The 56274-nt window shown below is 49.3% G+C and carries 62 protein-coding genes, 1 pseudogene and 1 riboswitch (1 of these 64 only partly in view); of the genes and pseudogenes, 23 read left to right on the top strand and 40 right to left on the bottom strand.

Features of this window, described 5'->3' with window-relative positions:
* From efeB to KNP88_RS00305, 3 genes are all read left to right on the top strand, one after another.
* Positions 1-316: the final stretch of an iron uptake transporter deferrochelatase/peroxidase subunit gene (gene efeB, locus KNP88_RS00315; protein ID WP_088837182.1), read on the top strand. The gene continues 926 nt to the left of window position 1, outside the view; the window shows 316 of its 1242 coding nt (coding positions 927-1242); the start codon falls outside the window, past its left edge; its stop codon occupies positions 314-316.
* Positions 300-1979: an FTR1 family iron permease gene (locus tag KNP88_RS00310; protein ID WP_214892257.1), complete on the top strand. Its 1680-nt coding sequence runs from the start codon at positions 300-302 to the stop codon at positions 1977-1979. Before efeB ends, KNP88_RS00310 begins: the two co-directional genes overlap by 17 nt.
* 96 nt (positions 1980-2075) lie before the next feature.
* Entirely contained in the window at positions 2076-2537 is a 462-nt protein-coding gene (locus KNP88_RS00305) for a YflT domain-containing protein (protein ID WP_088837180.1), read from the top strand.
* Between the two features lie 55 nt (positions 2538-2592).
* Here KNP88_RS00305 and KNP88_RS00300 read toward each other — a convergent pair whose 3' ends face one another.
* Together KNP88_RS00300 and KNP88_RS00295 are read right to left on the bottom strand one after the other, a co-directional pair.
* On the bottom strand, positions 2593-2760 hold the full coding sequence (locus tag KNP88_RS00300; RefSeq protein ID WP_214766142.1) for a hypothetical protein: 168 nt from the start codon (positions 2758-2760) through the stop codon (positions 2593-2595).
* Positions 2761-2829: 69 nt separating this feature from the next.
* On the bottom strand, positions 2830-3366 hold the full coding sequence (locus tag KNP88_RS00295) for a flavodoxin family protein (protein ID WP_214891832.1): 537 nt from the start codon (positions 3364-3366) through the stop codon (positions 2830-2832).
* Between the two features lie 151 nt (positions 3367-3517).
* On the opposite strand from KNP88_RS00295, the gene KNP88_RS00290 reads away from it, so the two are divergent.
* Positions 3518-4186: a hypothetical protein gene (locus tag KNP88_RS00290; RefSeq protein ID WP_214891829.1), complete on the top strand. Its 669-nt coding sequence runs from the start codon at positions 3518-3520 to the stop codon at positions 4184-4186.
* Here the strand turns inward: KNP88_RS00290 and KNP88_RS00285 are convergent.
* The gene (locus KNP88_RS00285; RefSeq protein ID WP_214891827.1) at positions 4172-5020 is read right to left on the bottom strand and encodes an alpha/beta fold hydrolase; all 849 of its coding nucleotides are present in this window, start codon (positions 5018-5020) and stop codon (positions 4172-4174) included. The genes KNP88_RS00290 and KNP88_RS00285 overlap by 15 nt on opposite strands.
* 113 nt (positions 5021-5133) lie before the next feature.
* Between KNP88_RS00285 and KNP88_RS00280 the strand changes: the two genes are divergently transcribed.
* Together KNP88_RS00280 and KNP88_RS00275 are read left to right on the top strand one after the other, a co-directional pair.
* The gene (locus KNP88_RS00280) at positions 5134-6138 is read left to right on the top strand and encodes a helix-turn-helix transcriptional regulator (RefSeq protein ID WP_214891825.1); all 1005 of its coding nucleotides are present in this window, start codon (positions 5134-5136) and stop codon (positions 6136-6138) included.
* 133 nt (positions 6139-6271) lie between these two features.
* Positions 6272-6598: a hypothetical protein gene (locus KNP88_RS00275; protein WP_029330229.1), complete on the top strand. Its 327-nt coding sequence runs from the start codon at positions 6272-6274 to the stop codon at positions 6596-6598.
* 217 nt (positions 6599-6815) lie between these two features.
* Here KNP88_RS00275 and KNP88_RS00270 read toward each other — a convergent pair whose 3' ends face one another.
* The 12 genes from KNP88_RS00270 to KNP88_RS00215 all read right to left on the bottom strand — a co-directional run bounded on the left by KNP88_RS00270 (position 6816) and on the right by KNP88_RS00215 (position 18989).
* On the bottom strand, positions 6816-7793 hold the full coding sequence (locus KNP88_RS00270) for a hypothetical protein (protein WP_251132567.1): 978 nt from the start codon (positions 7791-7793) through the stop codon (positions 6816-6818).
* On the bottom strand, positions 7790-8836 hold the full coding sequence (locus KNP88_RS00265; protein WP_214891823.1) for a DUF58 domain-containing protein: 1047 nt from the start codon (positions 8834-8836) through the stop codon (positions 7790-7792). Before KNP88_RS00265 ends, KNP88_RS00270 begins: the two co-directional genes overlap by 4 nt.
* Before the next feature lie 2 nt (positions 8837-8838).
* The gene (locus KNP88_RS00260) at positions 8839-9747 is read right to left on the bottom strand and encodes an AAA family ATPase (protein ID WP_029330224.1); all 909 of its coding nucleotides are present in this window, start codon (positions 9745-9747) and stop codon (positions 8839-8841) included.
* Between the two features lie 139 nt (positions 9748-9886).
* A complete protein-coding gene (locus KNP88_RS00255; protein ID WP_157898482.1) occupies positions 9887-10102 on the bottom strand; it encodes a DUF3006 domain-containing protein in 216 nt (71 codons plus the stop codon).
* A gap of 12 nt (positions 10103-10114) precedes the next feature.
* Positions 10115-10981, bottom strand: coding sequence for a ComEC/Rec2 family competence protein (locus KNP88_RS00250; RefSeq protein WP_214891821.1), 867 nt, complete (start codon positions 10979-10981; stop codon positions 10115-10117).
* The gene (locus KNP88_RS00245; protein WP_029330219.1) at positions 10978-11529 is read right to left on the bottom strand and encodes a histidine phosphatase family protein; all 552 of its coding nucleotides are present in this window, start codon (positions 11527-11529) and stop codon (positions 10978-10980) included. Before KNP88_RS00245 ends, KNP88_RS00250 begins: the two co-directional genes overlap by 4 nt.
* Positions 11530-11591: 62 nt before the next feature.
* Positions 11592-12386: a DUF3307 domain-containing protein gene (locus KNP88_RS00240; protein ID WP_214891819.1), complete on the bottom strand. Its 795-nt coding sequence runs from the start codon at positions 12384-12386 to the stop codon at positions 11592-11594.
* Positions 12383-13030: a hypothetical protein gene (locus tag KNP88_RS00235; RefSeq protein ID WP_214891817.1), complete on the bottom strand. Its 648-nt coding sequence runs from the start codon at positions 13028-13030 to the stop codon at positions 12383-12385. The genes KNP88_RS00240 and KNP88_RS00235 overlap by 4 nt, the downstream gene beginning before the upstream one ends.
* 263 nt (positions 13031-13293) lie before the next feature.
* Positions 13294-13764 carry an NUDIX domain-containing protein gene (locus KNP88_RS00230; RefSeq protein WP_235195152.1) on the bottom strand — a complete coding sequence of 157 codons (471 nt, stop codon included), beginning with the start codon at positions 13762-13764 and terminating at the stop codon, positions 13294-13296.
* A 295-nt stretch (positions 13765-14059) separates the two neighbouring features.
* Complete coding sequence (gene parC, locus KNP88_RS00225; RefSeq protein WP_214891815.1) at positions 14060-16465, bottom strand: DNA topoisomerase IV subunit A; 2406 nt, start codon at positions 16463-16465, stop codon at positions 14060-14062.
* Positions 16458-18428 (bottom strand): DNA topoisomerase IV subunit B, encoded by a 1971-nt coding sequence (parE, locus tag KNP88_RS00220; protein ID WP_214891813.1) that lies wholly within the window; start codon positions 18426-18428, stop codon positions 16458-16460. Before parE ends, parC begins: the two co-directional genes overlap by 8 nt.
* 159 nt (positions 18429-18587) lie before the next feature.
* On the bottom strand, positions 18588-18989 hold the full coding sequence (locus KNP88_RS00215) for a CoA-binding protein (protein ID WP_214891811.1): 402 nt from the start codon (positions 18987-18989) through the stop codon (positions 18588-18590).
* Between the two features lie 431 nt (positions 18990-19420).
* Here KNP88_RS00215 and KNP88_RS00210 point away from each other — a divergent pair, with 431 nt between their 5' ends.
* From KNP88_RS00210 to KNP88_RS00180, 7 genes are all read left to right on the top strand, one after another.
* Entirely contained in the window at positions 19421-20461 is a 1041-nt protein-coding gene (locus tag KNP88_RS00210; protein ID WP_251137091.1) for a tyrosine-type recombinase/integrase, read from the top strand.
* Positions 20462-20497: 36 nt separating this feature from the next.
* Positions 20498-23098: a DEAD/DEAH box helicase gene (locus tag KNP88_RS00205; RefSeq protein WP_214891809.1), complete on the top strand. Its 2601-nt coding sequence runs from the start codon at positions 20498-20500 to the stop codon at positions 23096-23098.
* 339 nt (positions 23099-23437) lie between these two features.
* Positions 23438-24076, top strand: coding sequence for a 50S ribosomal protein L25/general stress protein Ctc (locus KNP88_RS00200; RefSeq protein ID WP_088837163.1), 639 nt, complete (start codon positions 23438-23440; stop codon positions 24074-24076).
* Between the two features lie 91 nt (positions 24077-24167).
* Positions 24168-24266: riboswitch (TPP riboswitch) on the top strand.
* Positions 24267-24365: 99 nt separating this feature from the next.
* Complete coding sequence (locus KNP88_RS00195; protein WP_088837162.1) at positions 24366-24944, top strand: ECF transporter S component; 579 nt, start codon at positions 24366-24368, stop codon at positions 24942-24944.
* Complete coding sequence (locus tag KNP88_RS00190; protein WP_251137090.1) at positions 24941-26506, top strand: ABC transporter ATP-binding protein; 1566 nt, start codon at positions 24941-24943, stop codon at positions 26504-26506. Before KNP88_RS00195 ends, KNP88_RS00190 begins: the two co-directional genes overlap by 4 nt.
* Complete coding sequence (locus KNP88_RS00185; protein WP_214891807.1) at positions 26472-27197, top strand: energy-coupling factor transporter transmembrane component T family protein; 726 nt, start codon at positions 26472-26474, stop codon at positions 27195-27197. The genes KNP88_RS00190 and KNP88_RS00185 overlap by 35 nt, the downstream gene beginning before the upstream one ends.
* Positions 27198-27274: 77 nt before the next feature.
* Positions 27275-28318: an NAD(P)/FAD-dependent oxidoreductase gene (locus KNP88_RS00180; RefSeq protein ID WP_214891805.1), complete on the top strand. Its 1044-nt coding sequence runs from the start codon at positions 27275-27277 to the stop codon at positions 28316-28318.
* Positions 28319-28851: 533 nt separating this feature from the next.
* On the opposite strand, the gene KNP88_RS00175 is transcribed toward KNP88_RS00180, so the two are convergent.
* Positions 28852-29655: an alpha/beta fold hydrolase gene (locus KNP88_RS00175; protein ID WP_214891803.1), complete on the bottom strand. Its 804-nt coding sequence runs from the start codon at positions 29653-29655 to the stop codon at positions 28852-28854.
* A gap of 203 nt (positions 29656-29858) precedes the next feature.
* Between KNP88_RS00175 and KNP88_RS00170 the strand changes: the two genes are divergently transcribed.
* The gene (locus KNP88_RS00170) at positions 29859-31079 is read left to right on the top strand and encodes a hypothetical protein (protein ID WP_214891800.1); all 1221 of its coding nucleotides are present in this window, start codon (positions 29859-29861) and stop codon (positions 31077-31079) included.
* Positions 31080-31082: 3 nt separating this feature from the next.
* Positions 31083-32306 carry a hypothetical protein gene (locus KNP88_RS00165; RefSeq protein WP_214771030.1) on the top strand — a complete coding sequence of 408 codons (1224 nt, stop codon included), beginning with the start codon at positions 31083-31085 and terminating at the stop codon, positions 32304-32306.
* Here the strand turns inward: KNP88_RS00165 and KNP88_RS00160 are convergent, their stop codons facing one another.
* The 8 genes and pseudogenes from KNP88_RS00160 to KNP88_RS00125 form a co-directional block, all read right to left on the bottom strand.
* Entirely contained in the window at positions 32307-32537 is a 231-nt protein-coding gene (locus tag KNP88_RS00160; RefSeq protein WP_029330173.1) for a hypothetical protein, read from the bottom strand.
* Between the two features lie 29 nt (positions 32538-32566).
* Positions 32567-34069, bottom strand: a pseudogene (locus KNP88_RS00155) (IS1182 family transposase).
* A gap of 271 nt (positions 34070-34340) precedes the next feature.
* A complete protein-coding gene (locus KNP88_RS00150) occupies positions 34341-34664 on the bottom strand; it encodes an antibiotic biosynthesis monooxygenase (RefSeq protein WP_088837154.1) in 324 nt (107 codons plus the stop codon).
* A 68-nt stretch (positions 34665-34732) separates the two neighbouring features.
* Positions 34733-35359 (bottom strand): hypothetical protein, encoded by a 627-nt coding sequence (locus tag KNP88_RS00145; RefSeq protein WP_214891798.1) that lies wholly within the window; start codon positions 35357-35359, stop codon positions 34733-34735.
* Positions 35360-35461: 102 nt separating this feature from the next.
* Positions 35462-36166: a nucleotidyltransferase domain-containing protein gene (locus KNP88_RS00140; RefSeq protein ID WP_214891795.1), complete on the bottom strand. Its 705-nt coding sequence runs from the start codon at positions 36164-36166 to the stop codon at positions 35462-35464.
* Position 36167: 1 nt separating this feature from the next.
* Positions 36168-36650 (bottom strand): hypothetical protein, encoded by a 483-nt coding sequence (locus KNP88_RS00135; protein ID WP_214891793.1) that lies wholly within the window; start codon positions 36648-36650, stop codon positions 36168-36170.
* A 30-nt stretch (positions 36651-36680) separates the two neighbouring features.
* The gene (locus KNP88_RS00130) at positions 36681-36965 is read right to left on the bottom strand and encodes a hypothetical protein (RefSeq protein ID WP_214891791.1); all 285 of its coding nucleotides are present in this window, start codon (positions 36963-36965) and stop codon (positions 36681-36683) included.
* Between the two features lie 121 nt (positions 36966-37086).
* Entirely contained in the window at positions 37087-37476 is a 390-nt protein-coding gene (locus KNP88_RS00125; protein WP_235195149.1) for a hypothetical protein, read from the bottom strand.
* A gap of 158 nt (positions 37477-37634) precedes the next feature.
* Between KNP88_RS00125 and KNP88_RS00120 the strand changes: the two genes are divergently transcribed.
* Entirely contained in the window at positions 37635-38018 is a 384-nt protein-coding gene (locus KNP88_RS00120; RefSeq protein WP_029330159.1) for a hypothetical protein, read from the top strand.
* A 156-nt stretch (positions 38019-38174) separates the two neighbouring features.
* On the opposite strand, the gene KNP88_RS00115 is transcribed toward KNP88_RS00120, so the two are convergent.
* Together KNP88_RS00115 and KNP88_RS00110 are read right to left on the bottom strand one after the other, a co-directional pair.
* Entirely contained in the window at positions 38175-38933 is a 759-nt protein-coding gene (locus KNP88_RS00115; protein ID WP_214891789.1) for an SDR family oxidoreductase, read from the bottom strand.
* 61 nt (positions 38934-38994) lie between these two features.
* Positions 38995-39441 carry a hypothetical protein gene (locus KNP88_RS00110; RefSeq protein ID WP_214766097.1) on the bottom strand — a complete coding sequence of 149 codons (447 nt, stop codon included), beginning with the start codon at positions 39439-39441 and terminating at the stop codon, positions 38995-38997.
* Between the two features lie 117 nt (positions 39442-39558).
* On the opposite strand from KNP88_RS00110, the gene KNP88_RS00105 reads away from it, so the two are divergent.
* Complete coding sequence (locus tag KNP88_RS00105) at positions 39559-40287, top strand: SDR family oxidoreductase (protein ID WP_214891787.1); 729 nt, start codon at positions 39559-39561, stop codon at positions 40285-40287.
* A gap of 41 nt (positions 40288-40328) precedes the next feature.
* Here the strand turns inward: KNP88_RS00105 and KNP88_RS00100 are convergent, their stop codons facing one another.
* From KNP88_RS00100 to KNP88_RS00085, 4 genes are all read right to left on the bottom strand, one after another.
* Entirely contained in the window at positions 40329-41324 is a 996-nt protein-coding gene (locus KNP88_RS00100) for an LLM class flavin-dependent oxidoreductase (protein WP_214891785.1), read from the bottom strand.
* Between the two features lie 66 nt (positions 41325-41390).
* Positions 41391-42083, bottom strand: a complete 693-nt coding sequence (locus tag KNP88_RS00095; RefSeq protein ID WP_214811694.1) for an ABC transporter ATP-binding protein — start codon at positions 42081-42083, stop codon at positions 41391-41393.
* Between the two features lie 96 nt (positions 42084-42179).
* The gene (locus tag KNP88_RS00090; RefSeq protein ID WP_088837143.1) at positions 42180-42566 is read right to left on the bottom strand and encodes a hypothetical protein; all 387 of its coding nucleotides are present in this window, start codon (positions 42564-42566) and stop codon (positions 42180-42182) included.
* Positions 42567-42613: 47 nt separating this feature from the next.
* Positions 42614-43027 carry an Rrf2 family transcriptional regulator gene (locus tag KNP88_RS00085; RefSeq protein WP_088837142.1) on the bottom strand — a complete coding sequence of 138 codons (414 nt, stop codon included), beginning with the start codon at positions 43025-43027 and terminating at the stop codon, positions 42614-42616.
* 131 nt (positions 43028-43158) lie between these two features.
* Here KNP88_RS00085 and KNP88_RS00080 point away from each other — a divergent pair, with 131 nt between their 5' ends.
* On the top strand, positions 43159-43785 hold the full coding sequence (locus KNP88_RS00080) for an NAD(P)-dependent oxidoreductase (RefSeq protein WP_214811692.1): 627 nt from the start codon (positions 43159-43161) through the stop codon (positions 43783-43785).
* A 60-nt stretch (positions 43786-43845) separates the two neighbouring features.
* On the opposite strand, the gene KNP88_RS00075 is transcribed toward KNP88_RS00080, so the two are convergent.
* Positions 43846-44328: an NUDIX hydrolase gene (locus KNP88_RS00075; RefSeq protein ID WP_214891783.1), complete on the bottom strand. Its 483-nt coding sequence runs from the start codon at positions 44326-44328 to the stop codon at positions 43846-43848.
* Between the two features lie 103 nt (positions 44329-44431).
* On the opposite strand from KNP88_RS00075, the gene KNP88_RS00070 reads away from it, so the two are divergent.
* On the top strand, positions 44432-44641 hold the full coding sequence (locus KNP88_RS00070) for a hypothetical protein (protein WP_214891782.1): 210 nt from the start codon (positions 44432-44434) through the stop codon (positions 44639-44641).
* A gap of 43 nt (positions 44642-44684) precedes the next feature.
* Here the strand turns inward: KNP88_RS00070 and KNP88_RS00065 are convergent, their stop codons facing one another.
* Together KNP88_RS00065 and KNP88_RS00060 are read right to left on the bottom strand one after the other, a co-directional pair.
* Complete coding sequence (locus KNP88_RS00065; protein ID WP_029330103.1) at positions 44685-45104, bottom strand: universal stress protein; 420 nt, start codon at positions 45102-45104, stop codon at positions 44685-44687.
* Between the two features lie 18 nt (positions 45105-45122).
* Positions 45123-46586 carry a SulP family inorganic anion transporter gene (locus KNP88_RS00060; protein ID WP_214892253.1) on the bottom strand — a complete coding sequence of 488 codons (1464 nt, stop codon included), beginning with the start codon at positions 46584-46586 and terminating at the stop codon, positions 45123-45125.
* 170 nt (positions 46587-46756) lie between these two features.
* Between KNP88_RS00060 and KNP88_RS00055 the strand changes: the two genes are divergently transcribed.
* Together KNP88_RS00055 and KNP88_RS00050 are read left to right on the top strand one after the other, a co-directional pair.
* Complete coding sequence (locus KNP88_RS00055) at positions 46757-47299, top strand: recombinase family protein (protein WP_088837135.1); 543 nt, start codon at positions 46757-46759, stop codon at positions 47297-47299.
* Between the two features lie 125 nt (positions 47300-47424).
* Positions 47425-47973: a DUF4256 domain-containing protein gene (locus tag KNP88_RS00050; RefSeq protein WP_214891780.1), complete on the top strand. Its 549-nt coding sequence runs from the start codon at positions 47425-47427 to the stop codon at positions 47971-47973.
* Between the two features lie 64 nt (positions 47974-48037).
* Here KNP88_RS00050 and KNP88_RS00045 read toward each other — a convergent pair whose 3' ends face one another.
* The gene (locus KNP88_RS00045; protein WP_214891778.1) at positions 48038-49705 is read right to left on the bottom strand and encodes a methyl-accepting chemotaxis protein; all 1668 of its coding nucleotides are present in this window, start codon (positions 49703-49705) and stop codon (positions 48038-48040) included.
* Between the two features lie 123 nt (positions 49706-49828).
* On the opposite strand from KNP88_RS00045, the gene KNP88_RS00040 reads away from it, so the two are divergent.
* Positions 49829-50392 carry a DedA family protein gene (locus KNP88_RS00040; RefSeq protein ID WP_214891776.1) on the top strand — a complete coding sequence of 188 codons (564 nt, stop codon included), beginning with the start codon at positions 49829-49831 and terminating at the stop codon, positions 50390-50392.
* A gap of 36 nt (positions 50393-50428) precedes the next feature.
* On the opposite strand, the gene KNP88_RS00035 is transcribed toward KNP88_RS00040, so the two are convergent.
* The 4 genes from KNP88_RS00035 to KNP88_RS00020 all read right to left on the bottom strand — a co-directional run bounded on the left by KNP88_RS00035 (position 50429) and on the right by KNP88_RS00020 (position 54082).
* Positions 50429-51643 carry a chloride channel protein gene (locus tag KNP88_RS00035; RefSeq protein ID WP_214891774.1) on the bottom strand — a complete coding sequence of 405 codons (1215 nt, stop codon included), beginning with the start codon at positions 51641-51643 and terminating at the stop codon, positions 50429-50431.
* Between the two features lie 24 nt (positions 51644-51667).
* Positions 51668-52009 (bottom strand): potassium channel family protein, encoded by a 342-nt coding sequence (locus KNP88_RS00030; protein ID WP_088837130.1) that lies wholly within the window; start codon positions 52007-52009, stop codon positions 51668-51670.
* A 4-nt stretch (positions 52010-52013) separates the two neighbouring features.
* A complete protein-coding gene (locus tag KNP88_RS00025) occupies positions 52014-53066 on the bottom strand; it encodes a DUF389 domain-containing protein (RefSeq protein WP_204251449.1) in 1053 nt (350 codons plus the stop codon).
* A 68-nt stretch (positions 53067-53134) separates the two neighbouring features.
* Complete coding sequence (locus tag KNP88_RS00020) at positions 53135-54082, bottom strand: cation diffusion facilitator family transporter (RefSeq protein ID WP_214891772.1); 948 nt, start codon at positions 54080-54082, stop codon at positions 53135-53137.
* A gap of 342 nt (positions 54083-54424) precedes the next feature.
* On the opposite strand from KNP88_RS00020, the gene KNP88_RS00015 reads away from it, so the two are divergent.
* Positions 54425-55315 (top strand): GGDEF domain-containing protein, encoded by an 891-nt coding sequence (locus tag KNP88_RS00015; protein ID WP_214891769.1) that lies wholly within the window; start codon positions 54425-54427, stop codon positions 55313-55315.
* A gap of 166 nt (positions 55316-55481) precedes the next feature.
* Here KNP88_RS00015 and KNP88_RS00010 read toward each other — a convergent pair whose 3' ends face one another.
* On the bottom strand, positions 55482-55841 hold the full coding sequence (locus KNP88_RS00010; protein ID WP_214891767.1) for a hypothetical protein: 360 nt from the start codon (positions 55839-55841) through the stop codon (positions 55482-55484).
* Between the two features lie 75 nt (positions 55842-55916).
* Positions 55917-56274, bottom strand: a 358-nt coding sequence (locus tag KNP88_RS00005; protein WP_214891765.1) for an RNA-guided endonuclease TnpB family protein, incomplete at its 5' end; no start/stop codon positions are given.

The raw sequence follows: 56274 nt of genomic DNA, 5'->3' as shown, positions 1-56274 counted from the left end.
GAAACGGATTGCACGGGGGGAAGCAGAACTACCGGCAGACTCGCATACAGCGGTCGCGCATGGTGAAGGAAAGGTGCAACTGCTCCGACGCTCCTACTCCTACCAGGATGGCGTTGATGAGACGACAGGCGCATTAGACGCCGGTCTGTTGTTCCTCTCGTATCAGCGATCGCCGGAGCAGTTCATCACGATTCAAGAACGGCTCGCAACTTCTGACCGGATGAATGAATACATTACTCATCGTGGAAGCGCGCTGTTCGCGTGTTTCGGCGGCATTCAAAAAGGAGGTTACATCGGTGATGCGCTCTTTGCTTAAAGCTGCCTTACTCGTGTTCCTTATATGTAGCACGCTCATCCCCCATGCGGGTGCAGAGGCGAAAACCGATGCCCTTTACGTGTCGATTGGTCAAGCCATCTCAGCCGTAAAGGCGGAAGATCGCGATGCACTTTCAAAACGAATCGCGACGTTAGCTAAACAATCAAAGGAACTGGCTGACTCAGATGAAAAAGCCGTCATCTTAAAGCGTTTATCGACGCTGAAACAACATCAGGATGCGTCGTTCGCGACGATCAGTGCGGACTTGACGGCACTGTCGACGGCTGTCCGGACGCTCGAAGACACAATGCGTCCCGCGCAGGATGCGACGGCCCGGACCCGTCTGCTTGATTTGCATGAAGTGACCAAGCAAATGCGGCAAGCGGATGCGGGTGAGCGAAAGACACTCGAACAGACCTTGTTAAAGGAATGGACGGCCCGTGAGAGCGTCGTCCGGGAAGAAAGCATCGGTCACTACGGAAAAGTCGAGATGGCGTTATCCGCGATTCGCATCGCACAAGCACGCCAGACATTCGACCAGACGGAATGGAACGAGGCCCTCGACCAGTTTGATACAAGCATCGACTCATTCGTCGAAGGAGACATCGTCAAGACGGCATCAGTCGAATTGACCGATTTGATCCATTTACTCGATCAGGCGTCGGATGCGCTCGTTGCAAAAGACCTCGACGGGGCGCGGTCGACTTTGACGACGTTCATTGCCCAGTGGCCGAGCGGAGAAGGGGCGGTCCGGACACGAGACAGTGCTTTGTATACGCAAGTCGAGACGGACGTTCCCTTATTGCTCGCCCGCTTAAATGAGGAGACGCGGAACGCGACAATCACTTCGTTACAGGAATTAAGCGCATCGCTCGGACAACTGACCGACCAGACGAGCTATACGTTCGTCGACGCGATGCTCGTCATGGTCCGGGAAGGACTTGAAGCGTTGCTGATTATCAGTGCGCTCGTCGCCTTGACACGTAAAGCGAATTTACGGGGGGAACGGCACATCTGGTTCGGAGCCGTCCTCGGGCTTTTAGCGAGTGGTCTGCTTGCGCTAATCATTCAATTTTTCTTCTCGACCGCGCTCGCAAGTGTCGGACGAGAGCAAATTGAAGGATGGACCGGCTTGTTCGCCGTTCTCGTGATGTTACTGGTCGGAAATTGGTTACATTCGAAAACGGCCATCACTTCCCGTCAAACGCAACTCGTGTCCGACCTATCGCGGACTTCACTCTTCATCGTCAGTTTCTTGACGATTTTCCGGGAAGGTGCGGAGACGTTACTCTTTTATGTCGGGATGGCACCGGCGATGACGCCACTCGCCTTAGGTGGAGGCATTTTGGCAGCCATTCTCTTGATCGGACTCGTGTCAATTGCAGTCATCTATTTCGGTGTCCGTTTGCCGATTCGCCGTCTATTCTTAGGCGCGACCATATTAATCTATGTGATGGCCTTTAAGATACTCGGTGTAAGTCTACACGCGCTCCAACTGACAGGTGTATTGCCTGTCCATCCACTTGCGTTGCCGCCCGTCGCCTGGATCGGATTTTATCCGACGATTGAAACCGTGGTGCCACAAGTGCTGGTAGGTCTCATCATCATTCTGACCGTACTTCGTAAACAACGACGCGGCACGTCACTAAAGAAAGTTTCATAAGCAGTTTTTGAAATCCATGTTTTATTCATTATGTTTCGGGAATAACTTTATATTGAGACAGCCAACTGAGGCTTAGTATGAAGGAGATGAACGAACATGATTGAAACACGTATTGTCCGTGACATGACTGGCGTCGATGCAGAAATAACGAGTTTAAAGTCAGGCGGGTATTCAAATAAACAAATTTATATTTTTGCAAAAGACGAGGAACTGGCAGAACGGATTGCGAACGATACACAGACGCTTGCTTACCGCGTCACGAAAAAATCTTTTTTTGAAACATTGATGGCGACCGTCCGTAGTAATCGAAAAGATCGTATCGCCCAACTATCTGAACTTGGCATGACGAAAGATGTTGCAGAAAGTTTGGAAGATGAAGTCCGCCATGGCCATATCGTCATTGTCGGATCGAAGTCAGACTTAATCAACCCGGCCTATGCCGCATCTTACGTCGCAGATGAATCGAAAGATTATGGAGCGGGTGTGCCGAAGCTTGAAGAAGAGGAAACGACGACAACCTTGCCTGCCGACCAAAATGTGAAGCTCAAAAACGACTAAACAGTCAAAAGACGCATTTGCAATCGCAAATGCGTCTTTTTTTGTCCTATACGACTTAACGAGAAGGCTCGATCGGATTTAAGGGAGTGGAGTGAGAATCAAGTCGTGGTCGCACGACCCGTATTTCTTCATCCGTTTGAAATAGCTGTTCTAGTAAAACGATATGATTGCGTGTCTTAAGTCGTTTCCACTTGCGTTCATTGCGTTTTTTCGACTGTAACATCTATCGCCACCTCCGATTAGTCTGACTACAGAATAGAACTAATCAAAAGATTCCCTTACATAACTTTCCTTAAACGTACGCTTTTGACATTTTTTCTCGGAACGCATCAATCTCTGCAAGGGCGACCGTATCGCGTTCGACGTCCCCCGGTGCATTCCCTTCCGCGAGGATTGCCGTTTCAAGACGGGCTCCTAAAAAGGTCGCGATATGGTCGAACTGTGTCGCAAGGGCGCGTCCTTTTTCTTTTGGATCATCGCCGCCGACAGCAATCAGGTGGAATCGCTTGCCTTGCATCCGCTCACGGAAACGTAAGTCTTCATCACGCAACGATTCACTGAAGCGGTCGATGAAGAGCTTCATCTTCGTGGACATCGAATACCAGTAGATCGGCGTGATGAACACGATGTCGTCATGCTCGAGCATTTCTTCCACGATCCGCCGGTAATCATCGCCAATCGGTAAGAACCCACCATGATGCCGCCGGTCTTCCACAGGTTGAATCATCGTGTTGGCTAAATCGACCGACACATGAGGAATGCCCTCGAATGCGCGGACACCGAGCCATTCACTGTTCCCTTTTCTAGAACTGCCGTAAATCGTATACATCTTCGTTCCATCTCCTTTATTAATCGCTATTTGTCCATTGTAAGACAAAGGAAACGTTGAAATAAACTGATTTGCTTCTAAGAATGGTTTTGAAAACCGGGATTGCGGAAAAAGACTATCAGCACACCAGGAAAAGAGGAGGAAACGTCTGATGGAAAGAAGTATTTTGATTGCTTTAGAAAAACACCTTTATGCGATGCACCATGATTTAGACGGTCTCGCTCGTCTCATCACGAAAAAGTTCGTTCAGCTCAGTCAAGTCGCAGCGTCCGTCGAACATTTTCGTCGGATGAGCTTTGATATCTATAAATCACGGGAATCGTTGGCTCAAATTTCGCCGCAAGTCCTCTATGAGACGGCACTTGATTATGAGGATTGGCTTGAAGAGGAGTTTGATCAAATCCCACCGAGCTGGATGCTCAGCCGTGATGAGGAACACGCACTTGATCAACTTTGGTGGTTTGAATTTTTACGGATTCAAGCTGAACTCGAGGAATGGCTCAGCCTGTACTTAATTCGTCGGATCCGTGAAGACATTCGGTATGTACCCCCTGTCATTGAAAAGAACGCCTATGCATTATCGGACGACGCCCGTCATGTCTTTTGGCGTTTGTTGCAACGGTCCGTTGCCAAACCTTCGTCGAAAATCAAAGCGAATCAACTGTCCTGTCGAATGGGCATCGCAGAAATCGCCCGCTGTGCCCGCTTGAACGAAGAACGGACGGAGCAGGCGATCGACGAATTGACGGCCCGAGGAATCATCTCGATTGTCGAGGAAAATGAAAAAATGAAGCTACATGTTCGTTTACAAGTGATTTAATGTGATGAAGCGTTCAATCATTCGTTCATCTCGTCGTGCTGAAGGACCAATCCAAATCAAATGACCCGGACTTTTCGATTCGATGAACTGGGCATGGGGGATCAGACGCTGCGTATAGCGGGCATGCTCGAACGGGACAGCGCGATCGGCTTGTGAATGGACGATTAGGACTGGGCAGCTGACCGTTTCGAGTGTCTGTCGCTCAAGCTGCTGAGTGATGTCGAACAAGACGCCGCGCCCGGGACCGTTCTGTAGTCCGACGGCATACAATAAGCGTTCATCCTCATGCGTCAAGAGTGACCGAATGTCACTACGTTGCAACAGGCTCGTCATTTCGACCATCCGGACGGACGCCTCTTCAGGAAATTTTTTTAACTTATCTTTGACATACGTCCATAATACCCACTGAATGAAGTGGAGTGGACGTTGCAAGAGCGGTTGAATCAATACGTTCTGGTATGGAAGTGAAATTTGATGAGACATCGCACACGCTAAAACGAGTGAGCAAGCGGCATCGTTTTGGCTCGCTAGGGCGATTGCTGTCGGACCGCCTGCTGAGATGCCGTAGATGGTATAGCGCGTAAAACCACGTGCCTGCATCCAACCTTTATAGAACGCAGCTAGCTCGACAGGGGACTCCGCTAACCGCAGCGGGGTTTTTCCGTATCCGGGACGTGACGGGACAATCACGCGGTACCCGGCGTGAATTAATTTTTCGACATGATAAATCTCCCGGTAATCGGACTGTGTACCGTGGATTAACAGAATGATGGGACCTGTTCCGCTATCTCGGTAATCAAATTGTTGTTCCTTCCATTCAGCAATCAAATGCATCCAAATTCTCCTAACGATATAAATTTTACCAATTTATTGTTAATATTATTATTTATTTACGGTATACTCGAAGTATAATCAAATACCGTAACGATAGGAAATGAGGATGTACCGTGCCTACTGAAAAATTATCAAACCGTGATCGCTTACTGGCTGTTCGGGATATTTTTGAAAAATACTCGGACGAAGAGGAGACCTTGACGTTAGAAGACTTGAGTATCGCTTTATCAAAACGAGGATTGATTGAAAAATTATCACGAAAATCGCTGAAGGACGATATCGAGGCCCTTGCGAAATCAGGGTTTGATGTCGTCAAAGAAGAGACGAAAAATGGACTGGCGACGCCATATCATCTCGTCAGCCGGCGGTTTGAGCACCACCAGTTGCGTTTACTCGTCGACGCGATCGCAAGTGCGAAATTCATTTCGGAAAGTGAGACGAAGGCGCTTGTTCGAACGATTCAATCATTGACGAGCGAGCGGTTGGCGAAGACGTTGAACCCCGTCATCCATACGGTCAAAAAACCAAAAGGAGTGATTCCGTTCTCGATCGATACGATTCAAAAGGCGATTACGGAACAAGAAATCATCAGCTTCCAGTACCAAGGGAAGTTTAATGAACGGACGCGGAAGTTCGAGCTCCGCCGAGATGGTGATTTTTATCTCGTCACACCAGCGCACCTAATTGTCGATAACGGGAACTATTACTTAATCGGTCGTGATGAACGTGTCCAGCAGATTTGGACATATCGTGTCGACCGGATCGTCCAGTGCAGTGTATTCGAACCGGCAGAGACTCCGGTCGAGGTGGATCCTTCCTACTTGAGTAACATGTTCAACATGTACGGAGGGGAAGATGAGCAACTGACGTTAAAATTTCACGAAAGCGTCATGCCGACGGTCGTCGATCGATTCGGGACGGATATCCGCTGTCGACGAATCGACGAGGACTGGTTCGAGGTTAAAGTCAGTGCCCTCTTCTCGGAAGGCTTCATGATATGGTTGATTCAATTTGCTAACCAAGCTGAAATCATCGAACCGAGCATCCGTCGTGAAACCTTTAAAGAGAAGGTCCTTCAGTTGGCACGAATCTATCAGGAAAGTTCTGTTGTAAACTAATGCTGCGAAAAGTGTCCTTGCAAGGGAAAGGACACTTTTTGTCGTTTTTTGTCGTATATTCATATTTGAATATTTTCGCGTATCTTTTCCGTCTACTATTAAGGGTATCTGATACTTATGTAGGAGGAACGTCATGCAACAGATGGAAAATCGCCGTACACGGGGCTGGATGGATGGACTATTGTATCTATTCTTCGTCTGTCTATCCTATATTTCCTGGTACTTATTGTTTATTTTTGCTTTTAACTTACTTTTTGCGGAAGAATTATTAGAAACGATGGATATCGTCATTTTTGGTTTTAGTCCACTCTTTGCACTAGCCATTACAATTTTTTCGATTCGTCTCTTTAAACGTCGTGGTCAACTCAAACATATCCCGGTAATTCTTGTCGTCTATTCGCTTGCAACAAGTATTTTACTGTATTATTCAATCGCTTATTCGGTCTTACCGCGGCTGTAACGAGACTTGCATCATCCCGTTATTTGGAATATGCTACGCTTATAGCTCATGCCAATAAGGGGGGATACCATGAACACACAGTATATCCTCGACTGGATGCCGTTAGTGCTTCCTGTCGGTGCGATCGTCTTTATCGTCGTCATCGCACGTAAAGCATCGAAAATTGATTCAACTAAATGAAAAATCTCCATTCTCTGTTACAGAGATGGAGATTTTTTTATTGTTCAATACGTTCCCGAACCTGACGACGGAAAACTTGCAAATCATAGGCGGGTTCACTTTGACTAAACTCGATTCCGTCAATCAAGCGGGCATTGCGCTCGACTTCCGGGAAGGCGATCCGCTCAAGCCATTCGTATGTCGTCTCATCGCGTTTGCGTGGAAAGGCTTGCTCCAGTTGCGAGGCGAGTTGGAGCAACGGATGCTGACTGTGCTTTTTCGCGGCCTTCGTCCGCTTTTTGGCGGTTGGTCGGACGATCTCGTCCTGCTCCACCGTGACGACGCGTCGTTTACGGAGGAAATAGAACATCAGTCCGACGACGAGGAGAGCCAGTCCGAGGGCGGCATAATTAAACACCTGGATCGTCGCGGCGTTCATTGCCCCTTGTTTGATGGGTTCGACCGCTTCCATGTTGCCGAGGGTTGCACCAGTCTGCGTCTTTTCATCGACCTTTTCCGAAAGCGGAATCGTCCACGTAAAGAGTGAACCGAATGCCTCGAAGGCGGGGCGCATTAAATTTGCGACGGATCCGAACAATGCTTCCTTCATCAGGCGAAGAAGGAAGACGAGCAAAAAGCTAAGTCCGAAGGCGAGCGTGACGCTCGTCAAAATCCGGCGCCACTCGACGAGATGTCGTTTTAAGAACGGCGTCAGGACGAGTAGACCAAGCAAGACATAGGCGAGGAGCGGTGGTGTCAGTCCGGGGTACAAGAAACAAATTCCGACGAAGACAGCACCCGTCAAAGCAAAGCGGTACTCGAGTTCGATCGTCTCGAGGAAAGCACCGATCGCAGTCGCCAACAATAAGAAGATGCTGATCAATGGTGATACATAAAACAGGGCGAGCGCAGCGATCACTTGCAGAAGAATCCGGACTTTCCGAACGGGTAGGACGGCAAGCAGCGCAAAGGCAAGCAACGGGAGTGCCATCGTCTGTAAGAGACTGATGATGAGTAACCACCAGAGCAACATCATGCGCCCACCTCCTTTTGCCGATGACCGAGGTGGATTGCGGCAGTCGTCGACGGGACGGCCCGTTGGAGACGTTTCATGAAGTATCGGCGTTCAAGCGGTAAGTCGTACTCTGACAGGCGCGCCAAACACTCCATCGTCCGTAAAAACTGTTCCTTTCCTTTTCCGGACGGAACATGGTACCACTGACCATCCCGATTGACCATCGAAATCCAAAGACTGTAAGAGGCACCTTGTTTTTCAAGTTCCCGGATGATTGTCGCACCACGGGACAGCAGTTTTTCAAAGTCACTCCGCAAGGACAATCCGTCACCGGACAGACCGTCGATGATGACGGCATAATCATGATTCCGGACACGGTCGTATTGATAGGAATAGAGTTCGCTCGTCTTCGCATATGCTGACCAGTAAATTGTCTTGGCGTCTCCCGCATACGGGACGACGGAATGAAAGCTCGACCGGTCCGTGAACGGGCTCGACCGATCAACCGTCTCACCGGGGATTTGCCGTTCGTTCCATTCGACGGAAGCAGGGGCGAAGTCCGGGAAGACATGCCCGAGTTGTTGAATCGGTAATGTCAAGTAGACCGTCATCGTATGGAACGGATCTGAAATCATCACATCGAACGACTGAATCCGAATCGTTCCGCGATGTGCGGCGATAACGTCAATTTCGAACGGAACGATTTGATTTTTACCGACGAACAGGTGATGCCGCCAAAATTGACTGCCTGCACCATCGATTCGGACCTGGTCCCCGAGCAAGCCGGATACAGTGACTTTACCGAGCGAAAACCTTGCCCGGTTTTCTAAAGCAAACGGGATGGCGAGTTCATCGTCACGAAAGGCACGTGTCGTTTCGACCAGTCGGACGTCGATCTGATTAGCTAAGTATTCGAGGCACTTCGGCATATACCAGCCGTAGAGGACATAGGCGACGAATAGACTGGCGAGGACGAGTGAACCATATAGGGCGCAAAAGACACCACTTACCCCGACGAGAAATAAGAAGATGGGATGGAATGCTTTAGGTGTAATCAATTGCATGGTTACACCTCAGTCGGTACAGTCAAAGATTCGAGTGTTTGTTTGACGAGTCGTTCATTCGTCATCTTCAACGTCGCTTCAAGGGTCAAGACGAGACGGTGGGCGAGCAAGGGGGTGGCCAAGCTCTTGATATCTTCCGGCGTCACGTAATTCCGCTCATGCATCCAGGCGCGTGCTTTTGCCGCTTTCAGCAAGGCGAGCGTCGCCCGCGGACTTGGACCGATTTCGATGTCACGGTGCGCTCGTAGGGCGTCACATACATCAAGGAGGTAGTCCTCGACCGTATCTTCGATGGTTACGGCTGCGACTTCCTGTTTCCAGGCGTTCAATTGCTCGAGTGGGAGATGAAGATCCATCGCCTCGAGATGTGCGCCTCGCAAAAGTGCTTTTTCAGCAGTCCGGTCGAGTGGTGTGAACGAAAGTTTGAAAAGAAAACGATCGAGCTGAGCTTGAGGCAACGGGAACGTTCCTTGTCCATCGAACGGATTTTGTGTCGCGATGACAAAAAAGTGTTGCGGTAACGTATAGGACGTGTCACCGATTGTGACTTGTGCTTCCGCCATCGCTTCAAGGAGCGCTGACTGGGTGCGCGGGGTCGTCCGGTTGATTTCATCGACGAGGACGATGTTGGCGAACAGAGGGCCGAATCGTTGTTCGAATGAGCCGGTCAACGGATTGAACAACTCCATTCCGAGTAAATCGGTCGGTAGCGTATCAGCTGTACACTGGACACGGGAAAACTTCGCATCGAGCGACTGCGCCAATGCCTTAGCGAGTGTCGTCTTGCCGGTACCCGGTCGATCTTCCAGTAAGACATGTCCTTCGGCGAGCATGCCGATCAACAGATGATCGATGACATGGTCCTGCCCGAGGACGGATTGTTTTAAGGATGTACGTAGTTGTTGAAACATAAAATAATTCCCCCTTGTTTTCTTCTTCTCACTAAAGTGTACGAAAATTCAGATAAAACCGCCAGTAATTCTCGATGTTTCTTCTAATTAATTCCATTAATCCGTAAAAAAAGCAGACACGCTGTGTCTGCTTCCTGCGTCAATCCTCAAACAGTTCATCCATCAACTGGTCGATTTCCTGGCGACGCGCCACCGTCTCGGTACGTAAAATCCGGATCGAGCGCCCTTGCCATTCCAGCCGATCGCCGACTTCTGCTGCGACCGGCAGTCGTTCTCGCGGGAGTTGAATCGTTTCCCGTGCTTCCGTCTCACACAAGGCGAATGCCTCCTCGAAAGCTGTGACCGTCATCTTCATCGTCATGCCTCCTTAGTTCGGACGGAAGTCTTTGCGACTTGTGACGGTAATCGCCGTCCCATCCGATGTGTATTCAATCGTCCCCATCCGGTCCGTCCGGTCGATTGTGATGCTCTCTGCTGCTAAGGCATTCATGACTGTCGGCCGGGGATGGTTGTAGGCATTTCCTTCTCCCGCTGAAATTAAGGCACGTTCAGGGTGGACCGCTTGAAGAAATGGAATCGACGACGATGTATCGGCACCGTGATGACCAATCTTTAAGACATCTGCCTTGACGTCAATTCCGGCTGTTAGTAATTGTTGCTCCGTCCGAATTGGCGCGTCCCCCATGAAGAGGAACGTATTCTCCTCGTGCGTCATCTTCAGGACGGCACTCCAACTGTTTAAATCACGGGTCCCGTCCGTCAAAGGAGCGATGATCTCAAAATCGGCTGATTCACTAGGGATGACGACGCCGGCTTTCGCCGTCTTGATTGTCACCCCTTCATTTTTGACAGCAAGCAAAAAGTCACGATAGGTATCGGTCGTATGATTGACACGCGGGGCGTAGACTTGGTCGACATCAAATGCTTCAAGGACGGTGTCGAGTCCGCCGATGTGATCGGCGTCAGGGTGGGTCGCGATGACGGCTGTTAAGCGTGTCACCCCAAGCGCTTTTAAGTAGCGGACAACGTCATCTCCCTTCCCATTGTTGCCACCATCAATCAAAATCGCGTCCGTCTTCGTCCGGATGAAGGTGCTGTCACCTTGTCCGACATCAAATCCGTATACCGAGACCGTCGTTTCGGCGCGGTCGGTGCGTAGCGCTTCGTCTTCCCGTGTCATATAGAAAATGACAATCAGACCGAGGGCGAGCAGAATCGTCGAAGCCCATTTCATCGTCTAACCTCACTCTTTTCAAATTGATAGAGCATCCCGTTGCGCGGGTGACGGAAGCGGGGGCCGGTGTAACCACGTTTTTTCAGTGCCGTCCGCATCAATAACATCATTCCGCCGTGACCGACGAGGAGAACGCGTTCATTATTCTCGAACGCCAATTGATTCAACAACACTTCAATGCGTTGGTTGGCATCTTTAATCTGCGCCTGAATCCGTTTGCTGAATGGAGCGACGAGCCGACCGATGATCGCCCAGGCGAGGAAGGGGAGGCGAATCCGGGAATTGATCGTCGGGAACGGCACTTCCCGTAAGAGATCGGTCACGATGATCTCATCCTCATAGACACTCTCTGCTGTCTGGATCGCCCGCGGCATACTGCTCGCATAACAGATCGTCCAGTCCGTCTGTCCGAGTTCGACCGGTTTGACATCAATTGCCGAGCTGTCGTACCGTTCAATCCAAGCTTCGATGTCGGAAGCACTAATCCAACCTTTCGTCGGATATCCTTCTGTGACCCGGTGGTGTCTGACTAATCCAATCGTTTTCATTTTTGTTCGACGGTCTTTCTGGTAAAGCCAGGAAACCGTCTCACCTCACTTTCTTTCTCGTTCTATAATACGAAGCGAATGGCGATTCCGCAGAGGAGTGCGCTCAAAATACTAAGTAAACTGCCAATGATATAATATTCCGCAAAACGGCGGTCTTCAAACTGCTTGAACCGCGCCAATGCTTTGAGAGCGATGATGAAGCCGATTGCACCAACCGCATTGACGGCGACGAGAATAACGATGATGGCCCGCTCGACGAGACCGATATAGCGACCAACGCCATTAATCTCTGTCGTGTAACTGCGGGCCGAATCCTCAACCTCGTGGGTGACGGAACGGCTGATCCCGTTCAATTGTTCCTTACGAGTCACTTTCCGCTCGAAATGGGATTCAATCAATCGGGGAGCGAACGGTAGCAGCAAGGGGGCGATGCCGCGTCCGACCAGTTCCGTCGCAACCAGGCTCCACATGATGATCCAAAGCACTTGGAAGGAGAGGGTGATATCACTTGGCCAACTGATCGGGAACATCACCGCAATCAGACCAATGATGATGCCGATATGTAACAGTTGATCAATCCAAAAAGCCGGTGCCGGTTTGATGATCCGCTTGAGTTGCGAGCGGTCAATGACGGCGTGTGATCCGATAATCGCACTGAAGAGATACAGGGCACTTACGAGCTCGATTTGTCCGGTCAGGTAAAAATAACTTAAGACAGCCGCTGTACAGAGGCTATGTATCCCGAGATGGACGAGCAGGGGGCGAAGCTTCCGGTGCTTGTGCTCCGCGATCCGTTTACCTTGCAGCGGGAAATCGGCAATGAGATGGGCAATCAGGAGGCTCAACAGTAAATTCATCCAATCGCCTCCCAGACCTGGAGTTGCTCGAGCGCTTGTATAAAAGCCGTTTCGAGTTGCTTCCGTTGTTTACGTTGCGAGCGGGCAACAAGTTTCGCGACGTTAATTCGGGCATCTTTTTCTTGAAAACCCATTTTTAGTCCGATTTCTTCATACGTTGCGTCCGGGAATCGGTCCATCAGTGTATGGAGCTCGACTTGACGATCTGTTTTCCCAAAATAAGCGGGATACAGCATATCGACATAGCCTGTTAGTAAAGCAGCCGGGAAATAAGGGGGGCCGGCGAAAACGATTTGATTGTCTGATTTTTTGGCCGCCTCTTGCGCTTCGAAGGCAAAAATGATGGCGCTACCGTTCGCTTCGTCGGCTTCTGTCGTCGAAAGCGTTTCATATTGACCAAATCCGACGCCGACATAACCGTCGAGCGGACCATTAACGAGTTCGAGTAAAACGGGATAACAGACTGGGTAGCTTTGGAAAACACCGAGTAAGCTGTCTCCAGACTTGATTTGAAATGGGACGAGTGCGTCTTTAAACTGGTCATTTAATTGCTCCGCCAACGTCCGGAGTGTCTGCAATAATTCTTCTTTGTGCGGAAAAGTGCGTGAATTTTTGACGTCAAATGAAATGGCGACGGCTTGCATCAAATTCCTCCTTTGTTACTGATATTTCGGTTACAACCGAAATGTTACCGTTATAAAGGTAACAAATGATTTGTTACTGTATTTAGAGTAACAGGGGTGGATGTAAAAAACAAAGGGGCAAACTGACTATTTTTTATGGGGGACATGCAAAAAAATTATTTTTATTTACTAGTTAACATAACATATATTATCAATAGTTAAATAATCTTGTCTCATAAGTAAGGTAAACTCAATATAGTGAGACAAAACAAAAAAACACGACATTAGCCGTGTTTGCGACAATCATATGGTTGATTACGTTCCAACCGATGAATGAGCCGATCAAGAAAAATATGATGCCGGCGTTCGAGCTGTGTGATGCGATCAAGCGGCAACCAGGCGAAATGGAAAAAATCACCGCAATCTTGACCGTCACCCGCAACACAATGCGTCCATCTGTTTTCTTGGCATTCGATATGGGCATGATAGAAATATGTGTAATGGACCCGCATCCGCTCTGGGTAACGCATCTCTTCTTCGCCAACGTATTGAACGGTCGCAAGTGATAGACCACTTTCTTCCAGCGTCTCGCGGACGGCTGCTTCCTTAGCGATTTCTGCGTCTTCAATCGTCCCGGCAGGAATCTGCCAGTCACTATCTGGAGCTGATTGTGGATGAAAAACAAGTAGTTCCCATCCCTCTGGTTGTTCCCGTGTGATATAGATTGCTACTTTTTCGCGTCGTCTGAATTTCATCTTCATCACCTCTCCAGTTAGGCAGATGGCACAAAAGCAGCTAAGGACGGATCCGTAGCTGCTTGAGAAATACATATAAGCTACGCTTCGAACCGCTTCGCGTCTGATGTGACATGCTTGACCTGACCATTTTCTTTTATTGTAGCGGTTATTGGTCACTCTTTCAATTTGTAAACTAAAGATTCACCGATAATTTGTGGAAATAATCTAAAAAAATGATTAAAAAGACGACATTTCCTACAAAAAGACAGAAAAAAGACGTCCCCCACGCTTCATCGTGAGGGACGTCTGACCGTCAAACGGTATACCAGTCAACGAGTGGACCGAATTTTTCTTCATCATACGCAAACGAACCATTCGATAACCGATCGAGATAAGACAAGGAACCGATTTGAATCGATTTTGCCTGCTCTTTTCCAATCAAAACGAGTTCTTTTTGATTCGTTACATCAAGTAATGCCGCCACCTGGTGCGGTTTTGATTTTAAATCACGCAACAATTGCTGACCACGTAAGGCACGATTCGTGATTTGGAACTGATCTGAAAGGCGCATCTTCTTCAAGGCACCCCGCTGTGTCAGTAAGACGATATTCGGTGCTTGCATAAAGGCAATCGCCCCTGCGACGACATCATCATCCTTCAGGTTGATGGCTTTGACACCTGCTGCCCGAACGCCGACGACCGGCACATCGTCTTCCGTGAACCAAAGACCAAAGCCGTTTTGCGTTGCGAGGAACAATTGTTTCTCGCCAGTCGAGACCGCAGCATAGAGGACCTCGTCATCTGCTTTTAAGCGGACGCCTTGCAATGGTTTCGACTTCCGCTGGGCATTGTAATCGCTCAGTTTCGATCGTTTGACCATTCCTTGGCGAGTGACGAACAGACAATGTGACGTTTCGTCGAACGTCCGGACGAGATCGATCGAGAGGACACGGTCACCCGGTTCGAGTGGTACGAGATTCGCGACGTGTTGTCCGCCATCCTTCCATTTCGTATCTGGGAGCTGATGGACCGGAATCAATAAGTAATTACCGCGTATCGTCCAGACGATGACGTGATCGGTCGTCATCGCTTGCCCTTGATAGAGCAGACGATCTTGTTCCTTCATCTCCGGAAGGTCGTTCGAGGCACCGAATGAACGGAGCGACGAGCGTTTGATGTAGCCGTTTTTCGACATGAAGACCATCGTTTCTTCGACGGCGATCATGACTTCCGTCTTCAGCTTCAGTTCTTCGACTTCGGCTTCGACGGTCGAACGGCGTTCATCCGCGACTTGATCCTTTAAGATGCTCAATTCTTTAATGATGAGGCGGTTCCGCGTCTTCTCATCGTTCAAGATTTTCTCGAGACGCGTGACTTCCTTCTCGAGTTTTTCAGCCTCTTCCTGCAATTCGACGATGTCCGTATTTGTCAGGCGATACAGTTGGAGCATGACGACAGCTTCTGCTTGTCGGTCCGAGAAGGCGAAGCGTTCAATCAGATTCTCTTTTGCTTCCGCTTTGTTCGTCGCAGCCCGAATCAGACGGAGTGTCTCATCGAGGACGGAAATCGCAGTCATTAAGGCAGAGACGACTTCCTGGCGGCGTTTCGCTTGATCGAGATCAAACATTGTCCGACGGATGACGACTTCCTTGACGTGGCTTAAATAAGCATCCAGTAAGGCGAGCACACCCATTTGACGCGGTGTCCGCTCATGGATGGCGACCATATTGTAGTTATAGGCGACTTGGAGGTCGGTTTGTTTGAGGTAAAAATGTAAAATCCCCTCTGCATCAGCCTCTTTTTTCAGTTCGATGACGACACGCAGTCCATCGCGGTCCGTTTCATCGCGGACTTCAGCCACTCCTTCGACTTTACGGTCGAGGCGTAATTCTTCCATCCGTTTGACGAGATTTGCTTTGTTGACTTCGTACGGCAGTTCCGTGATGACGATTTGCTGACGTCCCCCGCGGAGTGTCTCGATTGTCGCCCGCGACCGGATGATGACTTTCCCACGTCCTGTTTCGAACGCTTTTTTGATCCCGTCGAGCCCTTGCACGACGCCACCAGTCGGGAAATCAGGTCCTTGCATGTGTGTCAGCAGGTCGTTGACGTCATTGACCGTGCCTGAGATGCGACCGATTGCCGCATCGAGGACTTCGCCCGCGTGGTGCGGAGGAATCTCTGTTGCGTATCCGGCAGAAATCCCGGTCGAGCCGTTCATCAACAAGTTCGGTAACAACGAAGGTAAGACGAGTGGTTCTTCCGTCGTATCATCAAAGTTGAGTGTGTAATCGACCGTCTGTTTATTGATGCCGTCTAGAATCAAGCTTGAGACTTTCGAGAGACGTGCTTCCGTATATCGCATTGCGGCAGCACTATCGCCGTCAATCGATCCATTATTCCCTTGCATGTCGACGAGCGGGTACCGTAACTTCCACTCCTGACTCAAGCGGACCATCGCCTCATAGACAGACGAGTCGCCGTGCGGGTGGTAATTGCCGATGACGACCCCGACCGTCTTGGCAGACTTCCGGTACGCACGGTCATACAGGTTCCCTTCCGTATGCATCGCATAGAGAATACGCCGCTGGACGGGTTTGAGCCCGTCGCGCGCATCCGGTAAAGCCCGGTCTTGAATGATGTATTTCGAATAACGTCCGAACCGGTCACCGACGACCTGTTCGAGCGATAAATTTAAGATGTTCTGTAGATTAGACATGCTTTGTCACACTCGCTTTCGTCACGTGTTCATTTTCAATGATTGAGATGTCTTCCGCGAGTCCGAACGCGACGTTATCTTCAATCCATGACCGGCGGTGGCCGACGTTATCGCCCATCAAGACGGAAACACGTTTTTCAGCAACGGCGGCGTCGTCGATCGTGACGCGAATCAATGTCCGGGTCTCAGGATCCATCGTCGTTTCCCAAAGTTGAGGAGCATTCATCTCACCAAGTCCTTTGTAGCGTTGGATCATATAGCCTTTACCATACTTTTTCGTTGTTTTCGCCAGTGTGTCTTCATCCCAGACATACTCGAACTTCTCCGTTTTTCCCTTACCTTTCGAGACACGATACAGCGGCGGTAAAGCGACGAAGACTTTCCCGGCGTCAATCAACGGACGCATGTAACGGAAGAAGAACGTCAGCAGGAGGACTTGAATGTGGGCGCCATCGGTATCGGCATCGGTCATGATGATGACCTTGTCGAAATTACAGTCGGACAAGTCAAAATCTGCCCCGACCCCGGCTCCGATCGCATGGATGATCATGTTGATTTCTTCATTCTTCATGATGTCAGCGAGTTTCGCTTTTTCCGTATTCAGGACTTTCCCGCGTAACGGTAAAATCGCTTGGAACGTCCGGTTCCGTCCTTGTTTTGCAGAACCGCCGGCAGAATCTCCCTCGACGAGGAACAATTCATTTTTGTCGGCGTTTTTTGAAGCGGCCGGTGTCAATTTCCCGTTTAAGATGCTGGAACGTTTCTTTTTCTTGCCGTTGCGCGCTTCTTCCCGGGCTTTGCGGGCTGCTTCGCGGGCTTGTGCCGCACGAATGGCTTTTTTAATGAGCAAAGTCGCCGTTTGCGGGTTTTCTTCGAGGTACGTCGACAGACGGCGGCTGATGACGGCGTCACAACTCGTCCGTGCTTCAGGAGAACCGAGTTTTGACTTCGTTTGTCCTTCGAACTGGAGGAATTCTTCCGGAATCCGAATCGAGACGATCATCGTCAAGCCTTCCCGGATATCATTGCCGTCGAGATTTTTATCTTTTTCTTTTAATAAACTATTTTTACGGGCATATTCGTTCATGACGCGGGTCATTGCCGTTTTCGAACCGACTTCATGGGTTCCACCGTCACGCGTCCGGACGTTATTAACGAACGACAGGACGTTTTCCGAGTAGGCGTCCGTGAATTGGAACGCGATATCGACTTCGATTTCGTTTTCGACGCCTTCAAACGCGACCGTCGGATGCAGGACATCCTTGTCGTCGTTCAAATAACCGACGAACTCGCTGACCCCTTCTTCGTATTGGAAGACATCTGCTTTGTCGGACCGCTCATCCGTCAAGGTGATTTTCAAGCCTTTTAAGAGGAAAGCGGATTCACGAAGACGTTCAGCGAGCGTTTCATAGTTGTATGTCAAGGTACTGAAAATTTTCGCATCCGGCTTAAAATAGACGCCTGTTCCTTTTTGACGCGTCGCTCCCGTCTCAAGTAACGTCGTTTTAGGCATTCCGCCATTTTCAAACGTTTGCTCGAACTGTTTTCCGTCACGATAAATCGTCACCTTCAAGTCTGTTGATAAGGCATTGACGACGGAGGCACCGACACCATGCAATCCACCAGACGTCTTATAACCGCCTTGACCGAATTTTCCGCCGGCGTGGAGAACGGTGAAGATGACTTCTGCCGTCGGTTTCCCCGACGCGTGCATTCCAGTCGGCATCCCGCGCCCGTGGTCACGGACCGTGATGGCGTTATCTTTATGGATCGTGACATCGATCTGTTCCCCGAACCCGGCAAGGGCTTCATCGATCGCGTTATCGACGATCTCATACACCAAGTGGTGGAGACCACGGTGGTCAGTCGATCCGATATACATACCTGGGCGCTTCCGGACAGCTTCGAGTCCTTCGAGCACCTGGATGGCATCGTCATTATAATTGTTTAAATCTGTCGCCATAGTTTTCACCTCATATAGAAAAACGCCGATTTTCCAAACATTCGTTCGTTTTTCTAGTAGTCTGTATCTAATTGTAGGCATCTTCTTGCTATCTGACAAGGGGGAACGTAAAAAAGACACTCACTCGCGTTTGAGTAAGTGTCTTGATTTGATCCGAAATCATAAGTATTGGTGTTCGATTTTGATGCATCGATTTTCGATATACGGGATTCCTGCCCCGAGCGCTAAACTTTCCGCTTCGACGCTCGACAGACCGAGCTGGTTCCAAATCATCCCGACGTCGCCATGGGCAACCGCTTCTTTTGCAGCGTCCGCTAAAAACTCGGAGCGACGGAACACGTCGACGATATCGATATGACCCGGGATGCTATCGACCGTCGGATAAACTTTTAATCCGTTCCATTCGTCAAGCGTCGGATTGACGGGAACGACCTCGTACCCGTGCTGCACAAGGTAATCGGCAATCCAGTTCGCAGTTTTCCCGGAATCACTTGAAATCCCGACGACGGCAATCCGTTTCGCTTCTTTTAGTAATTGGCGTGCGTGTTGATCAGAAATCATTCATTTCTCCCCCTATACGTAATTGAGTCAATCTTCTTGTCTATACCCGAATCACTTTCGGTTAAGCCGTGTTTCTAAAAGTTCGCGACAATTTCGAGAAAAAACGAAAAACGTTCTGTACGAAAATGAGACGACCAACCACCTGTCGAAGTCATGTTCGATGCAACTGAGAGCGAAATTGGTTTTCAAGAATATTTTTCTAAATTCGTTCTGTCAAGGTGACATAATAAAATTATTGTTCTGTTTGATGTAAGGAATTATACCTTTCGTAGATTTGCATCGAGTTGACCAGTCGCCCGTGAGTCGGAAAGTCGATGCAACTGAGGGGTCCCTGTCTGACAATTTAACATTGCGTGAAATAACTATTTCACGCAAACTAGTGTACCGTCTACCAACGTTTGGTATAGTAAGGTCAGAGGGGGAATAGACTGATGAGTTTATTTAAAAATCTAGGAAAAACCGTTAAAACCGTCCAAATTCCGGCCCATACTGTTGATCTACCAGGCTATCACCGAATGCCGGAATTTATTCGCGATTACATCGACCACTTAGCTTCAAAAAATTTCTCGAAAGCAACGATGCGTCGTTATGTGTATGATTTTGATTCGTTTTTTAGTTTTGTCGCCGCCGCGTCAGGGCAGGATGTCCGGGCGATTGATATCACGCAAGAGGCGTTCCTTGAGATTGACGGCGCGGGAATTGCAGCTTACGCCGAATACTTAGCGTTGACGAAGGGCAATGCGCCGAGTGTCATCAACCGGAAATTATCGGCGTTACAATCATTATTTCGCCATTTGATCGACATCGGCGTCCTGTCGGAAAATCCGGTCGCAAAAATCAACCGTCCGAAACAAGCGAAACGCGATCCGGTCTACTTAACGAAACGCGAATGGGATGAACTGATTCAATTGCTGCCGTCGAACATTGAGATGAATCCGCGGGAGGCGGCGCATTATGAGCGTGACCGCGTCCGTGACGTGACGTTGTTCCAGCTACTCGGCTATAGCGGGATGCGTCTCAGTGAAATGACACAATTGACGTGGAACGATCTCGATTTTCATGAAGGGACGATTCGGGTGATTGGTAAAGGTAACAAGGAGCGGGTCATCCCACTTGCGCAACCGGCACGCATTGCCCTGCGGAAGTACGCCGCCCATTATCAGTTGTCGATGCGTGGGACGGACGCTGTGTTCGAAAAACAAGGGAAACCACTCAGTCCGCGGGCGGTCCAACATATATTAAAACGTCATACCGATCGGTTACGACCGGTCTTACCGTTTTTGGAACGGAAAAACATCACCCCACACAAGTTGCGGCATACGTTTGCGACGCGTCTTGCGACAGGTGGCGTCGATGTCTTGACGATTCAGCAACTCCTTGGGCACGAGTCCGTCGCGACGACTCAAGTCTATGCCCATATCGGCGATCAGGAGAAAAAACGGGCGATTGAATTATTTGATGGTGAACGATAATGGTATTATGTCACCTTATAGTAAAGGAGACCACAGATGAATTTTGGATTAAGTGAACGAAAAATCAAACAAATGTCAGATACTTATGCCTTTCGCCGCGGAAAACGGTATGTGACGGCAAAAAAAGTGACCTTACGCAACTACACACCGGGTGACCTCTTCGTCGAGGCGGAAGTTGCTGGTGAAACACGTTTTCATGTCCACGTTCATCTCCGGGAAACGGGTGTTGACGCCGGATGCAACTGTCCCTCGCTTGCCATGGATGCCTCATTTTGCGGGCATATCGTCGCGGTGCTGTTAGCCTTACAACAAATTCAAGCCTACGGGACGCCCGGACCGAATCGTCCGGCCATCACACCGTTTTCAGCGCAACCGACAATTGAAGATGCCGCAGCTGCAACCTATCTTGCGGCATTGACGCGCGAAAATAAAGCGCAGCTCCGGTTTGACGTCCGCGACGGCGGGATTGCACTCGAAAGCCTGACGACACAGCGCAGTTATCTCTTGTCCCTGCCCTACTTCGACCGTTTACTGAACGACCGCGACTGGTTACGGGAACGGGCGGACATTTGGATGAGCGCCGCTGTCCGGGGCCGACTCGTCAGCGGGTCCCCTCGCGTCAAACTGGCTCTCGACCGGATCAATACCCGGCTGGAAGTCGTCGTCACGTTTGATTACGACGGCAAAACCGTCAACCCGTTGACTCCAACACGCTGGATCGGGCGTGACTTGTCGACGGAGCGGGCGGTGACGCGTTATTTGGAAGCGACAGGACTCTGCGCGGATCAAGCCCGTTATGTAGTAGAAGGAGAAAGTAATCACTACGTTGTCTTAAAAGGTTTACTTGACCCGATGGTTGCCCTCGGTCAACTCGAGTTATACGCGACGGCGAGTATCAAAACGGCATTGCTCCCCGGTCCATTCCATCCGAAAATTGAAGTCAACGTGACGAAGCGACTCGATTGGTTGACATTCAAGTTTTCGATGGACGGGATTTCAGAACAAGAACTGTCAGCGGTCCTTGCGTCACTCGTGACGCAAAAGACGTACCACCGTTTACGTTCAGGACAATTGCTGTCGCTTGAAGACCGTGCCTTCACGCAAATCAAACGGCTGTTACGGGAACTCGAAGCGACGGAACAGACGTTACTTGAAGCGGAATTGACCGTTCCTGCCGTGCCGAACTTGCCCCTGTTGACCCCGGCTGCCTTCTTGACGGTCCACAGTCAACTGAAGGAACGATTGCTCGAGATGAAAGCCGGAAAAAAAGAGCGACTGGCGTTACCGGAACCGCTCGCGACACAACTTTTGCCGTATCAGCAAGACGGCGTCCGCTTCTTCAAGAGTCTTGTGGCACACGACTGTCATGGCATCTTAGCGGACGAGATGGGACTCGGTAAAACGATTCAAGCCATCGGTTATATCGAAACGCTCCCGAGTGCACGTGTCTTGATCGTCGCCCCGGCGTCACTCCTCTACAACTGGGCAGCAGAGCTGCGCCGCTTTGCCCCGACACGCACCGTCCGTGTGCTCAGCGGGAGTCGTGCGTCGCGCTTACGACAGCTCGAAGACTTGCCGGACGACGTCATTCTCATCATCTCCTACCCGTCGCTCCGGCTCGACATCAAAAATCATCAAACGATCCATTACGATTGTATCTTTTTTGATGAAGCACAACATCTGAAGAATCCACGGTCGCAGACGACGGTCAGCTTAAAACAACTGTGGGCGACGCGGCGGTTTGCCTTGACGGGGACGCCGCTCGAAAACAAGACGCTTGATCTCTGGTCAATCTTTGACGTCGTCTTCCCGGCACTCTTGCCGGACCGGCAACGGTTTCTCGACTGGTCAGCACGGGACGTCCAACAATTCGTCGAACCGTTTTTGCTGCGCCGGACGAAAAAAGATGTTTTGCAACAGTTGCCGGCGAAACAAGTCGTCCATCAGTACACGGAACTGACGGCGGGTCAGAAAAAACTCTATGCCGCCCACTTGGCAAAGTTACAGCTCGAGACGTTACAGCATCTTGATCAGTCAAAACCGGAAGAACGGATGAAGTTACTCGCCGGATTGACCCGGCTCCGGCAAATCTGTTGCGACCCCCGGTTGTTCGTCGAAAACTACCGTGGCCGGTCGGCGAAACGGGACCGGTTGCTCGCCTTGATTCAAGAAAAACGGGCAGCAGGCAAACGGATCTTAATTTTTTCACAGTTTACGAAAATGCTCGATTTGATTCGGAACGACCTGCATGAGTTGCACCTCCCTCATTTCGAACTGCGCGGGGATACACCGATTGCGGAGCGTCTCGAACGCTGCGACCGTTTTAATGCAGGCGAAGTCGATCTGTTTTTGATTTCACTGAAGGCGGGCGGCACCGGACTGAACCTGGCGACGGCGGATACCGTCATCTTATATGACAGTTGGTGGAATCCGGCTGTCGAACAGCAAGCGGCTGACCGGGCACACCGAATGGGACAAACACAGACGGTCGAAGTCATCAAGTTAATCACGAAAGGGACGATCGAAGAAAAAATCATCGAGCTGCAGGAGCGGAAAGCGACACTCGTGACGGACATACTTGAACAACCGGCGTCACTTGCGTTATCGGTCGATGAGATGGTTCAATTGCTTGAATAAGAGGAAAGGCACCGATTTCTTTACATGATGTAAACCGTTGCTGCTCTAGGGAGAACAGGTTTCTGGCTATCGTTTTTTCGCCGGTTGATGTTTAGCTTTTAATGTTACGGGGGTATAACTATCATAGCACCGCATCAGCGAGTTGCTTTTACAACCACATGTTTCTCAATATCAGCGTAATGACCTGGGAGAGAAATGCTAACCATTCACTTCGATCTTCATTTTTATGAAATCAATTTGAAATAGCATTCGATGCACTGTCTTGATCCGGAACGATTCGTTCCACTCCTTTCTTCATTACCTTTTGAGGGCTATACCAAATTCAAGGGGGAAATGAACATGTCAGTAACATTAAAAGTAGAAGAACGCGAAGTACGCCCACGCTCACTTAGAAAGCAATTACGTCATGAAGGAAAAGCTCTTGGTGTCGTGTATGGTTACAAAGTGGAAAGTACACCGATTGCCTTTGACGAAAAAGCATTGATCAAAGTCGTTCGTGAACATGGTGAGAATGCACTTGTTGCACTTCAAATCGGTGGTAAAAAAGTCAACACACTGATCAACAAACTCGATATGGATATCTTCACACCAACAATCAAGCACGTTGAATTCATCGCTGTTAAAATGGATGAAGAAACAGAAGTCGAAACAGATATCGTCCTCGTCGGCGAAGCGGCTGGTGCAAAACTTGGTGGATATCTTTCACAAACACTCTTTAAAGTAACAGTTGCAGCTACACCAGATAAATTACCGGAACGCGTCGAAGTCGATGTGACAAATCTTAACCTCGGTGATTCTCTATCGGTTTCGGATTTACCGGAAGAAAAAGAATACCGTATCGTTACGGAAGGTGACATTCAAGTCGTTGCCGTCGTCGAATCGACACTTGAAGCGGATCTCGAAGAAGCAGATGCTGAAGAACCAGCTGAAGCGACAGAAGAAGTTTCTACTGAAGAACAAACGGAAGAAAAAGAATAATTTTTCTTACCCTCCCCTCGCGGAGGGTTTTTTTATCTGTATTGACAACTGTCAGTAGAGTCGGTACAGTAAATAGCGTACACATTATATGCACATCCACTAGGGGAGCCCATTGGCTGAGACGATTCACTTCGGACCCTTTGAACCTGATCTAGTTCATACTAGCGTAGGAAAGTGGAGCGGTAATTCGTTCAATTTTTCTGCATGTTTGCAGATTCAGCGACCGCTCTCTTTCATAGAGGGCGGTCTTTTTGTTTGTCTGGTGGTTGTGCCAAAGGGAGATAGGAACATGAACAGTTGGAAAATGAAAGAAATCATCGTCATGATGATGTTGTCGGTTGCTTGCGGGGTACTTTACTTAGGGTGGTCGACATTGTGGTTACCGATTTCCGCGATCTTCGGACCGGTCGGATCGAACTGGATGTTCGGGATTTGGGTCATCGCGAGTCCGCTTGTCGCCTACATCATTCAAAAGCCCGGGGCAGCACTGATTGCAGAAGTCGTCGCCGCGGCTGTCGAATTATTCACGGGGAGTCACTTCGGATTATCGGCCTTATTGATTGGTTTCGCTCAAGGAATCGGTGCCGAAATCGCTTTTGCCCTCTTCGGATACCGGAAGTTCAACACAATGACGTTAGTTCTATCCGGAATGTTCGCCGCAATCGGCAGTATGGTCTATAGTCTTGTCGTCAATGGTTTCGCCTACTATACGACGACGACACTTCTGTTGACGTTTTCCCTTCAACTCGTCAGCGGTGCATTACTCGGCGGATTACTTGCGAAAGTCATCGTCGATGCGCTCGTCAAGACAGGGACGTTGAACGGTTATGCGATCGGGCGTAAGCGGCGGAAGCCGGATGCGGCATGATTCATTGTAACGACTTGTCTGTCCGCTATCCGGGGCAACATGACAACGTCCTGCACCACGTGACGGTGACGCTACACGAAGGGGAAACGACGTTGCTCGTCGGACCGAGCGGCAGTGGGAAAACGACGTTTTTACATGTTCTCGCCGGTTTATTACCTGACGCGATTGAAGCCGATGTCAGCGGCCACTGCAAAACGAACGGGACGGTCGGAATCCTTTTTCAAAATCCGGACGATCAGTTCTGCATGCAGACCGTCGGAGCGGAAGTTGCCTTTAGTCTTGAAAATCGTTCAGTCGACCGCAGTCAGATGGATGATCGGATTGACGCCGCACTGGCACGTGTCGGCCTGGATGTGCCGCTGACGACACCGATTATGCAACTGTCAGGAGGGATGAAACAACGACTCGCCCTCGCCTGCGTCCTAGCGCTTGAGCCGGATATTCTATTGCTTGACGAACCGACGGCGCAACTCGATCCGGCAGGACATCGGGTTTTGATGCAGCTGATTGAGGAACTCCATCACGACCGGACGTTGACGCTCGTTCTGATTGAACATCAGCTTGACCGCTGTGTGACGTTCAGTGACCGGGTGCTCGTCTTCGATCACGGCGGAACGATTTTACGCGATGGTCCGCCGCTTGATGTCTTCGGTCAGCATCGCGATGAACTTGAACGACGCGGCATTGCGACACCGCTCCTCTACCCGTATGAACTGGAAACCGTGCCCCCCGCTTCTTCCCAGGCGGGGCGGTTACGAAAAGTGACTAACATCCGTCCTCCGGTTCGGCACGACAATACGTTCGCGCTGACGCGTACCGCGTTAGGACGCCGTAAGCAAGTGATTGTCGACGACCTGTCGCTTGCAACACACGGCGGAGAGTGGATCATGGTTGTCGGATCGAATGGTGCCGGGAAAAGCACGTTGCTCGAAACACTGGCGAAATTGATTCCGGCGCAAGGCGGTACGGTCCGCTTGTTCGAAAAAGAACTGCGGGCATGGAAAAGTCGGAGCTATTACCGACACGTCGGATTCGTCTTTCAACAGCCAGAGCTCCAATTTCTCAAGCAGACGGTCGAAGACGAGCTCGTAATCAGCATGGATGCACCGACGCCGGAGCGGATTGAAACGGCGTTGCAATCCTACCGGTTAACCCATGTCGCCCGTCAGTCGCCCCTCGCTCTGAGCATGGGTCAAAAGCGACGGCTCAGCGTCGCGACGATGTTGTTAGAACCAAAAGACGTCCTGTTGCTCGATGAACCGACGTTCGGTCAAGATGCCGAGACGACAAGTCAACTCATCGAGATGTTCGAGCAGGCGCGATTAAACGGGACGACGCTGATCATGGTGACGCATGACATGGAGCTGGTCCATCAGTATGCCGACCGGGTCCTCGTCCTTGGTGACGGGCGACTTCAGTTCGACGGCACACCGGACACTTTGTTTAAAGACGAGACGTTCCTCGAGCATAACCAACTCTCTCGTCCGTTATCGTATTTGTATCAGCAACTCGAGGAGGTGAAACGTCGTGCAGGAAAACGACTCCCCGCTCGCACGTATTAATCCGGCACTCAAGCTCGGTGCCCTCCTGTATGTGATGGTGCTTTTGATTGCGGCACCGACGTTACGCGAAACGATAGCCTTACTTTTACTCGCTGCGGTCGGATTGGGCTGCTCCGGTTGGTCACTGTTGACGCTCGCCAAACGGGTCTCCCCCTACCTCGTCTTGTTCTTGCTGACATTTTGGATGATGGCAGCCTTCGGAAAAGGCAGTACGGAAGTTTGGTCATTCGGTTGGTTTCGCGTGACGGAAGAAAGTATCGGTCACGCCTGGTTGATCGCACTGCGGATGCTCGCCTTCGTCTTCCTCAGTTTGACGTTCATCGCGACGACCGACCAAACCCGGTTCGTCATGAGCCTGATTCATCAGTGCCGCCTTCCAGACCGTCTCGCATACGGCTTTTTAGCAGGGATTCGTTTTATTCCGATCTTCCAGCAGGAAATAAGAACAATCCGTCAAGCACGGCGGGTCCGCCAACAGCACTCGATTTGGCCATGGCAGACGTTTTTCGCCATCAGTTTACCGCTTTTTACGAACAGTATCATCCGTTCGGAACAAATCGCGATTGCGATGGAAGCGCGTCGGTTTCAAGCCGAACGGACGTATTATGTCCGTCCGGTCGTGACGCGTCACGATCAAGTGTTTTTTTGTCTCGTTTGTCTCGTGGCGAACTTGCTTCGGATTGTCCTATGACGTTCATTAGATTAACGCAGACGGATTCAGGGAATCATAGTTTCGGAAGCAGTTAATTTAAAGAAGTAGGTGAAGGTTTGAAACGAATCGTATTAGTCGGGGCAGGTCATGCCCATTTAGAATGTATCAAGGAAGGAACGCATCCGGATGTTGAATGGATCGTCATCAATCCGTCCCGTTATCAGTATTATTCAGGAATGTTCTCCGGTCTTGCGGACGGCACGTATCGACTCGAGGAGACCCGGGTCGATGTCAAAGCACTCTGTTCTCTTCACGGAAAGACATTGATGGAGGACCGTGTCACGCGGATCGATCCGCAAACGAAACAAGTTTTCTGTCAGTCAGGCGAAATCATTTCTTACGACGTCGTATCGTGTAACATCGGTTCGAATGACTGGAATGTCTCAGATGCAACGTCACGCGTCACAATCAAGCCGAATTATCAAATCGATCAGGCGCTCCGTCAGTTTAAAGAGGCATCGTCGCCCGTCATCGTCGGGAGCGGTGCTGCTGCAATCGAGATGGCCGCCTCATTCCAATCGGACGGTTGTCCGGTCACACTCGTCCATGATGAACCGCTCCTCGCAGGACACCCGGCAGAAGCGAGCATCCTTGACCGGTTGGATACGCTGGGCGTGACACGCATCGTCGACCGTTTCCTCTCTCTTGATGAGCAAACCGTCCGGCTCCAGTCGGGTCAATCATTCAAAGCGGATGCCGTCCTGTTTTTAGGTGGCGCGTCAGCACTTGATCTGTTCAAGGCATCCGGCCTCTATTGTGACGACCGCGGATTTTTGCTCGTCCACGAGACGTTCCAGTCGCTAGAGGACCCTTCTCTGTTTGCCGTCGGCGACTGTGCGACGCTCGCCGCATATCCGAACACACCGAAGAACGGGGTAACCGCCGTCCGGCAAGCACCGGTCTTGCTTGAGAATCTCCTTCGTTTCGTCAATCAGGAACGTTTGCGGACGTTCCGGCCGCAAACGCGTTACTTGACGATTCTTTCGATGGGACATCAGCAAGGGACCTTGCTTTACGGACGACACTATCAGACGAATCATTTGAGCTGGCGTTTGAAACAATGGATCGATCGCCGGTTCATCAAAAGTTATACGACATAAGAACTCGAATTTCGAATGAACTGGGTGTTCGGTTCAAGGCGGAACGTGCACTAAGGTGTCTGCATGTGGAACCTCCTAAAACAGAGAGGTATTCATTCCTCAATCTAGACACAAAAACAGCCATCACATACTTGCGATGGCTGTTTCAGACTGTAGACAACGTGCTATCAGGAAATCAAGCGTCTTTTTTCGTTGCTTTCCTCGGGCGAGGCGCAAGCCGTTGCTCCTTGATCCTAACGGACAACGAGCAGGGTCTTGCCTGCCTCTGAAAGTGCGTTAAAAACGCACTTTTTCCCGTAGGAGTCAACGAAACGTGACGCTTTTTAGGGAATACCGTGAGATAAATCCAAATATGCAGACGGTTTAGAGCGTAATCTGTCTTGAGTCGCTTAGAACCGCGAACGATTGCCGCTTTGAATACGAGGTGAGACAGGGAAGCGCATCTCGATATAGAATTTTCAGGCTTCATAACCGTTTGTCTACAGCTTTAACAGCCATCGCATACTTACGATGGCTGTTTTTCGTGTCTTTGATTATTTTAAGAAAGCAAGTAACGTGTCGTTGAATTTTTCGCGTTCATCGAGTACCGTACCGTGCCCACTCTCTTCAAATGGTTCGATCCGTGAGTTCGGGATTGCTTTTTGCATTTCTTCCGCAAATTCAAACGGACAGACTTTGTCTTTTTTACCGTGAATGATTAACGTCTCGACGTCAATCTGCGGCAATTCATCCCGTAAGTCTTCGTCGCGCAAGGCGATTGCCGATAAAATCGTGCCGTGAGAAGAGGCTGCGACACTTAAGTTGTGGAACCATTGTGTCATCGGTTCTGAATGGTCTTGTTCAAAGAAGATTTTTCCGAATCCTTCAAGCATCGCCGGACGGTCTTTTCTCGTATCGGCAATCAAGTTATCGACTTCGTCTTTTGTCATCCCGTACGGGTACCCTTCCCGTTGCGTGAAGACCGGAGCTGCAGCACCCGCAAGAATCAATTTCGAGATTTTGCTCGATCCGTGGTTAAGGAGATAGCGTAACGCAATCCCGCCCCCCATGGAAAAGCCGAGTAACGCTGCGTCTTTCAGTTCGAGCTGCGTAATGACTTGATCGATGTCAGATGCCATCGTTGCATAATCATATCCGCTGGCTGGAGCATCCGATTTGCCGTAGCCGCGGTAATCAACCCCGATGTAACGGTAGCCGGCGTCGAGCAAGGCATTCTTTTGATATTCGAACATGTTGTTATTCGCTGGCCATCCGTGTAACATGACGACCGGTTGTCCTGAACCGACATCTTCGACATAAATTTTAGTTCCGTCAACTGCTTGAATGAATGTACCCATTTGAATAACCCCCGTGTAGTAGTGAAATCCGTGCATGATTGAGTATTACCCCGTTCTGATAGATTATTAACATCTTAAGGTTAAAGTGAAATGAAAAATAGATAAAATATGGAAAAAGATATGGTAAAATAAGTAGAAAACGACGTGGAGGGATTGTCATTAAATCATGGTCACTGGCATTAGGACTGGCCTGCAGTCTCATCTTGTCCGGGTGCGGTCAAGAACGTTTATTGAAGCTTGAGTCCGTACCGGCGTATTGGTCAGCCGAAAGTTTTGTCAATCGGCAATTTGTAGGCGATGTACCGGCAGAACAGAAAAAACAGATGTTAAAAACGTGCAAGAATAAAAAGACGACGGCACTGCCCTCATCCTACCGGATCCTTAATACATATGAGATGTACTTTTCCTTAAAAACGCTTGAAATGTATGGAGCTCAAACCGAGGTCTTTTATCTCGCTGAAAAAGAAAACCTGTACCTCGCCTGCCGGTCGCGGGATACGCATCAATTACAAATTCATCCGGTCGAAGCAAAAGACCATCCGTGGGTGAAGGTAGACCAAGGAACGGACAAAACGCCCTTGCAGACGCCGACATTTTTCCCGGTGACGGAAAAACAACGGACACGCCATGCGGATCAAAATCGTGAAGCGAAAACAGAGGGTGATTTCAGCCGTCGTCTCGCACCCTTCCATAACTTACATATGCCAATTGCAGGACAAATACTCGTCATCCTGACAGAGAACAACAAAGAGCACGTGCTCGTCGATGTCCCGACTTCGTTCATCAACCAGACGACAGACTTTTATTTGACGACGCGTCCGAGCGGGAACGGAGCAAATGCGATATATCATTCGATTACTTTCGAAAGTCCCGGTTGGTACCTGCAGGACCGGATCGTAATGACGACATATGATCAGGAAAAAGTCGACATGACGTACCATCCCTTACCGGAGACACTTACGGCGAATCAAACGATTCCGTATGTGACGTTACGCGCAAAAAATGAGCTGGGCGATGTAGAAGAAAAAACCTTGTCCTTACGCTATCAACCGGTCTATCAGAAGGTGAAGTTATTCGAAATGGACGATGAAGAACGCAATGACGGAATCGAAGGTTTCCTCCATCCGACGATCGAGTCCCTGCAAGAAGGCAATATCCGCAAAATTGGTATCATGCCGGATGAATTATCACTTGCCCTCGCGAACGAACTGAAACAGGTCACCCTCGAGCAACCGCAAGGAAATAAACCGTCGCTTCAGTATTTAACACTCGTCGACAAGGGGAAAACACAAACGTTCACCGTGTATTTAAAAAAGCGTGCCCAGAAAACAGATGTCTACCTGCAAGACACAACCTCGAAAAAAGGTACAAAATTGTCAGGTGAGCTGGCTGCACAGCTCGCGGAACAGATTGAGGGGGAATGAGATATGCGCATACGGTTCGTGTTGGCACTCTGCCTCGTATTCTTGAGTGGCTGTGCTGAAGATCCGGAACCGGTCCGGTTCAGCTATGTACCGGACCTTTACGATACGTTAAACGTCAGCGACTTCAAAAGTGCCGATCCGAAACTGGGGAGCCTGATTCAAGAAGTCTGTCATCAGAAAAAGGTCAAGCCACCAAAACAGTATACGGTGGGTGACCATTATTACGTCTCGCTCGTCAACATCGGACTGTTCATCGAAGGGACGCGGGCGACGTATATCGAGGCGGACGGTCAACCATACCTTTATTGTGATGATATGCGGCATCTGCCGACGTTCCATTCGTTAACGAAAAAACAAAAATCGTTTTCAACGTCAGCCTTGAAGAAACCGGTGAAAAAGATCGAAATCAAGAACATTGATCCGAAAAATCGTCAACTGTACAGCCATCTGGTCGATCATGTTCGCAAGTCGCAAATGCAGTTGACACTGCCGACGACGGGATACCTCGTCATCCGGGCGACGAATGATCAGACGAAAGAAACAACCGTCACGAATGTGATGGAATTGACGCCGTTTGCTCACGGGATACCGCACTTCGTATTTATTGATAAGACGTACATGGACGACCGACATCAGATTCGTCCGCACCTGCTGACGGATGGGATCAATCTTCTTTTTGAAGCGCCGATTATCGAGGCGGAAAAACCAGTCAAGGTACGCTTTACACCGGCAGAACCGAACAGTCAGGGTGAGTATGGATCGCTACAGGTAACAACGACATCAGGAGAACGGTCGCGCTATACGTTGACCGTCAGACAGGAGTCCGAGCTACCGCCAGGCATCAAGCTGCTACCGGATGACGACGACAGTTCGGAGTCCCCCCACCATGCCGTTTTTCATGACCGTCCGTTTCCAAAGGTCGACTACACACAAAAAACGCCATATGACGAATTGAGCGAGCAGGAATTCCTGATGACATCCGTCGAGGAAATGAAGACGTTGACAGGATTGATCAAGCAAAGTCAGGTCGCGGAGAAAAAGGGAAAACTCGCAGAGCGGTCCTATTTGACGCTCTTCAACGGAGATCAAGCACAACAGTATCGGATTTATCTCGATCGACGTGTCAAAAAGACGGATATCTACCTTGAAGACCGGACGCGGAAAATCAGCTTTAAATTGACGCCGGAAGCACGGAACTTACTGCTCGATTCCTATCAGATCAACTGATTAGAACAAAAAATGCTGGGTGACATAAATGAGACAACATACGAGGATGAAGACAATGCCTTCTTGCAACCACTCTGCACGGGACAGCGGTTCCCGCAAAAACGAGGCGCAGCCAATCAGGATGGCAAAGAAATAAAGATAGACGAATCCACCTGACAGTAAAAAACCGAGAATCAATACCATGCCGAATACTACGGTCATACCGGATACAATCAGTTTCCGTCGCGTCATTCTGTCTCACCTCTGTTGTCCGTTTTAACTCATTTACCCGTTTCTGCAAGAGAACATGTAAAATGCCTGACATCCGAAGAACGGGTGTCAGGCATTTCAGACTGTAGACAAACCCTCATATCCACTTGGAAATGAGGGTTTGTCTTATGTATGCGTAAAAAATATGACACTCCATTAGGATTCCGACTGGAATCCCATGACCAATTGGCCAATTTTTTGAGGTTCAGGGCAGCAAAAGTGAGCATGGTCTGCATCGTTACTTTTTTTAACCCGCGGTAGCGAGTCCAACGCATGCCATGCTTTTCTTTCGCGTCCGCAAAGACACGTTCGATTGTCTCTTTTCGTCGGGCATACAGTTGCCTATTAACCGGTGTGTGGCGAAGGCGCTCGACTTCGTCGATTGCATCTTGCCAGACATGCCGATGAATCACTTTCTGCATCGTCTGACTTTTCGTATACCGTTCTAGAAATGGACAAGTTTCACAGATTTTTGGATCTGATACGTACTCCCGTCTTCATTCCCGTGTAGTTGTTCGATAGACAAGCTGCTGATCATTTTCACAGAGATAGCAGTCGTAATACGCATCATTATAAAAGGCATTCGTTTTGAACATACCTTTCACCCCTTTGGGGCGAGTGTAGGGGAAGACTGGCAAAATACACTGTCTGAGAAGTAAATGTACGATGGGGGCGGTTTTATAGGCGGAGTCTGCGACGACTGCAAACGGGACGGTAAAACGGTGGATGATGAGCTCGAGCAAGGGATTTAAAATGATACTATCGTGAATATTACCTGGTGTGACAATTGTCCCGAGTACAAAGCCATTCCGATCACACGCTGTATAAAAGGAATAGGCGAACTGCTTTTCACGCTCCCCCTTCACGTAATGTCCTGACTCAGAATCCGTGGTACTCTCCTTCGTCAAACGTCGATCATTCTCGTCCTTCTTCTTGGGGGTAAAACGCTTTTTTTCCGTGCGCCTCACGATCATCATTGATTTCTTGTTCCAGTTCATCATGATAAAAACGTGCTGCACGACGAACATGTTTCTTTTTATATTTCCGCTTATTCGCATTTGCTTTGACGTGTGTCGAATCGATAAACAGGACCACTGGGTCCACGAATCCAGCATCGACGCCTTGGGTCAGAATTTTGTAGAAGATATCTTCAAAAATCGTCGTGTCTTGGAAGCGTCGGACATAGTTTTTTCCGAAGGTTGAAAAATGAGGAACCTTTTCATCCAATCCAAATCCTAGGAACCAACGATAGGCGACGTTCGTTTCGATTTCTTCGTCTTCCGCATAGAAGGAATACCGAATAAATATTGAAGAAGAGCCATCTTGATTAAGAGAACAGGATCCACGCTAGGTCCTCCGTTATTTTCACAGTACAACTTTTCAACCAATGGATAGATGAATTGAGAGTCCATCACCTGATCGACCTTGCGGACCAAGTGGTCCGCAGGAACCAATTGTTCGAGTGTGACCGTGATGTTTTCAGAACGATGGGGTTGATTTCGTTTTTCCATCATGGGAAACCCTCCTTCGTGGTATATTTCTTTTACTTTATAATATGAAAGAAAGCTAAAAAAGCCTCGATTTCCGATCTAATCGCTTGCTAGTGGAAAGCAAACAGGAGCGACCCTGCAGCGAAGCGAAGCGGCGCGATGTTTGCCACAGGAAGACGATTAGGGAGGAAAGAGAGAGCAAAAAAAGATGGGAGATCACATTCAAGTGACCTTCCATCTAGTTTGTCTACACGCTGAAATGCCTGACATCCGAAGAACGGGTGTCAGGCATTTTTTAGAGATGCGGATGATCGGCGACGACGGCATATTCCGTCACGGCATTGGACAGGACAAGTGGTTTGACTTCAGAAGTCCCCGCGTCTCGTTTTTTGTGGACGCCTTTATATGCTTGGCTCGCTTGCCAGGCGTGGAAATCTGCTTGTTTTCCCCATGTCGTCATAATAGTCACGACATCATGTTCGTCCTGACTAATATCGACGAGCACTTGCATCCGGATAAATCCTTCCATCTGTTCAATCCCTTTTGTCGTCTTAAAGCGCGCCGCAACTTGATCGGACTTCCCTTTGACGACGCGTAGTTGATTCATTACAATCCACATACCGATTCCTCCCTTGTTCACTGCAACTAGTATACCGAACGAGAAGACGAGTGCCCACTCTTGATGCTTCAGTCGATGCTGTTCGACAGGAAGCGGAACCGTTCTGCGCCTGAGGCGTCGACCGCGTGGAGATCAAAGAACAGTGATTTCGGAAAAGCTTGTGGGAGCTTTTGCACCGTATGGAACCGTTCCTTCATTGCGACGTCAAATGTACGCGTCATCGCTTCGATGGCACGGGTCTCTTCTGCCCCGTTCGTGACTGCAACCTTGAATGGTGCTACCGTCAAATGATCAATCAGGCGACGGTGATTTTCACCGACGACAATCAGGAAACGGCCGGCGTCCGTATCGATGACATCCGCTTCCGCCCACTCTTGTCCGTCGTGTACGGTACGGCGTGTGACGTGAGTGACGACGTACGTTGCCTCGTTGCGCCGTAACACAATCAAATAGCGCGTCGTCTGCGTCTCTGCACAAGCGATCGCTTGCGTGTCGCTTAATGCTTCCGTCCAGTAGACCTCTTTCGTCGTAAGCTGAATGGTCGCATCTTTGTTGAAACTCGCGACGACCGCTTGCGGTGTCAGTTCTGGGACCGAATCCTGGAACGCAGCGGAATGGTTGTCGTGTTGTAAAAATAAGAAACAACCGATCCCGACGAGGAAACTGCTGATGAGCCATACAAGTTGTTTCTTCATGCGATTCTCTCCTTGTGTAAGCGACGGTCCGTTCAACCGATTGATGGTTTCGTCTAGTTCTTTAGCATAACAAAGACCTGCTCGTCGCAACAAGAGCAGGTCTTATGTCCCGATGGAAAATCCATCAAAGTGTCGTCCGCCATGTTGTGTTAGCCACGTCTCGATCAACTGAATGACCGGTTGTTTCTCATCATGACGGAAATAACGTTCGAAAGCATCCGTGAATCGGTCAGCATCTGCTTGACTGAGGGCGGCGAGTTCACGCGGCAACCATTTTCCTTGACCGAGCCAGCGTCCGGATGCCGTTAAGTGAAAGGCAGCTGCTTGATCGTAAAGACGTGCCGCGATGGCGAGTCCTTCCGTCCGGTCCTCTACCCCGATGAAGTCATCGAGCAGATCCGTCAAAAAATAGCGATTCAGATTTAATTGTTCAACCGTCCATCGCGTTGGTCCGGCAAGCAATTGGCGCGACGCTTCCGTTTTCAACCGGTCGACGAGTGGATGCACCCGGACCGGCACCGCTTCCGCGACCATCCGTTGTAGGGAGGGACGTCGACGCGCGCGATCAGTGTCGAAAAAGTCAACGATTGTCGCTTCCGTATAAATGAATGCTTCGACGGGATGTCCTTCATACAGAAACGACTCCCGGTAGGTGCGTGCTCCTGTTGGCATGAGGACGATCAGGTCGATATCAGACGTCGCTGTCGCCCGTCCACGGACATGACTGCCGGCGATCATTGCGGCTAAGGATTCAGGGTATCGTTCAGCCATCAAATCATTCGTCAGTGTAAGAATTTCTGGATTCATGTCACTCCATGACCCGATCTTGGAATAAGGCGTTATCACTGGCGAAAACGGCCAGTTCATCTCCCGGTACAGCGACGATTGAGGCCGTCGCTTCGGCGTTCAACCGTAAATCGACCGTCCAGGATTCGTAATACGTGTCCGAGCCGTTGACGACGAGTGTCTTCCCGGAACTGAACGTCAGAAAAAGGTGCGGAATCGTTTTTCCGATGCGTACACCAGTGATTCGTTCAGTATGTAAGGTGACGATCAAGTGTAACATCTCTTCTTTCGTCATATGACGGACGACCCAATCTTTTGATGATTCGACGTCCCCATAGTAAAGACGGTCGGTTTCAATCCGTAACGAAATTTCCGGATTCATCGTGTCATATAAGTTGATGAACTCCAGGCTGACGAAACTAGCCAAGTGAATCGTCGAGAGTTGGGTTCCGGTTAAGTAGGTCGTTAAAAGTTTTCTCGCAAGTTGATGGTCTTCTTTGTTCATCTGTATACACCTCTTAATGTAAGTTTTAAGTCAGTTCAAGATGATTTCCAGTCCATACATCACCGTCATGAGTCCGGTCATCGGAAGCAACAGACACACTAACACGATTTGCAGGATGCCAGTATACACGTGCCGCACCTGACTGAGTGGTACGATCGAACATGCCGACAACAAGATCCCCGTGTAAAACAACCAACTGAATGGATGGGTAACGACGGTTCGGAAATAGCCGCTCAGGACGAGGCTCGAGGCGATCAAATAGAGAATTGAGGAGCTGACGACGACAGGGCTCAACTGACGCAATACGCGATTCAAGGGTGTTCCTCCTCTTAAACAAATGTTTCTTCCAACAAATTTACCACATATTAGTAAGTCATGGGAGTCCTAAAGAAAAAGGAATCCTATCAGTCGCGATAGCATTCCTCTTCAAACAGACTCAGTCTGCCTTTTTTAAGATGTTGAGTAACCATTTTTGCAGGTCTTTTCCGCCTTCGTAAAATGAACTGTCACGTAGTTCGAACGTGTGCCCGCCTTGTTTGATCGCTTCGTTAAACGTATCACCAAGATCACGGTTCTCCCACTTGCGTTCGTCATTCAAATATTTAAAGCCGAAATTACATTCGACATTAAATATGATGTGAAATGGTTCTTTGAATGAGTTGACGGCACGAACCATCTCGAGCAGAATCATCCGCTTTGGTGTCGATTGTTTGATGGTGTCGATCGTCGTCGTGCGGCGCCCATGAAACTCGACGACACGGACGGCACGTCCCTGGTCTGCTTTAAAATCATAACTTGTTCGGATTGAGACGATAATTTCTCTCATGCTTTCTGTCATACACTCTCACTGCCTTTCTCTCGCCTTCGAGTATACCACCCCACTCCACTATCCTTGAAGAAAAAATTTAGTATTCCGTCCTAAGACGGATTGAATACTACCATAATTTGTATTAAAATGAAGTAAATGACGAAAGGAGTCTTGTTTTGAAACCGTTATTTTCCATTATTCTAACTGTTTGTTTAGTCTTCACAGGATGTTACTGTTCTCTCGAAGCACGGACAGACGACCCGCACTTCAAATCACGGACACGTTCGATTTCGACGTATCATACATTCGATATTGAATTTTCACATGGACTCCGCGCTGATCAAGTTTCGAACCGAACCGTTACCGTCACGGATTCGACGGGGGAACGGATGCAAAATGAACTCGTTGTCATCGATGGGAAAGAGTTGCGGATTAAACCGCCTCGCTCTGGGTATCGGAAAGGACGACAATACATTATACATATCCGTGACTCGATTGATGCCCGGAAACAATTGAAAACAACGACTGTCCGCGAACGGATTTTTACTGTTGATCGTTAACAGTGAGATTCGTTTTTCTTATGTATTTTATTAAAAAATCGGACTGAACAAGCGTTATTTGCTTTCGGACAAATTAAAAGATGACGGGGATGTCCGTCATCTTGATTACGCTACAGCCCATTGCCCTATTATAGTATATGCTCTCGTCTTATCGGCCTAATAGGCACTCCATCCCCCGTCTGCAACGACGATTGCCCCATTGATGAAACTCGCGTCGTCTGATGCAAGAAACAAAGCGAGCTGTGCGATTTCGTCAGGTTGTCCGGTTCTGGGGTTCAAGCCCATCCCGAGCATCGTCCGTCCCATCCCGAACTCACTGATGTTCGTCATCGATTGTCCGATGTTCGTCTCGACGGCACCGGGCGCGATTCCGTTACAGCGAATCCCTTCTTGTGCATACATGAACGCCGTGTTTTTTGTCAGACCGACGACGGCGTGTTTGGAGGCGGCGTACGCAGCACCGGCACGCGCTCCGTTTAGTCCACCGATTGAGATGTTGTTGATGATGTTTCCGGAACCTTGTGCACGAAATAAGGGAATCGCGAGCCGCATCGTCCGCATGACGGCAGTCGTATTGATTGCGAGAACGCGGTCCCAGCGTTCATCAGTCAGCTCGTCGACCCCTTCCATCCCGTCCATGATTCCGGCATTGTTGACAAGGATATCAAGTTGTCCGTAAGCCGCTAACGTCTCGTCAAACAGTTGTTTGATCGCTTCAGCAGACGTGACATCCGTTTTGATGGCGGTCGCCGTCCCGCCGGCTGCTTCAATCGCCGCGACTACTGCGTTTGCCCCGTCCAGCTGAATGTCAGACACGATGACACGTGCTCCTTCTGCTGCAAACCGCTCCGCGATGCTCTTGCCCATTCCGGACGCCGCCCCCGTCACGATGGCAACTTTGTTTTCGAGTCTCATGTTTTTTCATCCTCTCTGCTTAAACACGACGATTTCACTTGTCTTTACCCGTTTCGACGTGTCATTTCACTTCAATCACGAAAGCCGAGTTCCCGTCCCCTTGCTCCCAATCAGCGAGGACATGATACACATAGATTCCGCGCGCATCAGGTGCTTTGAGTTGTTCGTCTTGCAGCGTAACTGTCTGTCTTGTCTCTGCATCTTGCCACTGTTCGATTTTTAAATCGTCCGGCGCAGGGCCGTCATGAAAGGCAATCGTAATCGGTGACTCCGGTCGGACCACGGTCGGCTTCAATTTTTCTGTCATTTCGAGCGGGTTCGTGTAGATATAGTCAACACATTGTCCCCGTATGAGACCATGCCAGCAATAGGACCCTTGCTGCGTCGGGATCGTTTGGTTTCCGACCGACACGTCAGGAAGCGGCGGTTGATTTCGGAATGGTTCGATGATGAAAATCAATCCAATCACAAGTAAGATGACGATTAAACGAATCGTCCGTCGTTTCATACGAATCAGCTCCTTTTTTCATAAGTGTCATCCGAAGGTTTGTCCTGCAGCAAAACAGGCAATAACTCAACAGTGAGCACAAATCAGTGAAGCAACTACTACAGGAGGTTATCAATCATGGCTGAAAACAAAGTCGTCATCATTACAGGTGCATCAAGCGGTATCGGGGAAGCAACAGCGAAGTTACTCGCGAAGAACGGTGCAAAACTTGTCCTTGCAGCACGTCGTGAAGATCGGTTGCAAGCATTAAAAGAAGAAATCGAGCAGCTCGGTGGTCAAGCGGTCTATCAAGTGACGGACGTGACAAAGACGGAGCAACTCGAACAACTCGCGAAACTGGCACAGGGGACGTACGGATCAGTCGACGTCCTCGTCAACAATGCTGGTCTGATGCCGTTGTCGCAACTCCATAAAAACAAGCAGGATGAATGGGATACGATGGTTGACGTCAACATCAAAGGGGTTCTTTACGGAATCGGGGCTGTCCTTCCGTACATGCGAAAACAAAAATCAGGGCATATCATCAACATCTCGTCCGTCGCAGGTCACGAAGTCATGCCGTCAAGCGCTGTCTACAGCGGAACGAAGTTTGCCGTTCGTGCGATTACGGAAGGTCTCCGGAAGGAAGAATCAGTCGACAATAACATTCGCGCGACAATCATTTCACCGGGAGCCGTCGATACGGAGTTAAAAGACCACATCACGGATGAAGACATCAAACAAGGAATCGGCAACATGCAGGCGATTGATGCCGACGCGATTGCTCGGGCAATCAACTATGCGGTCAGTGAACCGGATGATGTTTCGATCAATGAAATCTTGATCCGTCCGACTGCACAAAAATAAGTGGAGTATATAAAAACGGCCGACACATCGTCGGCCGTTTTTTAGTGCTGTATCATCTGTTCGGCGATCAACCGGTACGATTCGAGTCGTTTGTCTTGGTCGTAAGCATTATTGATTAACAAAAATTGATTCGTCCCGTACCGGGTTGCCAACTGTTCGAGTGCTGCTTCAACTTCCGTCGCCGTCCCGACGATGGTCCGGCGTCGGTCGTGTTGGATCCGTTTTAATTGTTCCGGGTTCCAGTCTTTCGTCCCGACAGTATCAAACGACGGGACAATCGAGTTTCCGAGTCGGATCCCTTGAATCCAGGCATCTTGTGTCGTCGCTAAGTGTTCTGCTTCTGTTGTCGTTTCGGCACAGATCGCAAACACACAGACGATGACCGTCGGCTCCTTGAACTGCGCACTCGGAATGAACTGCTCGCGGTATGTCCGTAATGTCTCTTCCCAGCGGTCCGGATTGATGAAATGACCGAAGACAAGCCCCATCCCCCGCTCTGCCGCGAGCCTTGCACTGTCCGGTGACAGACCGAGCAAATAGAGGGGAGCCGTTCGCGTGAGGCGCGGAGTCGTCTTGACGATCCGAAACGGATGCTTTGCGGACAGAGAGTCGCTTAAAAAACCGGACAATTCATCCATCAAGCGTGGGAACTCAGAATACTTATTCGCTTCCCCGTCCGTCAAGGCACTTCGTGTCCGCTCACTTCCGCCCGGAGAGCTTCCGATCCCAAGTTCGATCCGTCCCGGATAAAAGGCTTCGAGCGTCGAAAAGTTTTCCGCGACTTTTAACGGGCGGTACTGCGGTAACAGGACGCCGCCTGTCCCGAGCTTAATCGTTTTTGTCTCACTCCCCATCCGGGCAATGAATAATTCAGGCGCCGCGCTAAGTAAACCATTCGTATTATGGTGTTCGGCGAACCAGTAGCGCTCATAACCAAGCTGTTCTGCTGCTTCGACGAGTCGTTTTGTTCGCATCATCGTGTGTTCGATCGTATCCCCTTCGTGGAGCGGGACTTGATCGAGTATGCCAAGTCGCATCGTGCGTCGCCTCCTTTACTGATAAGTGTAAAGGGTCAGCCGTCCGAAAACAAAATCGGTGCTCCGTCAGACCGTGACGAGTCGCGAGTCCGCGATGACGAGTCCGTCCTTCATCTCGATTTTTCGATTGGCGCGGTCAGCAAGCTCCGGGTCATGGGTGACGAACAAAACGCCACATCCTTTTTCAGCGTTCAACCGTTTTAAAAGTTGAAAGATGATTTCCCCGGTTTCCGTATCGAGGTTCCCCGTCGGTTCATCCGCGAGGAGCCACTTCGGCTCATGGACGAGTGCCCGGGCGACGGCGACACGTTGTTGTTGTCCCCCGGAAAGCTGGGACGGCAACGAGCTGGCTTTTTCTGCAAGACCGACTTGGTCGAGTAAGGCAAGTGCCCGCTCCTTCTTATCATAGGAAACTTTTCGTCCGAACAATGGAGCCATCACATTTTCAAGTGCCGTCAACGTCGGAATCAAATGAAACTGTTGGAAGATAAATCCGACGTTCTCGAACCGGAAATCAGACAGTTCTTTACTCTTCAACTGATTGATTGGGCGGTCGCCATACAATAACTGCCCTGTCGTCGGTCGATCAAGTGTCCCGATCAGACTGAGTAATGTCGATTTTCCTGATCCAGACGGTCCGATGATGGAGATGAAATCACCTGCGTCGAGCGTCAGATTGACGGCGTCAAGTGCCTTCGTTTCGATACCGTCCCCTGAAAATGATTTACCGATGTCCTGACACTGAAATGTATCCTTCATCTGATTTCCTCCTTAAATTCATCTTGTCCTGAATGGAATTCGTGATATATTTGGAAAATCCTGCAAAACAAAAACGACCTTTAAAAAAAGATCGTTTTACGTCGAGACAGAGGGACGTTTAACCCGTTTTGCACAGACTTCATACGGAATCACATAAAACAGACAGGCGATGACGGCAAAGCGAACGATTCCGAGCACGTTCAGTTGGATATCGATGGATGATTGACCAAACGCTTGATAACCACCGATAAACAAGAGAATGGCGAAGGTCAACGTCGTCAGATAAATCAGGAGACGTAACGGTAAAGGGTACCGCCCGGCAATCCATAACATGGGAATCCCGAACAAAAATGAAAAAAGTGTCACGGCAAACGTTCCAAATTGATAAAGAAATTCATTTTCTAAGTTGTTTAACAGCGCATAACCCGTAAAACATAAAAACGATAAAAGGACACTCACAGCAGAGTAACTGACTAAGCGCATCGTTTATCCTCCTTTGAATCCGTTTACAAATCCAGACACGACCACCATCATCTCGGAATGAGACGATGGACGACATCAGCTAACGTTTCTGCTGCGAGTTCTGCTTCTAACGCCTGTTGAGCCCGGCTGAACGTCGTCTCGAGCGCGCCTTGAATCTCGCGGCCGATCGGACAATTCGGATTCGGGGACTCATGCATCATGAATAAGTCTTCTTTCGGCTCAACAGCACGATAGACCATCAGCAATGTGATATCTTCCGGCTTTAGTGTCAGGATTGCACCGGTCCGTCCCGCCTGTGTCTTGAGCAGTCCTGCTTTTCGCAGGAGACCGGTCAGGCGACGGATGACGACAGGGTTCGTATTGACACTCCCGGCAATGATTTCGGAAGACATCGGTTGTTCTTCACTTGAACTGATTAAAGCGAGTATATGCACTGCGACCGCTAGTCGACTATTGATCATTGTTTTCACCACCAATATCTTCAGTTTAGTGAGGGGATGTTTTTTTGTCAATTTCCTTGACAGAATAAATTTTTGTAACTAAAATGATTACAATTGTCATGCTACATAAACTTAAAAGGAGGAGATGTGAGATGAAAGTTGCGATCATCGGTGCAAGTGGGAAAGCAGGACGAACCATTTTAAAAGAATTAGCAGAAAGAGGTCATGCCTTGACGGCAATCGTCCGAAATGTAACCCGGACGACGCACGACTCCGTCCTCGAAAAAGACGCGTTTGCATTGACGAAGGACGACCTGTCGGGATTCGATGTCGTCATCAATGCCTTTGGCGCGGCGCCTGGAGATGAACTGCAGCATGTCGAACTCGGTCGCCATTTGATGGAGGCATTGTCAGGAACGGCAACGCGTTTAATCGTCGTCGGTGGCGCCGGCAGCCTGTTCGTCGACCGGGAACAGACGACACGCTTAGCAGATACACCGGATTTCCCGGAAGCATACCTTCCGACGGCGAAAAGTCAGACGCTTAACCTGATTGATTTGGAACAGACGACCGATTTACACTGGACGTTCGTCAGTCCGGCAGCCTTCTTCGATCCGGAAGGTGAACGGACAGGAACGTACCAACTCGCTTCAGATGTCTTGACTGTCAATGCAGCAGGTGACAGTTACATCAGTTACGCCGATTATGCCGTCGCAATTGCGGACGAGGTCGAACACAACCGCCATGATAAAGAACGCATTTCAGTTGTCTCGAAGTAACAGATAACGCCCGACGTCCTGTTCAAAAGGACGTCGGGCGCTTTTTTTGTCATGCTTGGTTTAATCCTTTACTTCAAAAGAGTGATGTAATGCCCAAATCGTAGTACCTAACTCCTCCAGTAAGGCATGTGCCCGTTTTTCGATTTTTTCCGGGAGCGCATCTTGACTGAAGTATGCCAAGTCAAAACTTTCGTCATCATTGATTTGTAATGTCCCCGTGACTTCGTGCGCGTGGAACAGGTTGATTACACTATCCGTCTGGTCTCCGTTCGGATATGTGAACTGGTAGCGTGGTCCGGAAAAGACACCAATGAGTTTGACCTTGTCCGTCACAAGTCCCGTTTCTTCATATAATTCCCGGATTGCGACTTCTTCTACTGTTTCTCCGAGTTCCATCGAGCCCCCCGGTAATCCCCAATCGTTTGTATCGGAACGGTGTTGGAACAAAAGTTGTCCTTGCTCATTGATGACAAGGATTGTCGCACCGACGCTGATAATCGGTCGACTGCCGATGAATTTTCTTAATTCTGTTATGTATCCCACGTGTTGTCCTCCTTCGTTACGATTGCTTCCTTCACTGTACCCTCTTTTGTAAAATACTGTATGATATGAAAGTCAGTTCATTTTACCAAAGGAGTGGATTTTAGTGAAGTCGTTTCCTGAAGAACTAGACCTGTTGTCCTTATTTTCAGTAGAACCGGATGAACCGGTTCCGCTCTTCTATTACGACGAATCGACGTATCCGATTCTGTTGACTGGGGCCTTCGTACTTTACCGTATCGGCAAATTGACACCCGGACTCGCCTTTAAAATCAAAAATAGACCACACTGTTGCAACGGCAACAAAGTGGTCTGAAGCATCTGTAGAGCATCACTTTTGAGACAGCCCCCTCGTCCGGTCATTTGACGATCATGACGGGGCTTTTAACGCGTTTCGCGACTTTATGGCTGACGCTGCCGAGGACCATTTCCTGAAGCGAGTTCAACCCGCGGCTACCGATGATCGTCATATCCGTCGGCTGCTGATTCGCATGCTCGACAATGGCCGGCCCCGGTTCCCCGCGGAGGATTGTAACGTAATAGGACACCCCTGCCGCTTCGAGCTTTTCTTCGACCGGTCCGAGCTTTCGTCGCCGTGCGACTTCTAGCGCTCCGCTCCCCTCCGAATGCAAGACTTCTTCGCGTGCTTTCGCGAAGTCCGCGACGAAGACGACCTCAATCTTGCTCGATTCGTTCAAGCGTGCGAGTTTAATCGCCTCTTCCGCTGCACGGACAGAATGGTCAGAACCGTCGACGGCTAATAGAATATGATTGTACATACAAATCACTCCTTCAGGTTAATGGGGTGAGGACTTCGAATCCGGTCGGTTATGAATCGCCAAGCGATCGACGAGACGTTTACTTTCCGGATTCAATCCAAGGATCGTGATACTATTCTGATTCGACATCAAGCGTAACATTACCTTGTCGATGGCACCGACTCCTGAATCATCCCAAATTTGTGTCGATGAGAAATCGATGATGATCACAGTATCGTGGACCTCATAATCAAAAGATGCGATGAAGTGATCGACGGAAGCGAAGAAGAGTGGTCCCTGGACGGTATAAATCGTCTGATCCTTCTCCTGTCGCTTGATGACGTTGATTTTTGAGACTTTCGCGACAAAGAACAAGGCGCTCAAGATGACTCCAGTGATGACTCCGATTGATAAATCATGTGTTGCGACGACCGTGATGACCGTCGTCAACATAACGATTGCATCGGCTTTCGGCGCCTTTCGGATATAGGTGAAGGACGACCAATCAAATGTTCCGATTGAAACCATGATCATAATCCCGACAAGAACCGGCATCGGAATTTGAATGACCCAGTTGCCGAGGACGATGATTAAGAACATTAAGAACAGTCCCGCGACGAGCGTCGAAAGTCGACCACGTCCTCCGGATTTAACATTGATGACGGATTGTCCGATCATCGCACATCCAGCCATCCCTCCGAAAAAACCGGTGACGAAGTTCGCAATCCCCTGCCCCCGTGCTTCGCGGTTCTTTTCGCTCTCCGTTCCCGTCATGTCGTCGACAATCGTTGCTGTCAGCAACGATTCGAGCAATCCGACGATCGACAAGGCGAGTGCGTACGGGAAGATGATGCCGAGCGTCTCGAATGTGAGCGGAACGTCCGGTAAGAAGAACGATGGCAATGACCGCTCGATCGTTCCAAGGTCTCCGACCGTCCGTAAGTCGAAGCCGAAGTAAATCGTCAGTCCCGTCAAGACGATGATGGCAACGAGTGGTGCCGGAACCGCGTTGAACAAGCGCGGCAACAAATAGATGATGGCGAGTGTGATACCGACAATGACATACGTCAACGTTGAAATCCCGACGAAGTGCGGGACTTGTGCCATAAAAATCAAGATTGCCAGTGCGTTGACGAAACCAATCATGACGGCTCTCGGGATGAACCGCATGAAGCGGGCAACCTTCAAGATACCGAATACGAGTTGAATGACACCGGTTAAAATCGTTGCCGCTAATAGATAATCCAGTCCGTGTTCCTTGACGAGCGGGACCATCAGGAGTGCCATCGCACCGGTCGCTGCTGATATCATTCCCGGACGTCCGCCGACGAAAGCGATGATGACGGCGATACAGAACGAGGCATACAAGCCAACCATCGGATCGACACCGGCAATGATCGAGAAGGCGATCGCTTCCGGAATCAATGCGAGGGCGACGACGATTCCCGCTAAAATATCACCGCGGATGTTTGAGAACCACTGTTCCCGGAGTGTCAAATTCATCATTTTCGTTCCACCTTTCCTTCCACCCCTACAAGGTTTCCCGTATACTAAGGGGGGCCCGAATGGATGGTTTCGTTGAATGTCCGTTAAGCGTACCACTTAAAGTATCATAATGGAACTGTTTTGGGACGATTGATTTTACGACTAGTGTACGATGTGAGGAGAATTTTATGATTATCAGTTATATGCGTCCGTTTTATGAAGATCCGGAATGTATCCTTCAAATGGAAGCCGTTCAAGCCTTCAAACCCGAACGCCAAGTCATCGAAGAACACGCTTCGTCCAAACGACGGGAAGCGCTCGAACAGTTAATCGCTTCACTGGCGACGGGGGATGTGGTTGTCGTCTCGCAACTTTATGTCTTGGCTGACTCATCGCGCCATTTGATTGAATTGCTTGAACAAATCGAACAAAAGCAAGCATACCTCGTGACGATCCGGGAACAAATCGATACCCGCGAACCGCTCACGCACTCGTTTCGAGAACTCGTCGAACATCTTGTCGCCCTCCAAAGCGATGTCGTCAGTATGACGACACGCCAAGGGTTGACGAAAGCGAAGGCGGACGGGAAACAGACGGGCCGCCCGCGTAAAGCAGATGCCAATGTCAAACGGGCAATCGAAATGTATCAAAGCAAACAGTACAACCTCGCTGAAATCCGTCAAGAAACGGGGATTAGCAAAAGTACGCTCTACCGCTATTTGGAGCAATGACTAGAGAGCTGTTAATCAAATCCGTGTTTCCTTCCGAAGTGACAGGAAACACGGATTTTTCATATCTTACAGTGAAAGTGGGTATACTGACTGTAACGAGTAGATGAAGAATGGAGGTACTCCCCATGACTGCAACGGAAGAAAAACAGACATTACTGAAACAACTTGAAACCCGCTTCAAAGAACAGATGCACCGGCACCCGAATGTCGACTGGGCTAATGTCGAAAGACGCTTACAGGAACAGCCTGATGCCTTAGCGGTTCTCAAACGAATGGAACAGACCGGTGGTGAACCGGATCTCGTCACGGACCCGGACGCACCCGATGACTTAACCTTTTTTGATTGCGTCAAGGAAAGTCCGACGGGTCGCCGCAGTTGCTGTTATGACCAGGCTGCCCGCGAGAAGCGTAAAAAAAATTCACCTGCGACGAGTGCGCTCGAACTGGCAACCGAGATGGGGGTCAGCTTGTTGACAGAAGCGCAATACCGAATGCTGCAAGCACTCGAACCGATGGACCTCAAAACATCAAGTTGGATTGCAACGCCATCATCGATTCGTGACCAAGGAGGTGCGCTTTATTGCGATCGCCGGTATGATACGGTATTCGTCTATCACAATGGAGCGGATTCCTATTATGCGAGTCGTGGCTTTCGCGGCTGCTTGACGCTGTGACGTGAAACAGAGATAAACCAAGAGTTACTCCGTGCTTACGTTGGAGTGTGTCTTGGTTTTTTGTTTACCGTCTAGTCAAGGTGTGGTCACTTGCATCAATCGCTCGTTCAAGGAGTTGGACCTGTTGATGCATCGTATCTCCATGACGTTTTAACTGTTCCTGCCGCGCGATGTTCACATTCATTTGATCACCCAGCGTCTTGCCGTACGTTTGTAACGTCAGTAAGGTGTGCTGGATGGTCTTGAGGTGCGAGGCGACTGCTGGATTCACCGTATTGACAGCATGGCGTTCCAGCTCGACGTGTCGTAATGCTTCTTCAATCCGGGATGAACCGGAAAATAGCTGGGTCATCCCGTCCGTCGCTTGACCTAACTGTTGGAACGTGTCATTGATGTGGGTCGTCATCTGGCTTAAATCGCCTTCCATCGTCGTGACACTCGCTGTCAATTCGTCGTTGGCTTGATTGATGCTCCGAATCAAGTGCGTCACGTCAAGCGATAGCAGTTCGACTTCTTTTGCGACGATTGCGAAACCACGCCCCGCTTCACCGGCGCGCGAGGCTTCTATCAAGGCATTAAGCGATAACCGTCGTGTCGCCTCAGCGACGCGTTGAATCTGCTGAATGGAGTGGTTCATCGAATCATTTTTTTCACGTGTGCTGTGTAGTGACCGCAAGACAACATCGGACGACATATGTAACGTCTGCGTTCTGATTTTCAACGCATCAAGAATGGTTTCTTCCTGTACGATCTCCGACTGGAACTGGACGAGCGTCCGTTGACTCTCTTGTAGTGATTGATTCATCCGTTCTAACGCTAACGAGGAGGTGTGCAGGAGTTGATTCGTTTCTTCGACGACAGATTCCACTTCCCGTGAATGGGTGCTCAAGGAAGTGGCGACTTCTGAGATCGCCGTCACCGACTCCTCGGTTGCCGATAGCTGGCTCATGAATTCCGGTTGCATCTGTTTGAGCTGGTTACTCGTTTTGCCCAGTTCATCCGTCAAGCTTGTGATTTGGTTCATCAATTGATTGTACTGGAACACTAACTGTTCGACTTCAAACGTGGTGGTCTTAAGTGAAAGCGGCCGATAGTTCCGTTTCGCGTGGGCCTCTTCAATCTTCAGCGAGAGGACGGATAACGGGGCCAGCTGTTGTTTAATCCGGAAGCGGATTAGCAGACTGACGAAAAATAGGACCGCGAGGCTTAAGGTCCCGAGTTCGAATGCCAGTGCCTTGGCCGGACCGATCAGTTGATCCCGGTCGACCGATAAGAAGACGATCGTATCGAGTTCCTGAATCGCTTTTGCCAGGATGAACCGGTCTCCATGTGTTACCGTCGTGACGGTTTTCGTGTTTAAGTCGCGCCGGACGGTGGTTTGCTCGGTGTTCGTTAATGCAATTGCCGGGAAAACCTGATCTTTCGTACGGAACGTTTCGAACGCAGCTTCATAATCATCTTGCGCAAGATCCGCCAACTGTTGATTTTTCGTCCGTTTCACCGCTTGATTCCGCGCTTTATTCGCTTCCGGATAGGTCAGCGCAATCGCTTTGACGCTTGTATCGAGCATCGTTAACTCCCGTTCGAGCCGTTCCGTCACTGACTTCGTCGATGTCTGATATACTTCATAGACGCTCAGTAAACTAATCGTCAGTAAGCCGATTCCGACTAACGGAATTAACCACCCGTTCAATTGTTCACTCAGCAATGGTTTTCTTTTTCTAGGTCTCATGGCGTATCATCTCCTCGTCGAGTCTATCGGAGATGTCGACCGTTTCATTTATGAAGGGCGTGTAACGATTCGGTAAACTTCTGGTGCGGGCTGCCGCTACACGACTTCGAAAGGAGAAATGACATGACAAACTGGCAAATCTGGATGGACCAGTATGGGTATCTCGGTGTCTTTCTCGCCCTGTTCGCCCACTTTATCCCGACCGAACTGATCATGAGTTATGCCGGCTTTTTAGTGGCGACGAATCAGCTCTCCTACGTTTTGATGCTTGCGACGGGCGTCATCGGATTCGTCCTGTCGCAACTCGTTTTGTATGGTCTCGGCTACTTCGGCGGTGAACGGCTGCTGCATGTGCTGACGAAGTGGCTTCACGTACGTCCGGACCGTTTGCAACGCGCCGAACACAACTTACGCCAGTATGGTGGCTGGTACCTGCTCTTGTCCCCGCTCTGGAAAACGGTTTTTGCGTTTGGTGCCGGGACGGTCCGGATTCGCTTGACGACATTTTTACTTTCAACGGCACTGTCTTTTACGGTCTGGTCCTTGCTCTTCATGACGAGCGGTTACTATCTAAAGGAACGCTGGGATCTCGTTGCCACATTTGCCATGAAACACGTCTCCTGGATGGTCGTGTTCGTCGTGCTTTCTGTGCTCGTGATTCGTTGCTGGAGCAGGAAAAGAGATTGATTGAAGAAATCAAGGACCGCATGACTCGTCTGACGTTTACTTGATACTTCCTTCGATTCGAATCGAGATTTGTTTAATCAAGATTGCGACGAATAAGATGAACGGGAAGAATTGAAGTGGGAACAAAAATAATAACAACGTCGCCGTGACGAAAGGTTGTTTCAAAATGACGGTACAGCTCGCAGCAACGGCGACGGCGACGAGTAGTCCGGGTGTATACGGAAACGAGACAGCAAACGCGAAGCCGATGGAGGTACTCGAGAAAATCGCCGGAAAGATTTTCCCGCCCCGCCATCCGAATGAAAAACAGAGATTCGTCAGCAAAGCTTTTCCGAGCGCAAGCAAGACTAAAAAGAGAATGGATTGATCGAGCGCTTCTTTTGAAAAGTCTAATAGTTCATGTTCACCGGAAAATAAAAAATACGGTGACCAGATACCAAACAAACCGATGGCGAGTCCGGCGCTGATTGCGAGTCCAAGCGGTGATGGATATTTGATTGCAAGCTGGTCCGTCCATCGACCAAGAAGAAGAAACACTGCTCCGAAACCTGCCCCGATGAGGATTGCCGGGACTAAGAAGTAAAAGACTTCCCGCGTCCAATTGACTTCTGGGGTACTGATACCGAATACGGAAGCACTCGGGAAAAGACGGTTCAACAACGTAAACGCTAAAATCCCGCATGCTGTCGTAATCCCGTACAAGAGGGCTTTCGTCAGTTTTGATTGAAAACGACGTTCTGCGATTCCCTCTTCGATCGCTTCACTGACACCGACGAACGGTGCATAAAATATCGTCGCTAACATCGCCCCGATCCCGAGTTCAAGCAATTGTTCCTTTTTATGAATCGTCCACGTCATCCGGTCGCCGATCCACGTCATCAAGCCTCCCAAAATACTGACGAGTGCCGCTTCCGGACCAAGACTTGCCCCGAACGTCAAGACAAGTAATGCCGCGCTACTGTTTTTGATAATCGCCCCTTCATACGTAACACGTCCGGTTTCCTGAAATTCATGTAACGTTTCGTGCATCGTCTTCGGATAATCCCCGATGTATTTCTGGAACAGTCCAATCAACACCCCACCCGTCGCTCCCATCCAAAGCGGGTACCAGGTGCTGTCAAACGTTTCCGGTAATGTCGTCCACACGAGATGAATCAATGCGTTGACGACTCCTAAAAAAAGTGACGCGACTACACCGACGAGAATCCCGAGTAAGCAACTGTAGAAGATAAAAACCAGATTGAACTTCACATCATTCCCCTCCTCCTTTAGACCTCATTTCGGCTTCCGTTTCGTTTGATGAAATTCTTTTAACGCCCGATTGAAGTTGGCAATGACGGCACTGAGGACCCCGATGCCAAGCAACACGTAGACCATCGAAAAGATTTTTCCGAGTGGCGTGATCGGATGAACGTCACCATAGCCGACCGTCGTCAATGTCATGACCGCTAAGTAGACGGAATCGAGATACGTCAATTTTTCGACGCTATGATAGAAGAACATTCCGACCGCGAGTAAGAAGACGACGGAAAACATGACCGCTTTCTGTTCTTCTTGGCGAAACAGGATTCGGACGACATGAAACATGTTTCGCATCAATATGAAAAAGGCAATCATCGAATCAGTCCTTTAATTGGAATGGAAGTTCATCAAGATTGAATGACCGGTTGCTGAACCAGCTGGATTGACGCAACCGTTCTTCGAGATAACGGTTCAGGACGGCTGCTGCTTGTTCGCCCGTCAAGGCGTTGATGTCCGGGACCTGATTGATCACCAAGTCTGTATCCGCTAATCCATAGTCAGGTAAGCTCGATTCGATTGCCGTCACCTCTTCTTGAGACAGGCGTTTCCCGGTGACCGTCACCGTCAATTGTTCTTTTTGTTCATCATAGGACTGGTCAATCACCACGTTTTCCGCGAACTGCTCATCGATTAACGACGTGATCCCGGTACTGATGACACTCTCCTGGACTAACGTCACGGCAGAAAAAATACTGGGGATCGTAATCAGGATGGACAGGACGGCAAGTGCAATGTTAATGCGAGGGTTTTGACGTTTATTAGCATTCACTGCAGAAGCAATGCCCATGAACCGAATACCGATGAACGTCGCAATCGTGATGAAGCCGCAATTGATGACGAATAAATAACTCGATCCTAAAAAATAGTCCAAATTCATCGTCGCAATCGAATAGCCGACCGTACAAAGAGGCGGCATTAAAGCGGTCGCAATCGCGACACCGGGGACGATGTTATTGCTGACTTTTTTTCGCGCACCGATGATGCCTGCCGTCCCGCCGGCAAACGCAATCACGACATCCCAAATCGTCGGTGACGTTCTTGCAATGATCTCATTACTTGCATACGTGATGGGTGAAATGGAAAAGTATAACGTTGCCACAATCAGACTGACGGACACTTGGACAATCAATAATTTCGTCGCACGTTTGAGGAGTGTTAAATCGGATACGGATAATGCAAATCCGACACCTAAAATAGGGGTCATCAACGGCGAGACGAGCATCGCGCCGATGATGATTGGAATGGAGTTCATGTTCAGACCGATTGAGGCAATGAAGATTGAACACATGAGAATAACGGAGTCGCTCGGTGTTACTTTTAAATCGGCATACATCTTATCTTTAAATTCACTCGGCGAATAATGATGATCCATTATTTAATCAACTCCTTTAAAACAAAAGGACAGCTGTCGTGAACGATGCATGATGTTGTTTCATTTAATTAATGGTGATGCGAATGAGGTGCGGCACTCCCCTCGAGTTCACAAAGTAAGGCATCACTATGCTCGTGATTGGCAGTCTCGATTTGAATCGTCGCATGATGGATATGTTGATCTTCAAGCTTATGCTTGATTTCCTGAAGTAACGCCTCCCCTTCAGCAATCGACATGTCCCCGTCCGTGACGACGTGACACGACAGGGCATTCAATCCACTCGTGATCGCCCAGACATGTAAGTCATGGACGTCGTTGACACCCTCTGTCCCTTGAATCGTCGCGGTGATTTCTTCGAGATTGACGTTCTCAGGGACACCTTCCATCAAAATATTGACGGCTGATTTCGTCACGAAGTAACCACTTCGTAAGACGAGCAGCGCTACGATGATACTTGCGAGCGGATCGGCCCAGTTCCAACCGAAAAACATGATGAGCAAGGCTGCGGCGATCGCACCAATCGAGCCGAGCGTGTCACTCAAGACATGGAGATAGGCACCTTTCATGTTCAGGTTTTCTTTGACGTCCCCACCACGTAACATGATCCAAGCGACAAGCAGATTGACGAGAAGACCGATGACACTGACGATCAGCATCCCTGTCGAGGCAATCGACGTCGGCTCTGTAAAACGACGAATCGCTTCATAAAAGATATAGAGCGAAATCCCGATTAAGGCGACACCGTTGATGACGGCAGCCAGGATTTCGAAACGTCTGTATCCAAACGTCTTACTGCCGCTCGCTGCCCGTTCCCCGAGCTTAAACGCGACGAGCGAAATCGCGAGTGACGCCGAGTCACTTAACATATGTCCGGCGTCAGCGAGAAGTGCCAAACTATTCGTCAAGTATCCGCCAATCACTTCAACGATCATAAATAGTGTGATGATGGAAAAAGCAATCAATAATACACGTTTGTTTCCAGTGTGTGCATGGTCGTGCCCGTGGTCATGTCCCATTTCATTCTCTCCTTTAAAAAGTGTTGTCTGCAATTCGGACAGTCGATTGTCCGTAGATGCACGCGGAAAGGATGAAGCAGCTTCTTGTTTAAAGCAGATTGCAACCCGTTCAATTCCTCGTATATTGCAAGTAGTTCCTATCAAGACCATACCCGAAAAAGTCTGGAAAGAGTCACGTGTTTCCATTTTGTTTGAAAACAAGTCTTCTTTCAAAAGAGAGTGATTAAAACTAACGTTTCATCTACTAATTATTTAAATCCCCATTTACACATAAAAAAGTAAAAAATTTGCAAATTACATGGTACGATATAGGGCATACAGATTAGAAGAAGGTGACCTTGCATGCTTATTTTAGGAATCGGTATCGGTATTCTTATGACGCTTGGCTTCATGAAACTCAAAAAATCAAACGCTACTCCCCCACCATCAGTCGAACTGATTGGCCACCATACGAAAGATATCGTCTATGTGTTCGAAGTAAAACCCATTCAACGTTTTCGCTACATCAGTCCGTCGCTTGACGAACATCTCGGTGAAGGCATCGTCGCTGCGAGTTACGCCGACCCCGCTGTCTGCTTCGAACGGGTTCATCCGGAAGACTTCGATCTTCTCGTCGCAAAAGCATCGGGAACAGGAAATTACGAGACACCCTTTTTGCAACGGTGGCGGACGAACGAAGGACATTATATTTGGTTCGAAGAATACTCGACCCCGATTTATGAGAATGGACAGCTCGTCGCTATTCAGGGAATCATTCGCAATGTCGAACGGGCGATCTCTGAAAAGCAAAATCTGGAACAACGCTGTCGGACCGATGCTTTGACAGGACTCTATAACCGATATCAATTTGATACTATGGTACGGGAACTCGTGACGTGCGAACATGTTCCACTCGGCGTTCTGTTATTCGATTTAAACGACTTGAAGATTCAAAATGATCATCACGGTCATGCCGCTGGAGATGGTCTACTCAAAACGACGGCTACGATTTTGAAAAATCACAGTCAAAACGTCTACCGCATTGGTGGTGATGAATTTGCAATCATCGAATCGCACTTGTCGTGTGACGAAATGGAGGCAGTTCGCTCAGCTATTCATACTGAGATGGCTGCGTCCCAAATTGCGATTGCCTCTGGTCTCGCGATGGGTGCTGCAGACGACATTGAGCAGCTCATCGCACAAGCTGATTCCGCAATGTATGCCGATAAATCAGCACAAAAACAATTGTCATGAACACGACATCACTCCTTCGGAGGAATTGGAAAAAACAGCTACGGTAGAAAGCACCTTAGCTGTTTTTTGATGTAATTCATGATTGTTTAACTTGTAGGAGAAAAGTGCTTTAAATATACTTGTTGCTTGTTTAATTATTGTTATAAAAGTATTACGGTAATTGAAATTAATAAATATTTTTGTCGTGCAACGTTCTGTTCGTTTTAATCACTTCCGGCAATCGTTCCAGGCACCGTGACACGGATTGTTCGATGTACTGGATGATTTCGGAATCATCATCGGCATATACCTCTAGTGGTTCTCGTGATAGCGTTACATCGTGTTGAAAGTCGGCTTCTAATTCCGCGATGAGTGTCGGCAGATGGTTTTTAGCATACCCGTCGATTTCAAATGCTGGAATCGTCAGGGGTTCGTTTGTAAGTCCATACTGTTTGATGATCCGTCCATTCAAGCGCTGAAAGTCACGGTAGGATTTTTCTAAATCTGCTTGCCATTGCCCGCGCGAGCTGTACGCGACTTTTTCCAATTGAACTACCTCCACCTACGCTTCGCTTAGAGGTGGAGGATTCCTGAGTGATCCGACCTAACGGTCGAAAATTGATCAGGCTAACCCCGTCGTCCCGACGGTTGAAGAAGCTAGGATGCGTTCAGCTTCTTGTTTGATGTTCAGTCCTGCGTTCACATCACGGTCGTGATGGATCCCGCAACTCGGGCATGTCCATTCACGCAAGCCAAGATGCTTCACGTCTTTGTGTTGATGTCCGCAACGGGAGCACAGTTGACTAGAGGCGAAGGTCTTTCCGACTTTCACGACGGTCTTCCCGTACCATTCCGCCTTGTATCCGAGCATGCGGAAGAACTCCGACCAACTGACCTCCGAGATCGACTTGCTTAACTTGCGATTCTTCTGCATGTTCTTCACCTGCAAGGTCTCGATGCCGATGACGTCGTGGTTTTTG

Source organism: Exiguobacterium sp. H66 (genome assembly GCF_018618705.1).
Classification (GTDB): Bacteria; Bacillota; Bacilli; order Exiguobacteriales; family Exiguobacteriaceae; genus Exiguobacterium_A; species Exiguobacterium_A oxidotolerans.
The sequence above is the reverse complement of the archived record's forward strand: the minus strand, read 5'-3'. Positions and strand labels throughout refer to the sequence as shown.

What these genes read in the sequence shown, in the direction of transcription:
- KNP88_RS00310 (WP_214892257.1), top strand. Translation starts at nt 300, where the DNA reads ATGCGCTCTTTGCTTAAAGCTGCCTTACTCGTGTTCCTTATATGTAGC.
- KNP88_RS00305 (WP_088837180.1), top strand. Translation starts at nt 2,076, where the DNA reads ATGATTGAAACACGTATTGTCCGTGACATGACTGGCGTCGATGCAGAA.
- KNP88_RS00300 (WP_214766142.1), bottom strand. Translation starts at nt 2,760, where the DNA reads ATGTTACAGTCGAAAAAACGCAATGAACGCAAGTGGAAACGACTTAAG.
- KNP88_RS00295 (WP_214891832.1), bottom strand. Translation starts at nt 3,366, where the DNA reads ATGTATACGATTTACGGCAGTTCTAGAAAAGGGAACAGTGAATGGCTC.
- KNP88_RS00290 (WP_214891829.1), top strand. Translation starts at nt 3,518, where the DNA reads ATGGAAAGAAGTATTTTGATTGCTTTAGAAAAACACCTTTATGCGATG.
- KNP88_RS00285 (WP_214891827.1), bottom strand. Translation starts at nt 5,020, where the DNA reads ATGCATTTGATTGCTGAATGGAAGGAACAACAATTTGATTACCGAGAT.
- KNP88_RS00275 (WP_029330229.1), top strand. Translation starts at nt 6,272, where the DNA reads ATGCAACAGATGGAAAATCGCCGTACACGGGGCTGGATGGATGGACTA.
- KNP88_RS00270 (WP_251132567.1), bottom strand. Translation starts at nt 7,793, where the DNA reads ATGATGTTGCTCTGGTGGTTACTCATCATCAGTCTCTTACAGACGATG.
- KNP88_RS00265 (WP_214891823.1), bottom strand. Translation starts at nt 8,836, where the DNA reads ATGCAATTGATTACACCTAAAGCATTCCATCCCATCTTCTTATTTCTC.
- KNP88_RS00260 (WP_029330224.1), bottom strand. Translation starts at nt 9,747, where the DNA reads ATGTTTCAACAACTACGTACATCCTTAAAACAATCCGTCCTCGGGCAG.
- KNP88_RS00255 (WP_157898482.1), bottom strand. Translation starts at nt 10,102, where the DNA reads ATGAAGATGACGGTCACAGCTTTCGAGGAGGCATTCGCCTTGTGTGAG.
- KNP88_RS00250 (WP_214891821.1), bottom strand. Translation starts at nt 10,981, where the DNA reads ATGAAATGGGCTTCGACGATTCTGCTCGCCCTCGGTCTGATTGTCATT.
- KNP88_RS00245 (WP_029330219.1), bottom strand. Translation starts at nt 11,529, where the DNA reads ATGAAAACGATTGGATTAGTCAGACACCACCGGGTCACAGAAGGATAT.
- KNP88_RS00240 (WP_214891819.1), bottom strand. Translation starts at nt 12,386, where the DNA reads ATGAATTTACTGTTGAGCCTCCTGATTGCCCATCTCATTGCCGATTTC.
- KNP88_RS00235 (WP_214891817.1), bottom strand. Translation starts at nt 13,030, where the DNA reads ATGCAAGCCGTCGCCATTTCATTTGACGTCAAAAATTCACGCACTTTT.
- KNP88_RS00230 (WP_235195152.1), bottom strand. Translation starts at nt 13,764, where the DNA reads ATGAAATTCAGACGACGCGAAAAAGTAGCAATCTATATCACACGGGAA.
- parC (WP_214891815.1), bottom strand. Translation starts at nt 16,465, where the DNA reads ATGTCTAATCTACAGAACATCTTAAATTTATCGCTCGAACAGGTCGTC.
- parE (WP_214891813.1), bottom strand. Translation starts at nt 18,428, where the DNA reads ATGGCGACAGATTTAAACAATTATAATGACGATGCCATCCAGGTGCTC.
- KNP88_RS00215 (WP_214891811.1), bottom strand. Translation starts at nt 18,989, where the DNA reads ATGATTTCTGATCAACACGCACGCCAATTACTAAAAGAAGCGAAACGG.
- KNP88_RS00210 (WP_251137091.1), top strand. Translation starts at nt 19,421, where the DNA reads ATGAGTTTATTTAAAAATCTAGGAAAAACCGTTAAAACCGTCCAAATT.
- KNP88_RS00205 (WP_214891809.1), top strand. Translation starts at nt 20,498, where the DNA reads ATGAATTTTGGATTAAGTGAACGAAAAATCAAACAAATGTCAGATACT.
- KNP88_RS00200 (WP_088837163.1), top strand. Translation starts at nt 23,438, where the DNA reads ATGTCAGTAACATTAAAAGTAGAAGAACGCGAAGTACGCCCACGCTCA.
- KNP88_RS00195 (WP_088837162.1), top strand. Translation starts at nt 24,366, where the DNA reads ATGAACAGTTGGAAAATGAAAGAAATCATCGTCATGATGATGTTGTCG.
- KNP88_RS00190 (WP_251137090.1), top strand. Translation starts at nt 24,941, where the DNA reads ATGATTCATTGTAACGACTTGTCTGTCCGCTATCCGGGGCAACATGAC.
- KNP88_RS00175 (WP_214891803.1), bottom strand. Translation starts at nt 29,655, where the DNA reads ATGGGTACATTCATTCAAGCAGTTGACGGAACTAAAATTTATGTCGAA.
- KNP88_RS00165 (WP_214771030.1), top strand. Translation starts at nt 31,083, where the DNA reads ATGCGCATACGGTTCGTGTTGGCACTCTGCCTCGTATTCTTGAGTGGC.
- KNP88_RS00160 (WP_029330173.1), bottom strand. Translation starts at nt 32,537, where the DNA reads ATGACGCGACGGAAACTGATTGTATCCGGTATGACCGTAGTATTCGGC.
- KNP88_RS00150 (WP_088837154.1), bottom strand. Translation starts at nt 34,664, where the DNA reads ATGTGGATTGTAATGAATCAACTACGCGTCGTCAAAGGGAAGTCCGAT.
- KNP88_RS00145 (WP_214891798.1), bottom strand. Translation starts at nt 35,359, where the DNA reads ATGAAGAAACAACTTGTATGGCTCATCAGCAGTTTCCTCGTCGGGATC.
- KNP88_RS00140 (WP_214891795.1), bottom strand. Translation starts at nt 36,166, where the DNA reads ATGAATCCAGAAATTCTTACACTGACGAATGATTTGATGGCTGAACGA.
- KNP88_RS00135 (WP_214891793.1), bottom strand. Translation starts at nt 36,650, where the DNA reads ATGAACAAAGAAGACCATCAACTTGCGAGAAAACTTTTAACGACCTAC.
- KNP88_RS00125 (WP_235195149.1), bottom strand. Translation starts at nt 37,476, where the DNA reads ATGAGAGAAATTATCGTCTCAATCCGAACAAGTTATGATTTTAAAGCA.
- KNP88_RS00115 (WP_214891789.1), bottom strand. Translation starts at nt 38,933, where the DNA reads ATGAGACTCGAAAACAAAGTTGCCATCGTGACGGGGGCGGCGTCCGGA.
- KNP88_RS00110 (WP_214766097.1), bottom strand. Translation starts at nt 39,441, where the DNA reads ATGAAACGACGGACGATTCGTTTAATCGTCATCTTACTTGTGATTGGA.
- KNP88_RS00105 (WP_214891787.1), top strand. Translation starts at nt 39,559, where the DNA reads ATGGCTGAAAACAAAGTCGTCATCATTACAGGTGCATCAAGCGGTATC.
- KNP88_RS00100 (WP_214891785.1), bottom strand. Translation starts at nt 41,324, where the DNA reads ATGCGACTTGGCATACTCGATCAAGTCCCGCTCCACGAAGGGGATACG.
- KNP88_RS00095 (WP_214811694.1), bottom strand. Translation starts at nt 42,083, where the DNA reads ATGAAGGATACATTTCAGTGTCAGGACATCGGTAAATCATTTTCAGGG.
- KNP88_RS00090 (WP_088837143.1), bottom strand. Translation starts at nt 42,566, where the DNA reads ATGCGCTTAGTCAGTTACTCTGCTGTGAGTGTCCTTTTATCGTTTTTA.
- KNP88_RS00085 (WP_088837142.1), bottom strand. Translation starts at nt 43,027, where the DNA reads ATGATCAATAGTCGACTAGCGGTCGCAGTGCATATACTCGCTTTAATC.
- KNP88_RS00080 (WP_214811692.1), top strand. Translation starts at nt 43,159, where the DNA reads ATGAAAGTTGCGATCATCGGTGCAAGTGGGAAAGCAGGACGAACCATT.
- KNP88_RS00065 (WP_029330103.1), bottom strand. Translation starts at nt 45,104, where the DNA reads ATGTACAATCATATTCTATTAGCCGTCGACGGTTCTGACCATTCTGTC.
- KNP88_RS00060 (WP_214892253.1), bottom strand. Translation starts at nt 46,586, where the DNA reads ATGAATTTGACACTCCGGGAACAGTGGTTCTCAAACATCCGCGGTGAT.
- KNP88_RS00055 (WP_088837135.1), top strand. Translation starts at nt 46,757, where the DNA reads ATGATTATCAGTTATATGCGTCCGTTTTATGAAGATCCGGAATGTATC.
- KNP88_RS00050 (WP_214891780.1), top strand. Translation starts at nt 47,425, where the DNA reads ATGACTGCAACGGAAGAAAAACAGACATTACTGAAACAACTTGAAACC.
- KNP88_RS00045 (WP_214891778.1), bottom strand. Translation starts at nt 49,705, where the DNA reads ATGAGACCTAGAAAAAGAAAACCATTGCTGAGTGAACAATTGAACGGG.
- KNP88_RS00040 (WP_214891776.1), top strand. Translation starts at nt 49,829, where the DNA reads ATGACAAACTGGCAAATCTGGATGGACCAGTATGGGTATCTCGGTGTC.
- KNP88_RS00030 (WP_088837130.1), bottom strand. Translation starts at nt 52,009, where the DNA reads ATGATTGCCTTTTTCATATTGATGCGAAACATGTTTCATGTCGTCCGA.
- KNP88_RS00025 (WP_204251449.1), bottom strand. Translation starts at nt 53,066, where the DNA reads ATGGATCATCATTATTCGCCGAGTGAATTTAAAGATAAGATGTATGCC.
- KNP88_RS00020 (WP_214891772.1), bottom strand. Translation starts at nt 54,082, where the DNA reads ATGGGACATGACCACGGGCACGACCATGCACACACTGGAAACAAACGT.
- KNP88_RS00015 (WP_214891769.1), top strand. Translation starts at nt 54,425, where the DNA reads ATGCTTATTTTAGGAATCGGTATCGGTATTCTTATGACGCTTGGCTTC.